The following is a 56,370-nucleotide window of genomic DNA, read 5'->3' as shown; positions in this document are numbered from 1 at the left end:
ATGGGGTGCTCCTTCGGTTGGGTGGGGTCGTGCGACTGGTTGGGGTCGTGAGACGTGCCGGCCGCGGGACCGGACATGGCGGCGGTCATCGCTCGGAGCTCGTGTCCGTGCGGCGCAGCCGGGACGCGGAGGCGGCGAAGAAGATGCCGCCGAGGGTCGCGTACCCGGCGAGGGCGCGCAGGGACGCGTTGTCGCCCGAGGCCACCGCGATGAAGCTCGCGCCGGCGAGGACGGAGATGCCGCCGCTGAGGATCATCGGCCACTGCCCGCCGAGGCCACGGCGTCGGGCGGCGACGACCAGCTGCACGACGCCCGCGGTGATCGCCCAGACACCCCACACCCGCAGTACGTCGGGGATGCCGGAGGAGACCGCGACGGCCAGGCCGACCGTGGTGGCCGCGCTCAACGCCACGTTGACCAGGAGCGGGACACGCTGAGACGCGGCAGCCGACGACCGGAGGTCGTAGAGGGCTGCGCCGAGGTCGAAGAGCGGATAGGCCAGGAGCAGGGCGACGGTGAACGGGCTCAGGTCGGACGCGTCGGTGGCGAGCAGCCCCGCCCAGGCGATCGCGAACACGAACCGGGCGGCGTAGAGGTTGCGCAGGATGGTGGCGCTGCTGGCGGGCGTCGCCGCGGCGGCAACCGCCTCGGCCGCGGTGGAATGGGGCATCGGATCCTCGATCTCTCGGATTCGGCAGGTAGATAGACCGGTCGGTCTCTTTCAGAGTGATGGATGGTTCTCGCGATGTCAAGACCGACCGTTCTATCTGCTACCGTCGTGCGGTACCGAACGAGAGGGGAGTCCGTGTCCGAGGCGCGCGAGCGACTGCTCAGCACGGCGAGCAGGCTGTTCTATGCCGAAGGTCTGCATTCCGTCGGAGTCGACCGGATCATCTCCACGGCGGGCGTCACGCGTGCCACCCTCTACCGGCACTTCCCTGGCAAGGACGACCTAGTGGTCGCCTACCTGACCCAGGCCGACGAGCTGGTCCGCGCGCGCCTGGCGGCCGCGAGGGCGGAGGGCGCTGCCATCGACGACGTGATCCGTGCCGTTGCCGCGGGAATCGCCGAGACCATCCAGCTCCCGGACTTCCGCGGCTGCGCGTTCCTCAACGCTGCGGCCGAATACCCCGACCCCGCGCACCCGGTGCATCGCGCGGTCGTCGAGCACCGCGACTGGTTCCTGGCCACGGTCGAGGAGCTGTTCGCCGAGACGGGGAAGCCCGACGCGGAGCCGGCCGCCCGCCACTTCGTCATGCTGCGCGACGGCGCCATGGCCGCCGGCTGCCTCGCCGACCCCACGCTCGTGTGCGAGACGTTCCTGCGCGGCGTCGAGGGACTCCTCGCCTATCGCAGTCGCGACGACCGCTGACGCTCAACGGCCGGCCCGGGATGTCGGGTCTGGACGTGACCCGGGCCGTGGGGGAGCGTTGTGTCCTGCGGGAGCCTGCAGGAGGGAACCGATGACCACGACCGAGGAGCCGCAGCGCGTACGACGCGAGCGGGTCAAGGTGAAGAAGCGCGACCGCAACAAGGCCGTGACCGCCCTCGGCCTCGCGCTCATCGTCGCCGGCGTCGCGGTGCTCGGCTGGGTGGCCTGGCAGTTCTGGGGCACGAACTGGCTGTCGGAGCGCAAGCAGCAGGAGGTCGTCGGCTCCCTGGAGGCCGGCTGGGCCGAGGGCAGCGACGCGGTCCGCACCGACTTCGGGCGCGCCACGGCGATCCTGCACATCCCGCGGTTCGGCGACGACTACGCCGTGCCCGTGCTCGAGGGGTCCTCCGACGAGGTCCTCGCGGCCGGGGTGGGCCACATGGAGGACACCGCCGACGCAGGACAGGTCGGCAACTACGTGCTCGCCGGGCACCGGGTGACCCACGGCGAGCCGTTCGCCGAGCTGCCCCAGCTCGAGCCGGGCGACGAGGTGATCGTCGAGACCCGCACGGCGACGTACACCTACGTGCTCGACACCGGTGGCACCGACCTGATCGTCCCCTTCACCGAGGACTGGGTGCTGGACCCGCGCCCGGTCAACCCCGACAGCGGCACCCAGCCGCCCGCCGACGCGGGCAAGCACCTGATCACGCTGCTGACCTGCTCGGAGATCTTCCACACCGACAACCGCTCTGTGGTGTTCGGTCACCTGGTCGAGACCAACCCCACGGACTGACGCCTGACCGAACCGGGCCGTCTCCGGACGGAACACCGCCGGATCCGCTAGGGTCAGCGTGACCGCGCCGGGCGTCAGCCCTAGCGGCTCTGCTCCCAACGTCGTTTCCTGCCCTTGGTGGTGGATCGTGCAAGAGACTGCGCGACCCGCGTCACCTCTGGTTGGGTCCCTCGTTGAGCCGGTAACCCACGAAGGGGGTTGATGATGCGCAAGCTGTTCCTCATGGTCTCGGTGGCCATGGCGGCTCTCTTTGTCACGTCCTCAGCGACGGCGGACCCCTACGGTCCGATTCCCAAGCCGTTGTGCATCATCAAGATCATCAAGGCCGAGCCCGGAGAGCGCGTGATCGTCCAGATCGGCGCCCGTCTCAACGCCAAGAACCAGCCTGCCGGCACCCTGACGGTCCACCTGCGCACGAACATCAACGCCAGCGCGGGGACGACCAACGCGGCCGACGTGGTCTGGACCAAGACGGTCCACACCAACGGCCGGATGATCAGGCTCGTCGGCCCCGTGGTCCCCGAGGGCACGCACAAGTTCACCAGCACCTTCGTGCCGGACGACGCGACCGAGTGCCGCCAGTGCCAGGCCGAGCAGGTCTTCACCGTCTCCGACGATGACGGTGGGGGCGACGGCGACGACGACGGTGACAACGGGCTGCTGCCCGACACCGGTGGTCCGGCCGTCCTCTGGCTGCTCGCCGGCCTCGTCCTGGTGGCCGCCGGCGCCGGTATCGTGGTCTACTCCCGTCGCCGGGCAGAGGTCCCGGCGCACTGACCGCCTGACGATCGCTGCGATCCAGGCCGAGGAGGCGCCATGCCGTCCCTTCGCTGCCCCTGTGACGTCACCCTGCGTGGCGACACCGACGACGAGCTCGTCGAGAAGGTGCAGGAGCACCTCGCCCTCGAGCACCCCGGTCGCGAGTATTCCCGCGAGGAAATCCTCTTCATGGCTATGTGAGGTTGTGGCACGCGCGCTCGCGGCGTTGTCCTCGCTCGACGACCGCTTCGCCTTTCAGGTCGCCTTCGCTCGTCCGCCTTGCGAGCGCACGCGCCACAACCTCACATATAGCGCGGCAGATCAGCGCGGCAGGCCCGCGACGGTGCACTGGGCCTTGGTGATGTCGTCGGTGCGGTCCTCGATGATCGCGTCCCACAGCGGGTCGGCGCGCTCGCGGTCCATCTCGGTGGCGGAGCCGTCGGTGACGGGCATCGTGCAGGTCATGCCGCTGCCGCCGACGCGGCTCATCGCGAGCGCCCACCGGGAGCCGTCGATCGGGCCGGTGCCCTCGCCGAACGCGAAGAAGTCGGGGATCGCGCCGTTGAGGTTCCAGTAGCGGAACGGGTTGAGCACCGACCACGGCGAGAGCACCTTGTCGCCGATCGCGGCGACGACCTCGCGTTGCCGGCCGACGCGGTCGAGGTCGCCGAGGGTGGTCGCGCGGGTCCGGGCGTAGGCCAGCGCGACCTCGCCGTCGGCCTCCTGGCAGCCCTTCTTGACCTTCAGGCCGGCCTTCGGGTCCGTGATGTCCTCCTTGGGACAGATCTCCACGCCGCCGACCGCGTCCACGACGCCGGCGACGCCGCCGAGCCCGATCTCCATGTACTCGTCGATCCGGATGCCGGTCTGCTGCTCCAGCGTCTTGACCAGCGCCGTCGGGTCGCCCGGGTCGTAGAACCCGTTGATCTTGCTGCCGTCGATCGTCCAATCGCGCGGGAACGAGATCAGCACGCTCGGGCCCGACCCGGTGTGCAGGATCATGATCGTGTCGGCCAATGAGCTCTCGGAGTTCCCGGTCGCGTACTTCTTGCGCTCCTCCTCGCTGAGGCCCGCGCGGGAGTCGCTGCCGACCATGAGGTACGTCGTGCCGGGCTGGTCGTCGGGGCGGTCGCCCTCGGGTTCGAACGCGATCTTGTCGACCTTGCTCCAGGTCCAGAGCGGGACGGCGACGAGGTAGACGACCCACAGCAGGAGGAGCGCGAGCACGATCTTGATCCACCGGCCGGGGCGCGCCCAGCCGCTGCGGCCCGAGCGACCGCGCGACGGCGGCGGCGCGCCGGGGGCGGGCGCGACCTGCGGCGGGGTCGGCCGTGTGGTCGGGCGCTGCTGGTACGGCGGCTCGCCGCCCTGCGGCTGGGTCGGCATCAGCCGCGTCCGCTCGGGGTGGTCGTCGGCCGGCGGCCGGGGGGCCGGCGGCGGGGGCGGAGGCGGCGCGGGTCGGTCGCCCTGGCCCGCCTGGCCCTTCTTGCCGTAGAGCCAGTCGAAGCCGGGCTGGTCACCGTCGGGACCCTTGCTGCCTGCGTCGGACATGGACAGGGAGCCTACTGAACCGCACGTCACGAGCCCGGCAGCCGCTACCGTCAGGGCCGTGACCGGACCCCTCGAGACCCGCACGCCGTCCTTCTCCCGCATCGAGCTCGCGGAGGTCACGTCGCGGTCGCAGACCAACCTCCTCGGCAACATCCACGGCGGCGAGATCCTCAAGCTCGCCGACTCCGCCGCCGGCGTCGTCGCGCAGCGCCACAGCGGCGGACCGGCCGTCACGGCCGCGCTCGACGAGATGGCGTTCCTCGAGCCGGTGCGGGTCGGCGACATCGTGCGCACGTTCGCGCAGATCAACTGGGCCGGCCGGTCGTCGATGGAGATCGGCGTCCGGATCGAGACCCAGCCGTGGGACGACACCGCGGAGAGCCTGCACGTGGCGTCGGCCTACTTCGTGTTCGTCGCGATCGACGGCGCCGGGGACGCGCGACCCGTGCCCGGGCTGCGCGCGGAGACCGCCGAGGACGAGCGCCGGATGCGGGAGGCGGAGATCCGCCGCGCCCACCGGCTCGCCAAGCGCGCCGAGATCGAGGCGGGGCGCAGGAGCTAGGCGGCCGCGCGCAGCGACCGCGCCACCTCGGCGAGGGCCGTCGCCACGGCGGTCACCGCCGGCGGGTGGGGCGCGGCGCCGTACGTCGTCACCTGGATGCGCCGGAACGCCTCGGGCACCGCGCGCCGCACGACGCCCGGGTTCTGGTGCGCGCGCAGCGCGAGGCCCGGGAGCACCGTCACGCCGAGGCCGGTCGCGACGAGCGACTGCACGGCGACGTAGTCGTCGCTGGCGAACGCGATCTCCGGCGTGTAGCCGGCCTGGGCGCACAGCGCGAGCAGCTCGCTGCGGCACCGCTCGCAGCCGGTGATCCAGCGGGTCGCGGCGAAGCGCTCGAGGTGCTCGTCGTCGGCGCCGAGGTCGGTGCCGGGCGCGCCGACGAGGTAGAGCGGGTCGTCGAACAGGGGAGTGGAGGTGACGCTGTCGGCGTCCGGCTGGTCGGGGTAGGCGAAGGTCAGCGCGAGGTCGACGGCGCCCGACCGCAGCATCCGGACCGCCTCCGGCGGCTCGGCCTCGGTGAGGTCGAGGGTCAGCCCGGGGTGGGCGTCGGCGAGGGCCGCGACCGCCGCGGGCACCAGGGTCGCCGCGCCGGAGGGGAACGCCGCGAGCCGGACCGCCCCGGCCTGGAGGCTGGTGGCGGCGTCGAGCTCGGCCTCGGCCCGCGCCAGCAGCCCCAGGATCTCCTCGCCGCGGCGCGCGAGCCGCTCGCCGTCGGGGGTCAGCCGTACGCCGCGGCCGACCCGCTGGAGAAGCACGCTGCCGGTCTCGGCCTCCAGCCGGCGCAGGTGGTGGGAGATCGTCGGCTGCCCGTACTGGAGCCGGGCGGCCGCGGCCGAGACCGTGCCGGTCTGGTGGAGCGCGACGAGGGCCTCGAGGCGGCGAAGGTCGATCACGGCACGAGCGTACGCCGACAGATCGATCGCGTCGATCGGATCATGTGAAAAGAACTATTGGACCGATAGGTGGTCGCGGGGCGACCATGAAGGCATGACCGTGATGCTCGAGAGGCAGCCGCTGTCGTACGACGCGATCCTCGACGCGGCCGACGTCGTGTCGGCGCGGCTCGAGCGCACCCCGCTCGTCGCGCACCCGCTGCTCGACGCCGCGGTCGGCGCCGAGGTGCTGGTCAAGCACGAGCACGTGCTGCCGACCGGGGCGTTCAAGGTCCGCGGCGGGGTCTACCTGGCCGCCCGCCTCACCGACGAGGAGCGCGCCCGCGGCCTGGTGACGTGCTCGACCGGCAACCACGCCCAGTCGGTGGCGTACGCCGCCCGCCTCGCCGGCGTGCCGGCGACGATCGTGATGCCCTCGTCGGCCCCGGAGATCCGGCGCGAGGCGGTCCGCGCGCTCGGCGCGACCGTGATCGTCCACGGCGACACCCTCGGCGACGCCAGCGAGCGCGCGCGTGAGCTGGGCTGTCCCGAGGTTTCGAGGCTCGGCGCTGGGGCGCCTCGCACCTCAACCACCGGGAGGTTCGCGTACGTCGACACCACCGACCCGCGGATCATCCTGGGCCACGCCACGGCGTACGTCGAGCTGTTCACCAGCGCGCCCGACCTCGACGTGCTCTACGTGCCGGTCGGGAGCGGCACCGGCGCGGCGGGGGCGTGCCTCGTGCGCGACCGGATCGCCCCCTCGTGCCGGGTGGTGGGCGTCCAGTCGTCGGCCGCGCCGGCCGGCTGGCTCTCCTGGCGCACCGGCGAGATCCAGAAGGCGCCCTGCACGACGCGCGCGGCCGGTCTCGCCACGACGACCGGCTACCCGCTGCCGCAGTCGGTGCTCCGCGACCGGCTCGACGACTTCCTCCTGGTCACCGACGACGAGATCGACGCCGCCGCCCGGCTGCTCGCGACACGCGCGAGCACCCTCGCCGAGGGAGCCGGCGCCGCGTCGCTGGCCGGCCTCCTGTCCGACGGTGACCGGGCAGCGGGCGCGAAGGTGGGTGTCGTCGTCACCGGCGGAAACGCCTCTCCCGACGAGATCGCACGCCTGGGGCGGTAGCGGCGCGTCGTGCCTCCTGTGACAGGTGTGACTGGTGATACTGGGCGCACTGCTCATCTTCCCCTGTGCAGGAGTACCGCCACATGGCTGATCCGTCAGCGCTCACCGTTGCCGACCGCGCTGCCCGCGTCCGGTTCCGCCGAGCCCTCGCGCTCATGGCGCTCACCCTCGTCGCCCCCGGGTCCGCGCAGCTGCTGCACGGCAACCGCCGGATCGGACTGATCGCGCTCCGGATCTGGATCGGCCTCCTGGTCACCGGCGCTCTCGTGCTCACGATCAGCGCCCTCGACCACGGCTTCGCGTTCACGCTCGCGTTCGACAAGAACGTGCTGCTGGTCGCGCGGCTCGCCCTGTTCGCCGGCGCCATCGGCTGGGCGGCCCTCTTCATCGACGCCTGGCGGATCGGACAGCCTCTCAGCCTCCAGCTGCCGCACCGCCGGGCCGTGGTCGGCGTCAACGGCATCCTCTGCTTCTCGGTCGCCGGCACCCTCCTGTTCGGTGCGCACCTCGTCGGCGTGCAGCGCGACCTGGCGATCGCCCTGTTCGGCGACGGCTCGGTCAGCGACGCCCACGACGGCCGCTACAACGTGCTGCTGATGGGCGGAGACTCCGGCGAGAGCCGGTGGGGCCTGCGTCCCGACTCGATGACGGTCGCCTCGATCGACGCCGAGACCGGGCAGACCGTGCTCATCGGCCTGCCGCGCAACATGGCCAACTTCCCGTTCAAGGAGGGGTCGGTCATGGACGAGGAGTTCCCCGACGGGTTCAACTGCGACGGCTGCTACCTCAACGGCGTCAGCACCTGGGCCGGCGACCACACGGACCTGTTCGGCAGCTCCGAGAACCCGGGCACCGACGCCACGATCATGGCGGTCGAGGGCATCACCGGCCTCGAGATCAACTACTGGGCGATGGTCAACCTCGAGGGCTTCAAGTCGCTGGTCGACGCGGTCGGGGGCGTCAAGCTCAACGTCCGCGACGAGATCCCGGTCGGGCTGCCGAGCGACCCCTTCTACACGCACATCTCGCCGGGCATCAAGACGCTCGACGGCTTCGAGGCGCTGTGGTTCGCCCGCGCCCGCGAGGGCTCCGACGACTACTCCCGGATGGCGCGCCAGAAGTGTGTGATGAACGCGCTGGTCCAGCAGGTCAGCCCGCAGAAGGCGCTGACCAACTTCGAGGCGCTGGCGAAGGCGTCGACCGACATGTTCCAGACGAACCTGCCCGCCTCCGAGGTCGACCGCTTCATCGACCTCGGGCTCAAGGCGCGCGACCAGAAGATGTCGACGGTGTCGCTCGTCCCGCCGCTGATCAACACCGCCGACCCCGACATCGACCTCGTCCACGAGACCGTCGCCGAGGCGATCGACCGCGCCGAGGGCGAGGCCCCGCCGCCGACCAAGAAGCGCCGGAAGGCCCCGGACACCATGACCGGCGGGTCGATCGGCTCCCTCAGCGAGGGCTACGCCGCCAACGACGCCGACGACCTCGCGGCGGTCTGCTGACTACCTGAGCGGCTGCACGGCCTCGACGACGGCGTCGTACGTCGCGTCGTCCGGCGCTCCGACGATGCCCGAGCCCAGCGCCCGCGGGTCGAACCGGCTGCCGTCGATCATGCCGATCCGCCCACCCGACTCGCTGACCAGCAGCGCGCCCGGCAGGTGGTCCCACGGCTTGCTGTGGTTGTAGACGATCGCGCGCGCCTCACCGGCGATCAGCCGCGGGTAGTCGACGCCGCAGCACGCCCATGTCGCCTCCAGGGTGCCGAGGTCGCCCAGCTGCTTGCCGCGCCACTTCCACCGTGCCGTCCGGTACGGCGCGCCGTCGGCCGTCGCGGCGGTGAGCCGCTCGCCGTTGAGCCACGCTCCGGCGCCGGCCTCGGCGACGTACGCCGCCTCGTGCTGGGGCTGCCAGATCCAGCCGCGCACCACCTGTCCGCCGCGCTGCTCCCCGATCATCACGGCGTGGTCGGGGGAGCCGTGCACGAAGTTCTTGGTGCCGTCGACCGGGTCGACGGTGAAGCCGTGGTCGGCGGTGTTGAAGCGGTCGAGCAGGCCGGGGTCGTGCGCGAACGCCTCCTCGCCGAGCACCACCGCGTCGGGGTACGCGGCGTTGAGCGCGGCCGTCAGCAGCTCCTCGGACTCGTGGTCGGCGATCGTCACCAGGTCGCCGGGGTTCTTCTCCTCGACCTGGTGGTCCTGGAGCGCCCGGAAGCGGGGCGTGATGACCTCGGCGGCGACATCCTGCATCAGCCGCAGTACGGCGTCGGTGTCCACGCGGTCCACGCTATCGGGCGCGGGTGACCTAGGGTTCAGGCCGTGCGGATCGTGGCGGTGGTGGTGACGTTCAACCGCCGCTCCCTGCTCGAGAAGCTGGTCGCGCGGCTGGGTGAGGACGTCGCGTCCGGCGCCCTCGACCGGGTGCTCGTCGTCGACAACGCCTCGACCGACGGCACGGGGGAGTGGCTCCGGGGTCTCGATACGTCCTCGCCTAGCGGCTCGGACTACTCGACCAACCTGCGGATCGAGCACCGGACCCTCGACCACAACACCGGGGGCGCGGGCGGCTTCCACGAGGGCCTGAAGTGGGCGATCGAGGAGACCGACGCCGACCTGGTCTGGCTGATGGACGACGACGGCCTGCCGGCGGAGGGCTGCCTCGAGCGGCTCACCGAGGAGACCGACCTCGACTTCTGGGGACCGCTCGTCGTCGACGAGGCCGACCCCGCCCGGCTGGTCTTCCCGATCCGCCTGCCCGGCGGCACCCGCGTCGTCCACGACGTCGCCAGCGCGGCAGCGGCCGCCGGGTCCCGGCGGCTCGACGGCATCGTCATCCCGTTCAACGGCGTGCTGCTCACCCGCGCGCTCGTCGAGCGGATCGGCTATCCCCGGGCGGAGTACTTCATCTGGGGCGACGACCACGAGTACCGGCTCCGCGCCGAGGCCGAGGGCGCCCGGATCGCCACCGTCGTCGACGCCACCGTGCTGCACCCGTCGGTGGGCAGCCTCGGCACCCCGATGATGTTCGCCCGCACCACCTACAACCACACCCCGAGCGACCTCAAGCACTACTGCATGGCGCGCAACAACACGCTCAACCTGCTGGCCTACCGCGGCTGGGTGCACGTGCTCCTGTTCTGGCTCAAGACCGTGTGGTTCTACCTGTTCACCAAGCCGCAGCCGGCCCGGATCGCGATGAGCGCCCGGGCGGCGTACGCCGGGCTGCGCGGCGACTTCACCGGCCACGAGAGGTATCTGAAGTGACCGAGACGGTGGCGATCGTCGTCGTGACCTACAACCGGTCGGCGCTCCTCGAGAACATGCTCGCCGGCCTGGCGCGCCTCGACCGCCCCGCCGACGCGGTGTTCGTCGTCGACAACGCCAGCACCGACGACACGGCCGACGTGCTCGCGCGCGCCGACGTGCCGGGCCTGCACGTGATCACCTCGCCCGACAACCTCGGCGGCGCGGGCGGCTTCCACCTCGGCCTCAAGACCGCGCACGAGCAGGGCTTCGACCGCTACTGGCTGATGGACGACGACGTGGTCCCGGCGCCCGACTGCCTCACCGTGCTGCTCACCCACCAGGGCGACTGCCTGATGGCCGTGCGCGAGGACAGCCGCGGCAACCTCGCGGAGTACGCCGCGCTGCGGTTCGACCTCCGCAACCCGCTCAGCGTGAAGCCCAAGACGGCGAGCGTCGTGGGCACCTACGGCAGCCGCGCGGCGATGCCGGCGACCGTGCCCCTGGAGAACGTCGCGTTCGAGGGCTTCATGGTGCGCCGCCACGTGGTCGACGCGATCGGGCTGCCCGACGACAGCTTCTTCATCTTCTACGACGACTGCGACTACGCGATCCGCGCGCGCCGCGCGGGCTTCACCATCGACGCCGTCCGCGACGCCGTGCTCGTCCGTCAGCTCGACTTCGACCAGCAGCACGACCTGAGCAGCTGGAAGGGCTACTACATGTACCGCAACCTGTTCGCGGTGCACTTCCGGTACGGCGAGAACCCGCTGGTGCGCGCGAAGCCGTGGCTGATCGCCGCAGGGGTGATCGTGCTCAGTCCCGTGCGAGGTGGTCGCCCGGAGGCTCGGAACGCACGTCGAGCTCTTCAGGACGCGCGGCGGATGCGGGCTCTTCCTCGCGCCTGAGCCGGAGGCGCCAGCCGACGCGGTTGCCGGTCGCGATGCCGGCGGCCCAGACGCCGGTCGCGCCCAGCGCGACCCCGCCCACGGCGTCGACGGCGAAGTGCCACCCGAAGTAGACCGTCGACAGGATCGTCAGCCCGAGGAAGACCCAGCTCGACACGCGCACCCACCGGGGGAGCGCGATCAGCTCGCCGACGATGCAGATGGTCACCATGATGCCGACGTGCAGCGACGCGAACGCCGCGACGGTCTGCAGGGTGCCCGCGCCGACCGGGTCGGCCATCACCGCCAGCCGGTCGGACCACAGGTCCTCCTGGAGCGGAGTGACGAACGTCTCGGGCAACGAGGCGAAGGTCGCCGGGTCGGAGTAGATCGGCCCGACCGTCGGCACGAGCAGGTAGATGGCCGCACCGAGCACCCAGTCGACGGCGATCGCAGTGACGAGCCACTCGCCGGCACGGGTGTGGCGGGTCCACACCAGGGCGATCGCGATCGTGATCGGCACCATCACGATCCACGCGACGTAGACGATCGCGAGCAGGTGGGCCACCCAGCCGGTGCCGAACCACTCGTGCAGCACCGACGCGGGGTCGTGGCCCGCGAACAGGAACCGGTCGACGTCGGCGAGCTGGTCGTCGTAGATCTTCTCGTGGACGAACGGAGCCATGCTCTTGACGTTGCGGAACGCGGCGTAGCAGAGGTACCACGCGAGCCCGCCGTTGAGCGCGAACAGGAGGTGGTCGCGCTGCCACCGCTCCCGCACGACCTCGCCCCAGTGCATGACCACGCGCAACAGCCAGCCGGCACCCGGCCGTCCTGCGCGGTGGAGCACGCGGGGCACGATGTCGGCCAGGATCGCGCCGAGCACGATCGCCGGATATCGGATGTAGCCCGGCACGATGTCGTCGTCCGGGTCCCGGATGGGGAGGTCCTCTGTGAGGGAGATCACGACGGTGGCTACTGCGAGTGCCAGCCCGGCTCCCCATGCCAGGGCGAAACGCGGGAGCCAGCGCGGTGCGCCGTACTCGTTGTTCACCTGCAGAAGGGTAGAGGGATACGCCGACAGTGTCCCGGACTTATCGCCGCGCCGGGGTCGCCCGGATGGGGGAATGGGTCCCGGACGACCGTAGACTGACCGACCGTGTCTACTCCTGATCTCCTGGTCGTCGGCTCCGGCTTGTTCGGTCTGACCATCGCCGAGCGCTGCGCGAGCGAGCTCGGCCTGAAGGTCCTGATCCTCGAGCGTCGCTCCCACCTGGGCGGCAACGCCTACTCCGAGTTCGACGAGGAGACCGGGATCGAGGTGCACAAGTACGGCACGCACCTGTTCCACACGTCCAACGAGCGGGTGTGGGAGTACGTCAACCGCTTCACCTCGTTCACGAACTACCAGCACCGGGTGTTCGGCAAGTACCAGGGGCAGGTCTACTCGCTGCCGATGAATCTCGGTCTCATCAACCAGTTCTTCGGCAAGTCGCACACCCCCGACGAGGCCCGCGCGCTGATCGCGGAGCAGTCCAGCGAGATCGACACCGCGGACGCGAAGAACCTCGAGGAGAAGGCGATCAGCCTGATCGGCCGCCCGCTCTACGAGGCGTTCATCAAGGGCTACACCCAGAAGCAGTGGCAGACCGACCCCAAGGAGCTCAGCGCGGACATCATCACGCGCCTCCCGGTCCGCTATACGTTCGACAACCGCTACTTCAACGACAAGTACGAGGGCTTGCCCGTCGACGGCTACACGGCGTGGCTCGAGCGGATGGCCGACCACCCGAACATCGAGGTGCGGGTCAACACCGACTTCTTCGACGTCCGCGACGAGTTCCAGGGCAAGGTGCCGATCGTCTACACCGGCCCGGTCGACGAGTACTTCGGCAACTCCGAGGGCCGCCTGTCCTGGCGCACCGTCGACCTCGAGTCCGAGGTCCTCGACGTCGACGACTACCAGGGCACCGGCGTGGTCAACGCCAACGACCCCGACGTGCCGTTCACACGCGAGCTCGAGTTCAAGCACCTCCACCCCGAGCGCGCGGCGTCCTACACCAAGGGCAAGACGATCCGGGTGCGCGAGTACAGCCGCTTCGCGGAGGAGGGCGACGAGCCCTATTACCCGATCAACACCGCCGAGGACCGCGAGAAGCTGCTCAAGTACCGCGACCTCGCGAAGAAGGAGCCGATGACGCTCTTCGGCGGCCGCCTCGGCACCTACAAGTACCTGGACATGCACATGGCGATCGGCTCGGCCCTCTCCATGTTCGACAACAAGCTGGCGCCGCACTTCAAGGACGGCGCCCCGCTGACCAGCGGAGGAGTGGACGAGTGACCGTCACCCACACCCAGACCCACGAGGCCGCCGGCGCGCACGCGCCGGGCACCGCGCGCATCACGCTGATGCGCCAGATCATGCCCGCCGGTCGCGACACCGACGTGATCCGCCTGTACGTCGACCCCGACCCGGCGCAGCTCGACGCCGACAAGTTCGACATCGGTGCGAGCCGGGCCGCCCAGGAGGCCAACGCGATCGCGCAGCGGCTCCAGAACGCGACCAAGGGCGGCAAGGTCATCCACCCCGACCAGATCGAGTCGCGCACGGCGTTCCGAGTGGAGATGGGCGAGTCGATCTCGTTCGGCACCTACTTCAACGCGTTCCCGGCGTCGTACTGGCGCCGCCACACGATCGTCGACAAGGTCCGGCTGACCGTGCATCTGCGCGGCAAGGGCGCGACGGTGATCGTCTACCGGTCGCTGTCCAACGGCCGCTCGCAGCGTGTCGACTCCGCCGCCGTCGAGGACACGACCGGTGAGTTCTCCTTCGACCTGCCGCTGAAGCCGTTCGCCGACGGCGGCTGGTACTGGTACGACGTGGTCGCGGCCGACGAGGACGCCGTGGTCGAGGCCGCCGAGTGGACCGCCGAGGTGCCGCCGGAGCGCGCCACCAACGGCACGGTGACGATCGGCATCACCACCATGAACCGCCAGGACTTCTGCGCCAAGCTGCTCACCCAGCTCGGCGAGTCCACCCAGCTCGAGGGCTACCTCGACCGCGTGCTCGTCATGGAGCAGGGCAAGGACAAGGTCGTCGACTCGGAGTACTTCCCCGAGGCCGAGGCCGCGCTGGGCGACAAGCTCACGATCATCGAGCAGGGCAACATCGGCGGCTCCGGCGGCTTCGCCCGTGCCCAGTACGAGGGCCTCAAGGACGGCCGCTCGAAGTACGTGATGATGCTCGACGACGACGTCGAGTGCGAGACCGAGGGCATCGTCCGCGCGATCGTGTTCGGCGACCTGTGCCGCAAGACGACGATCGTCGGCGGCCACATGTTCAGCATCTACCAGAAGGCGCAGCTGCACAGCTTCGGCGAGAAGGTCGCGCCGTACACCTTCTGGTGGGGCTCGGCTCCCGGCGTCTTCCCTGCCTGGGACCTCAGCGAGCGCAACATCCGCTCGACCCGGTGGCTGCACGCGCGCATCGACGTCGACTACAACGGCTGGTTCATGTGCCTGATCCCGGCCGAGGTGCTCCGCGAGATCGGCCTGTCGCTGCCCCTCTTCATCAAGTGGGACGACTCCGAGTACGGGCTGCGGGCCAAGGACGCCGGCTTCCCGACCGTGTCGTTCCCCGGCGCTGCGGTCTGGCACGTGCCGTGGACCGACAAGAACGACGCGCTCGACTGGCAGTCCTACTTCCACGTCCGCAACCGCTTCATCGCGGCCCTGCTGCACTCGCAGTACCCGCGCGGTGGCCGGATGGTGAAGGAGAGCTTCAACCACCAGGTCAAGCACCTGGTGACGATGCAGTACTCCACGGTGGCGCTGCGCCACAAGGCGCTCGAGGACGTGCTCCGCGGCCCCGAAGCGCTGCACGAGCTGCTCCCGACCGTCCTGCCCTCGCTCAAGGAGATGGTCAAGGGCTACGACGACGCCACGTTGCTCACCGACCCGGACGAGCTGCCCGAGGTCAAGCGACACAAGCTTCCGCGCAAGGGCAAGGAGCCGTCGCCGGTGATCTCCGGCAGGGCCGCGACCCTCCAGGCGCTGCTCCAGCCGCTGCGTCAGCTGCGCGCCCCGCGCGAGGCGTCGCGGGAGTTCCCGGAGGCCGAGATCATGGCCCAGGACGCGAAGTGGCACAAGGTCGCCCGCTACGACTCCGCGCTGGTCTCGCTGCCCGACGGCAGCGCCCAGGCGTTCTACCGCCGCGACCCGCAGCAGTTCCGCGAGATGATGAAGAAGACGGTCGCGATCCACAAGGAGCTCGCTGCCAACTGGGACGAGCTCGCCGAGCGCTACCGCGCTGCCCTGGCCGACATCACCTCTCCGGAGACCTGGGAGAAGACGTTCGCGCCGTGGATGGAGGAGTCCTCCCCGGAACTGTCGGACGCGAATGGCTGAGGCGCAGCTGACGCCGCCGACGGCCAACAACGGCCTGCTGGCGGTCTTCCAGCGGCGCTACCTGCTGCGGCTCCTGGTGCGCCGTGAGATCAACGCGCGCTACCAGGGGTCGTTCCTCGGGCTGCTGTGGTCCTACATCAACCCGCTCGCGCAGTTCCTCGTCTACTGGGCGATCATCGGCGGCGTCCTCAACCTGCACGACGAGGTGCCGAACTTCCCTATCCACCTGTTCGCCGGACTGGTGATCGTCCACTTCTTCACGGAGACGTTCGGCGCCGGCACCCGGTCGATCGTGCGGAACAAGTCGATCGTCGTGAAGATGCCGCTGCCGCGGGAAATGTTCCCCGTCGCGACGATGCTGGTGTCGCTGTACCACGTGGGTCCGCAGCTCGTGGTGCTCGTCATCGCGTGCGTGCTGAGCGGCTGGACTCCAGACCCGGTGGGCATGCTCGCGATGGTGATCGCGCTCCTGATGATCATGGCGATCGGGACGGCGGTCGCGCTCGTGTTCAGCGTCGCCAACGTGTTCTTCCGCGACTTCGGCAACATCGTCAACGTCCTGCAGATGCTGGTGCGCTTCGGCGTGCCGATGATCTACCCCTACAGCATGGTCGAGAGCCGCTTCGGCCGCGCGGCGGACTTCTACCTGCTCAACCCGCTCGCTGACGCCGTGCTGCTGTTCCAGCGCGCGTTCTGGGTCGGCGTCCCCGACAAGGACCACAGCAAGTCCGACATCATGGCCGAGCACCTGCCCGACAACCTGCTGTTGCTCGGGCTCGGGATGCTCGGCGTCGGCCTGGTGATGCTCGTGGGCGCGCAGCTGATCTTCAACAAGCTCGACAACAAGATCCCGGAGCGCCTCTGACATGGCCATCGCGATCAAGGCGGAGAACGTCACCAAGGAGTTCACGCTCCAGTACCACCGCACGTTCAAGCAGATCACCGTCGCGCTCGCGCGCCGGCAGCAGATCAGCGACACCTTCCGCGCCGTCGACGACGTGTCGTTCACGGTCGAGGAGGGGGAGTCGATCGGGCTGATGGGCCTCAACGGCTCCGGCAAGAGCACGCTGCTGAAGATGATCAGCGGCGTGATGCGGCCCGACGGTGGCACCGTGCTCACCCGGGGCCGGATCGCCGGGCTCATCGCCACCGGCGCCGGCTTCCACCCGCAGCTGACCGGCCGGGAGAACCTCATCCTCAACGCCGCGATCCTCGGCATGAGCGAGGCCGAGACGATGCGGAAGTTCGACGAGATCGTGGAATTCTCGGGCCTGGAGAAGAAGCTGGACACCCAGGTCGGCCACTACTCCTCGGGCCAGAGCGCGCGGCTCGGATTCTCGGTCGCCATCCACGTCGACTCGGACATCTTCCTCGCCGACGAGGCGCTCGCGGTGGGGGACAAGCCCTTCAAGCGCAAGTGCATGCAGAAGATGAAGGAGGTCCGCGAGAGCGGCCGCACCATCTTCTACGTCAGCCACGCGGCCGGCTCGGTCCGCAAGATGTGCAACCGGGTGATCGTGCTCGAGAACGGCCGGATGGGCTTCGACGGCGACGTCGACGAGGGCATCAAGTACCTCCACTACGACGCCGACCCCGACGACGTCTACGAGGACGAGGACACCGGAGACGACGTGTAGCGGGTGACCGCTCCTGCTCAGTCCCCGATCGGCCCTGCCGATCGGGGACTTGACATTTCTGGGGAACGTCGGCGTGTCGAGTGGAAATTACACGTTTGTAGTTACTCGCGATCTCTTCCCAACGCGTGTGACTGATGTGAAAGTTGCTTCTCGTGTGACACCTTCCCCGCACACGACTGGAGCAGATTCACCATGTTTTCCCCGAGCTTCTCCGGCCCGTCGACGGCCAACCGCAGTCGCTTCGTGACCGCCTGCCAGCAGCTGCTCGCGCTGGCCGTGGTGGTCGCGGTGCTGACGCCCGCGGCGCGCACGATCACGATGGACGTGCGGCCGCCGTCCGACGCCGAGGGCGTGCTGCCCGGTCACGGCGTGTTCCTCCGGTCCGCCGAGCGTCCGGCCACGGTCCCCACCGCTCCGGTCGACGCCGAGGTCGACGAGTACAGCCTCACCGCGCCGGCAGGCGCCCGGCTCGCGGCCGGCGCGCTGCGCGCGACCACGCGCCGTACGGCGACCGGTGAGCACATCACCAGCGACGCCGTCCCGGTCGAGGGGTACGGCGCCGTCGGCGTCACGTGGGCACACGGCAGCAGGGTCCCGGACGACGCGATCGGGCTCGAGGTCCGCTACCGCGACGCGGGCACCTGGTCGGGCTGGATCGGCCTGGAGTACCACGACGACCACGGCCCCGACCCCGACAGCGCCGAGGCGGCCAACGCCCGTCCGGGCACCGACCCGCTCCTGGTCGGCGAGGTCGACGAGGTGCAGGTCCGCGTCGAGGCCGACCGCACCGCGCCGGCCGACATGAAGCTCGCCGTCATCGACCCCGGCGCCAGCAAGCAGACCGCGCGCCAGGCACCCGAGATCGACACCGGTGACCTGATGGCCCCCGATACCGCGGACACCGCGGTCGTCGAGGCGCCGGCCAGCGGCGACGCGCAGATGCGCGCGGTGACCACGGTCGCCCCGCGGCCGAAGATCTTCTCCCGCGCCCAGTGGGGTGCCGACGAGCGGATGCGCGACAAGCCGTCGCTGCACTACCACGAGATCCACGCCGGCTTCGTCCACCACACGGTCAACGCCAACGACTACACCCGCGCCCAGGTGCCCGGCATCATCCGCGGCATCTACGCCTACCACACGCGCTCGCTGGGCTGGAGCGACGTGGGCTACAACTTCCTCGTCGACCGCTTCGGCCGGATCTGGGAGGGCCGCTACGGCGGGGTCCACCGGCCCGTCGTCGGCGCCCACACGCTCGGCTACAACGACGACGCGTTCGCGATGTCGGCGATCGGCAACTTCGAGACCGCCCGTCCCTCCGACGCGATGATCGAGGCCTACGGACGCCTGTTCGCCTGGAAGCTCGGCCTGCACGGCGTCGGCGCCGGGTGGAAGAAGACGTTCGTCACCTCGCGCTACTTCCAGGCCATCAACGGGCACCGCGACGCCGGATCGACGGCCTGCCCCGGGCAGTACCTCTACAACCGGCTCTCCGACATCCGCGCCAAGGCGAAGGAGTACCAGACCGACTGGCGCGGCCGAGAGCTCGAGTCCAACCTAATCGGCTCGGCCCACCCCGACCTGGTCGCGCGTCGGGCGAGCAACGGCACCGTGGTGATCCTGCCGCTGCGCCGCGCCAACGACGGCCGGGTCTCCGTCGGCGAGCCGGTCGAGACCGGGCTCGACCTCGACGGCGTGCGCAACATCTTCAAGGCCGGTGACTGGGACCGCGACGGCGTCGGCGACCTGGTGGTCCGCGCCGGCGACGGCAGCCTGGACCTCTACCGCGGTCTCGGCAAGGGCAAGTTCGACACGGCCCGGCAGATCGCGACCGGCTTCGGCCGGGTCCAGCTGCTGTCCGCGGTGGGCGACATGACCGGCGACGGCTACCCGGACCTGATGGGCCAGCCGAAGGGCGGCTCGATGCGGCTCTACCCGGGCGCCGGCACCGAGGGCCTGCGGGAGAGCTACCCGGCCTACGGCAACATCAAGGCCAACCGCATCGTCGGCGTCGGCCGGTGGGACTTCGACGGCGCCGCCGACGTCTTCAGCCGCACCGGCGACCGGATCACGCTGCGCCCGGGCAACGGCCCCGGCGGGCTGGTCGGCACCAAGCCGGTCACGCTCGACGTCGCCGGCTACGACTGGCTGGTCGGCGTCAGCGACGTGGGCCTCACCGGCCACGCGGACCTGGTGGCGCGCGGCAAGGAGTCCGGCGACCTCTACCTGTTCCCGGGCACCCGCAAGGGTTTCGGCGAGCGGGTGACGCTGGGCAAGAGCGCGGGCGCGTTCAACTACATCGGCTGAATCGAGGGGAAGAAGGGGAAGCGGTGCCTGGCACCTAGGCGGGGAAGCGGGCGGTGGCGCGCTCGGCGGCGTAGATCGCATCGAGACGCTCCTGTCCGGCCCGGGCGACCAGGACCAGGGAGCCGTGGGAGACCACGGGCTCCAGGAAGGCCGCGACACCTGGTGGGGAAGCCGGGTTCGCGGTCGACAAGAGGCGGTCGCCGTCGGAGACGAGAGTCCCGGCGGCGGCCGTCTCTATCATTTCCTTCAGGGTGGTCGAGTAGGCCGAGCCGCTAGGCGAGGCCGTATCGAGACCCGCCCAGGCCAGCGCGGGATCACCCTCACCCGGCGGGTCCCAGGGGATGAACGCGTCGGGCTGCGACCAGATCTCGACGCCCACGTCGTGCACGCCCGCGGGCACCGGCTCGGCGAACCGGACCCCCAGCGGCAGCAGCGAGCACGCCAGTACGACGAGCTCGGTCGCCCGCGGCGCCCAGTCGCCGAGCGTGTCGGGGCCGCACACGACCGCGTCAGGGTCGTCCGCGTCGGTGACGACGAGGCCGGCCGTCCAGGCCGCGCCGAGGAACACCGTGCCCAACCAGTGCGGCGGCAGGTCGATGCGGATCGTGTCGCCCCGCTCGAGGTCGAGCTCGTCGACGAGCAGCGACGACGCCTTCGCGACCCAGTTGGCGTAGGTGGTCACCGAGAGCTCGACGCGCTCGCCGGTGACGTCGTCGTAGAACGTGACGAGCGGCTGGCCGGGGTCGCGGCGCAACCGGGCGGACATGACGTCAGAGAACGTGGGCACGCCGCTATTGTCGCCGGGTGCCTGCTGTTGACGGATTCTGGGCCGTGGTCCCCGCCGGTGGCGCGGGCACCCGGCTGTGGCCGCTGTCCCGCTCCGGATCGCCCAAGTTCCTCCACGACCTGACGGGCAGCGGCCGGACGCTGCTGCAGCAGACGGCCGACCGGCTGGCGCCGCTCGCCGAGGACCGGATCCTGGTGGTGACCGGGCAGCGGCACGAGGCCGCCGTACGTGCGCAGCTCCCGTCGCTCGGCGCCGACGCCGTGATCGCCGAGCCGTCCGCGCGCGACTCCATGGCGGCGATCGGCGTCGCCGCCGCGGTGCTCGAGCGGCGGGCGGACGCGAGCGGCGAGGACCTGGTGCTCGGGTCGTTCGCCGCCGACCACGTCATCCCCGACGCCGACGCGTTCGGGGACACCGTGCGCGAGGCCGTCGCCGCGGCGCGTGAGGACTACCTGGTGACGATCGGCATCGAGCCGGCGTTCCCGAGCTCGGCGTTCGGCTACATCCACCAGGGGGACCCGCTCCCCGGCCACGCCCGCGCCTGCCGGGTGCAGGAGTTCGTGGAGAAGCCGTCGGTCGCGGTCGCCGAGGGCTACCTCGCCGCCGGCGGCTACCGCTGGAACGCGGGCATGTTCGTCGTGCGCCCGCGCGTGCTGCTCGAGCTGCTGGCGACGCAGGACCGGGCGTTCGTCGACACGCTGCGCACGATCGCCGCCGACACCTCACGCATCGACGAGCTCTGGGAGCAGTGCCCAAAGATCCCGATCGACCACGCCGTCGCCGAGCCCGCGGCCGCGGCCGGCCGGGTCGCCACCGTGCCCGGCGGCTTCGGGTGGGACGACATCGGCGACTTCGACTCCCTCGCCGGCCTGCTCGGCGATCGCTCCGAGCGGGTCGTGCTGGGGGACCCTTCGCGGGTGCTCGGCTCGGACACCACCGGGCTGGTCGTGCCGGGCTCGGACCGGGTGGTCGCGGTGATCGGCCTCGACGACGTGGTCGTCGTCGACACTCCCGACGCGCTGCTCGTGACGACGCGCGAGCGCGCGCAGGACGTGAAGGGAATCGTCGCCGCGCTCAAGGGCAGCGGCCGGGACCAGCTGACCTGACCGCCCCGGTGTTCGAGGACGCGACCCCTCAGGCCAGGTCGACCTTCTTCCAGAACGCCAGGATCGCGGCCGCAGTGGCGACCGGCTGTTCCAGCGGGATCAGCGTGCGCGCACCGGTGATGACCACGGCCTCGGCGCCGGGTGCGATCCGGGCCGCGTGACGCGCGTCCTCCGCACTCCAGTCGCCCCGGTCGTCCGAGGCGACGAAGAGGCTCGGCACCACGATGTCGCGCAGCTGGTGCGAGACGTCGACTCGATCAAGGATGAAGGACCGCACGGCGCGGGTCAGGCTCCGGCGCGACGGACGGGCGAGTGATGCGGTCACGACCTTGCGCACCTGCGGATCCGCGGCGGACGCCTCGGTGAGCATCGCCTCGATGGTCGCCGCCCGTACCGGTCCCACCGGCCCGGCGACCCGAAGGATCGGCAGCATCATCCGGATCTGCTTGCGCAGCTCGTCGGGGATCGGCTCGGCGGGGGAGCTGATGGCCACCAGGCTCCGCAGGACGCCGGGCCTGGTGGCGAGGTCGAAGCCGACGTGGCCACCGAAGGCGTTGCCGACCCAGTCGACCGGACCATCGGCGCCCAGTCCTTCGAGCAGGTCGACCGCTGCGTGGGCCGCCTCCGCGATGTCGGTGTCCCGGGTGAGTGCGTCGCTGAGTCCGAGGCCGGGACCGTCGACGAGGACGAAGCGGCGGCCGCCGCCGAGGTGGCCGACGAGGCGGTCCCAGGTGTGGCTGTCGACGAACATCGACGGCCAGAGGACGGTGAGCGGCCCCTCCCCGAGCGTGCGGACGTGGAGCCGTCCGAGACGGGTCGGGACGAACGTCGAGCCCTCGGCGTGGGCGGCCGGCCGGGCGGTGCGGGTGGGGTCCATGATCTGCTTCCTGTCATTTCGAATGAGTGAGACTAACGTCAATATAGATGATGTTAGTCTCATACACATGAAAAGCAAGACCCGGCCCTACCGCATGGGTGCGCGGGCAGCGGCCGCCGAGCGCACGGGCGAGCGGATCCTCGACGCCATGCTCGAGCGGTTCGGCCGCCTTCCCTACGACCAGGTCCGGCTCGAGGACGTGGCCGCGGACGCGGGTGTCACGGTCCAGACCGTCATCCGTCGCTTCGGCGGCAAGCCGGGCACGCTCGCGGCGACAGTCGAGCGCCAGTTCGGGCGCCTCGTGTCAGCACGGGAGGCGGCGAAGGGCGCGACGGTCGAGGAGACCGTGCACGCGCTGGTCGGCTTCTACGAGGAGGCGGGTCGCCTGATCCTCAAGCTGTACGCCGAGGCGCGCCTCGCGCCAGGTGTGCCGGAGCTCGCCCAGCGCGGCCGTGACTACCACGTCGCGTGGTGCAGGGAGACATTCGGCGACCTCGTCGGGTCGACCGACGCGGCCATGCGCAAGCGGCGGCTCGCCCAGGTCGTCGCGATCTGTGACGCGACGACCTGGCGCATCCTCCGCGAGGACGGCGGCCTGGGCGTCAGGGCGACGGAGCGGGCGCTCCTGGAGATGCTGGAGCCGGTGCTGGCCTGAGGCTCAGCCCACGCCTCCACCGATGGGCTCGGGCGCCTTCGTGTACGGGTAGTCCTTCATGAACTCCTCGACCGCCTCGCCGCTCGGCTCCGAGCAGTACTGCCACACGCCGAGCTGCTTGTCGCCGTCGGTCGTCCACGTGGTCAGCGCGATGTGCTGGCCGTCGGGGAACGGCTCGCCGTCCTCGTCGGTCCACGGCACGGCCTTGAAGGAGTAGCGGCTGTTGGTGTCGCTCTCGTCGAGGCGCTGCGCGATCGACTTGATGTCGGCGATCATGCCGGAGTCGTCGGCGGCCTCCTCGTCGTACCAGAGGATCGTGAAGCCGTGCTCGCTGTTGTGGACGAGCGACTCGAGCTCGGGGCGCGTGTCCTCGGTGTAGTAGCGCTCCTGGATCGGCGCCGGCGCGACGCCGGCCTCGTTCCAGTGCTGGCCGAAGGCCGGCGGGGAGTCCTCGTACTCGACCTGGGTCCCGGTGCCGACGTGGTCGCCCGAGCCCGTCGCGTCCTTGGTCGTCACGTCCTGGCAGGCCGCGGCGGCCGACGCACCGATCTCGTTCAGCGGCTTGCCGCTGCTGCTGCGCTGCTGGATCGCGGTCATCACCGGGTTCCACGCCGCCGCGACGACGATCGCGAGGGCGACGGCGATGCAGGCGCCCACGATGAGCATGCCCTGACGGCTCTCGGCGCTCTTCTGCTTGCGCCGGATGTCGTCGATGACCTTCTGGCGGTCCGAACGCTCGGACTTGCTGGTCTTGGCCACGGTGCGGGGTACCTCGGTGTCGTAGTCGGGGCGGGCGGGAGCCGCAGATCGCGGCGAGTCTACGGAGTCGCGGGGCGCAACCGGAGATCGACGCCGGAATCCGTGCGATCGGGTGCTTCATCGGGCTCGACGCGCCACCCATGAGCGAAGGCGAGTACGGCGGCCGCGACCTTCTGGTCCGCCGGGCACACGAGGGAGCCCTCGTCGGGCTCGAGCCGCGCATCGATCCCCGCGCGGCGCAGGGCGTCGAGCAGGTCCTGCGGCGACGCCGTCGAGCCGAACGGCACGTCGTCGCCCGGCGCGGCGGCCACGGCGCGCACGACCGCCTCGCGCGACCCGTAGCCGAAGAGGTCGGTGCCGTCGTCGCGGATCATCGCCACCGCGCCGAGCCCGTGATCGTCGGGCGCCAGCACCAGGTCGGCCCGCCCCCGGATCACGGCGAACGGCCGCGCGCCCAGCTTGCCCTGCGCGAGCTCGGCGGCCGACGCGAGCTCGTCGGCGACGGCCGGCTCGGTGACGGCGAGCTCGTTGCCGTAGCCGTCCACCGCCCCCGCGTAGGACTCGAGCACCGCCAGGCCGGCGGCGCCGATCGCGATGTCGGTCTGGCCCTGGCGCCAGGCGCGGCCGGCGGTGTCGGTGACGACCACGCCGACGTTGGCGCCGGTGCGCTCGTGCAGCGCGACCCGCAGCCGGCGCGCGGAGGCGTCGGGGTCGAGCGGGTGCACCACGACCTTGCCCTGCTCGACGTTGGACGCGTCGACGCCGGCTGCGGCCATCGTCAGCCCGAGCCGCGTGCGGACGATCCGGGTGCCGCCGCGGGTCGCCACCACCCGCGCGGTCTCGGCCGCGACGGCGGCGTCGCGGTCGCCGTACGACACCCGGCCCTCGGCCTTGCTGACCACCTTGCTGGTGACGGCGACGACGTCGCCGTCGCGGAGCGCGTGGTCGCCGAGCGCGGCGAGGAGGAGCCCGGCGAGGTCGGCGCCCTCCGTCACCTCGGGCACGCCGTCGGGGGCGTGGACCGTCAGCACGGGCTCACCCGACCAGCCGGACGGCGGCCGCGGCCATCGCGGCGGTGGCGTCGTGGTCGGTCATCATCAGCGGCACGGCGGCACAGGCGATGCCGCCGGCGGTCACCCGCTCGACGTCGGCCGCGTCGCGCTCGTCGACCAGCCAGCCGTCGAGCACGCCGCCCGCTGACCGGGCGCCGTAGTGCAGGCCGACGCCGGCGGCGCTCACCTCGACGCCGATCGACGTCAGCATCTGCTCGGCCATGCCGCGCACGTGGGTGCCGCCGACGATGGGGGAGAGGCCGACGACGCGCGCGTCGGTGGTCGCGACGGCATCGCGCACGCCCGGCACACCGAGGATGGTGCCGACCGAGACGACCGGGTTGGACGGCGGCAGCACCACCAGGTCGGCCCCGGCGATCGCCTCGATCACGCCGGGCCCAGGGGTGGCCTGCTCGAGACCGACGACCACCACGGTCTCGGCGGGAACCTCGGCGCGCAGCCGCACCCAGTACTCCTGGAAGTGCACGACGCGCTTGCCGCTGGGCTCGTCGGCGTCGGCGACGGCGACGTGGGTCTCGACCCGGTCGTCGGTCATCGGCAGCAGCCGTACGCCGGCTCCGTAGGTCGGGGTCAGCCAGCGGCGGCAGAGCGCCTCGGTCACCTGCGAGAGCGAGTAGCCGGCCTCGAGCATCTGGGTGCGGACCAGGTGGGTGGCGATGTCACGGTCGCCCAGCCCGAACCAGGTGGGCTCCACGCCGTACGCCGCGAGCTCCTCCTTCGCGCTCCACGTCTCCTCGCGCCGGCCCCAGCCGCGCTCGAGGTCGATGCCGTCGCCGAGGGTGTACATGACGGTGTCGAGGTCGGGGCAGACCTTGAGGCCGTGGATCCACCAGTCGTCGGCGGTGTTGGCGACGACGGTGACCTCCGCGTCGTCGGCGACTCCCGGCAGGGTGCCGCCCCGGATGCCGTGGAGGAGGCCCTGGAGGAACTTCGCGCCTCCCATGCCGCCGGACAGGACGGTGATCTTGTGGACGGTCCGCACGGGCACAACTGTGCCAACGTCACGGACACGCCCGAGCGCGGGGTCCGACCCGGGCTCCTGTATGGACCGGCGTATAGCAGACTGAGGCTTGACTCCTGGGGTATGACATGCATGTAATTCCAACTACGTGATTCGTGGTTCGCCGACCGGGGGGTGCAGAACCGTCACCCGGCCCGGCGCGTGGGGAAGAGGCGCCCCACGAGCAGCCACTGGGGGTCGAAAGGGGCGGAACCATGCGAGAACTCTTCCTGGTCGACGAGGTCGACAGCGAAGACCTGGGTTGGCAGGAGCGCGCGCTGTGCGCGCAGACCGATCCGGAGGCCTTCTTCCCGGAGAAGGGCGGCTCGACGCGCGAGGCCAAGAAGGTCTGTCAGACCTGCGAGGTGCGCGTGGAGTGCCTGGAGGCCGCGCTCGGCAACGACGAGCGCTTCGGCATCTGGGGCGGTCTCTCCGAGCGCGAGCGCCGCAAGCTGAAGAAGCGCGCCGTCTGACGATTTTCCGGCGCCGCCTGACGTTTTCAGGGCTCACGTGACCGGTCGGTAGGGTGGCCGACCATGTCTGGAGTCGTGGTCGTCCTCGTCAGCCACGACGGCGCAACCTGGCTGCCCACCGTCCTGGAGGGGATCACCGGCCAGGCCACCCCCGTCGACGCGGTCGTCGCGGTCGACACCAACAGCCTCGACGGCAGCGCCGATCTCATCGAGTCGACGCTCGCCCCCCACGTGCCGTCGACCGTCGTCCGGGCCTCCGGGTCGACCTCCTTCCCCCAGGCGGTCGACATCGCGCTCGAGTCCATCGAGCGCGAGGGGCTCGAGCCCGAGTGGGTCTGGCTGCTCCACGACGACTCGACCCCGGACCCCGAAGCGCTCTCGCACCTGCTGGCCGTCGCCGCCGAGCGGCCCGAAGCCGAGATCCTCGGCCCCAAGCTGCGCGAGTGGCCCTCGCTGCGGCGGCTCCTCGAGCTCGGCGTGACGATCAGCGGCACCGGCCGTCGCGAGACGGGCCTGGAGCGCGGCGAGTACGACCAGGGCCAGCACGACGAGGTCCGTGAGGTCTTCGCCGTCAACAGCGCCGGCATGCTGGTGCGCACCCAGACGCTGCGCGAGCTCGGCGGGTTCGACGAGCACCTGCCGATGTTCGGCAACGACCTCGACCTCGGCTGGCGCGCCGCCGCGACCGGCCGCACCACGCTGGTCGCGCCCGCGGCGGTCGTCTTCCACGCGGAAGCCGCGCACCGCGGCGTACGACGCACCGCGCTGACCGGACGGCACACGCACTACCAGGAGCGGCGGGCCGCGCTCTACACACTGCTCGCCAACGGCCGCGCCGGCTGGCTGCCGCTGCAGGTGCTCCGGCTGATCGGCGGCACCCTGCTGCGCATCATCGGCTTCCTCGTCGTCCGCTCTCCGGGCGAGGCGCTCGACGACCTCGCCGCCCTCCTCTCCGTGCTCGGGCGTCCCGGGCAGGTGCTCGAGGCGCGCCGCGAGCGGGCCCGGCTGTACGGCGCCGCGGGGGGCGTCGACCGCGACCGGGTGCGCCGCCTGCTCGCGCCGTGGTGGCTGCCCTACCGGCACGGCCTCGACTTCTTCTCCGACCTCGTCGCTGCCGCGACCAACCAGGCCGCCGACGTCGCAGAGCGGCGCCGGATCGCGGCCGCCGAGCGCGACCCGAACCCGCCCGCCGCGCGGCACCGTGACGAGGAGGAGGAGTTCGAGGAGAACGGCTGGCTCGTCCGCTTCCTCACCGACCCGGTCGCCGTCGCGCTCGCGTTCGGTGCCGTCGCGCTGGTCATCGGCGCGCGCGGCGCCTTCGGCGACGTCGCGGGCGGCGCCCTGTCGCCCGCGCCCGGCGGCTCCGGCGACTGGTGGCGGCTGCACCTGGAGTCGCACCACCCGATCGGGTTCGGCTCCGACGTGCCGGCGCCGGCCTACGTGCTCCCGCTCGCCCTGATCGGCACCCTCCTCGGCCCGGTCACCACGATGTCGGTGCTGATGGTGGTCTCCGCGCCGCTCGCGCTCTGGGGGGCGTGGCGGTTCCTTCGGGTGGTCGGCCGGCTGATGACGAGGTACGGCGCACCGCGGTGGCTGCTGCTCTGGGGCGCCACGACCTACGCGCTCGTGCCGCTCGTCGCCGGCGCGTTCGAGGGCGGCCGCTGGGGCATCGTCGTCGCCACCGCCCTGCTGCCGTGGCTGGCCCACGCCGCCCTCGGCTTCGCCGACCCGGAGCCGGCGCGCCGCTGGCGCGCCGCGTGGCGGGTCGGGTTGCTGCTGACCCTGCTGACCGCGGTCGCGCCCGGCACCTGGTGGCTCTTCCTCTTCCTGGGCGTCGTCGTGATCGGCGCCGCGGCGCTGGTGGTGCGTGCCGCCGTCGCCGACCGGTCGGTGTGGGGACCGCCCGCGCTGGCGCTCGCCGTACCCCTGCTCCTGCTCCTGCCCTGGTGGCTCCCCGCGCTCGTCGAGGGCGCCGGCGCCGGCCTGCTGCTCGACGTCGGCCGCTGGCCGACGGAGCCCACCGAGGGGCTCGACCTGCTGCTCGGCCGCCTCGGCGACCTCGGTGCGCCGTGGTGGTTCGGCGTCGTCACGCCCGTGCTCGCCCTCGCCGCGCTGATCCCGCGGGCGACCCGCATCGGCGTCGTCGTGTGCTGGCTCGTGGCCGCGGCGGCCGCCCTGGTCGCCGTGCCCCTCGGGCTGGTCGAGGTCGACCTCACCGGTGTCGCCGGCCAGCAGCTCGGCGTCGGTCCGGTGCTGCTCGTGCTGCACGGGGCGTGGGTCACCGCCGTGGTCATCGCCGGCGTCAACCTCACCGACGCGGTCCTGTCGAAGGCGGCCCAGGCGGGCGTCGTCGTCGCCGGACTCGCCGCCGCGCTCGCGCCGCTCGCCGGCCTGGTGTGGTTCGCGGTGTCGGGCGGTGACGAGCTCCAGGACGAGCCCGAGACCGGCATCCCCGTCTACATGGCCCAGGAGGCGGAGACCGGTCCCGAGCACGGCATCCTCGTCGTGCGCGGCAGCGTCGCCGACGGCTTGCGCTACGAGGTGGTCCGTGACGACGGCCCGACCGTCGGCGAGGACGAGATCGCCGCGCTGACCGACGAGGACGGCGCCGTCACCGAGCTGGTCCGCGGCCTCGCGAGCGCGCCGTCGGCCGACGCGGTCGACGAGCTCCGCTCGCGGGGCATCGCCTACGTCGTGCTGCCGGCGCCGGCCGACGGCGGTGTCGCCGCGCGGCTCGACGCCACCGGCGGGCTGGTCCGCGCGAGCGCCGAGGACCGGGCCACCCGCGCCTGGGAGCTGACCGAGCGCCCGCAGGCCGACTCCGTCGCGGGCGAGACGTCGTGGTTGCGGGTCGCGCTCCTGGCCGTGCAGCTGGTCGCCGTGCCCGTCGTGGTCGTGCTGGCGCTCCCGACGATCCGGAGGAGGCGCGCATGAGCGACGACCGGCCCAACGAGACGACCGAGACCAACGAGCCGGGGCGCCGCGCCGATCGTGGTGCCGCGCCCGCGCAGGGCCGCCGTGCCGAGCAGTCCCGCAAGCGGCGGATCGACGCGGTCGTCGCCCTCGCGATCGTGCTGCCGGCCGCGGTCGCGATCGGCCTCGGCCTGGTGCAGGACGACGGGCTCCCGTCGCTTCCCACCAGCCCGCCCACCCGCTCGCAGCTCACGTCGTCCGTCGTGGTGTGCCCGTCCGCGATCAGCGAGGGGGAGGTGTCGCTGACCCGGGTGCCGCAGGTCGCTGGCGGCGACGTCACCGTCCGTACGGCGCCCGCGCCCGACGGCGCGCCCGACCTGCTCGCGGACCTGCCTCCCGGCGAGGACCTCGGCGTCGTGCCCGAGCGGCTGACCCCGGTGCCCGACAGCGCCGGCGCGGTGGCCGCGACCGGCAGCGGCGCGGCCGCGCCGGGCCTCGTCGCCGGTCGCGGCGAGGCGATCGCCCCCGGAGAGTGCCGCGGTCCGTCGTTCGACGAGTGGTTCGTCGGCCTGGGCGCGGCATCCTCCGACCGGTCGACGCTCGAGCTCGTGAACCCGGAGGCCGGGCCGGCGGTCGTCGAGATCTCCCTGTTCGGCCCGCGCGGCCAGCTCAACGCCCCCGACGACCTCCGCAGCATCACGGTGCCCGGCCAGAGCGTGCAGACGGTCGACCTGTCGGCGGCGATGCCGAAGCGCGTGGACTTCTCCGCCCACCTCACCGTGACCCGCGGCCGGGTCACGGCCGCGGTGCGCCAGACCTACGACCCGCTCGGCCGCGGCCGGGTCACCACCGACTTCCTGCTGCCGCAGGCCCGGCCCGACACCGACAACCTGCTGCTGGGACTCGAGCCCACCGGCGGCCGACAGCTGTTCGTGCACAACCCGGGCGACGACGAGCTCCGCGCCACGGTGCAGGTCGTGACCAAGGACGCCGCGTTCACGCCGGCCGACACCGAGGAGCTCGTGGTCGGTCCCGAGCAGACCCGGCGGTACGCGCTCGCCGACCTGCTCCCCGCGGGCGCCACCAAGGACTCCTACGGCATCCTCGTGAAGACCACCAGCCCCGCCGCCGTCGCGGTGCGGTCGCTGGTCGACGACGACCTGGCCCTCTTCAGTCCGCTCCCGAGCGTGCAGGAGCCCGCGGTCGCCGTACTGCCCGAGGGTGCGAAGCGGCTGCTGCTCGGCGGCGCCCAGCGCGTGGGCCTGGTCCAGGTGCGCGCCACCGATGCCGACGGCAAGGTGGTCGCCGAGGAGCGGGTCGAGGTCCTCGCCGGGGGAGTGGCGGAGGTCGAGCTGCCCGACGACGCGGTCGCGATCACCGTGGAGTCCCGTGCGACGCCTATCTCCGGCACCGTGCTCGTCAGCGGCTCCGGCAGCGCGCCGGGCCTGGGCGTGGTCCGGCTCCGCGACGCGGCGGTCTACGCCGACGTGCCGGTCGTCGCGCCGGAGTAGGCGGGGGCCGCCCTCAGTCCTGCGGGTACCTCGGGTCCACGTCCGCCGGCGGGATCCCCAGGAGCTCGGCGACCTGCTCGACCAGCACCGTCAGCACGATCGCCTCGAGCTCCGCGCGGTCGCTCGCCCGGTGCTCGAGGGGTCGCCGGAACAGCACGATCCGCGTGGGGGTCGCGCCGGTGCCGCGGATCAGCGACGACAGCGGCACGTTGCCCGAGTCCCAGTCGTCGGGCAGGTCGGGGATGTCCTCGACGCCGTACTCCATGAGGCCGAGGCGGTCGGCCCAGCGCTCGTCGATGTCGGCGACCAGGTCCACGACGATCTGGTCGAAGACCTCGCGCCGGCTGCGCGGCCGCGGCGGGCGCTGCGCGTGGGGGCCGAGCGAGGACGGCAGGACGGCGGGCCCGCGCATCCCTCTGCCCCGACGGTCTCGTGCCACGATCCGCGAGCCTAGCCTCCGGGAAACTCCGTGGGGGGTACGGTTTCGCCGTGAGTCTCGCCCGTCGCTGTTCGCGCACCGGATGCGCCCGTGGAGCCGTGGCCACGCTCACCTACGTCTACGCCGACCAGACCGCGGTGCTCGGCCCGCTGGCGACGTACGCCGAGCCGCACGCCTACGACCTGTGCGACCAGCACAGCGAGCGCCTGTCGGCACCCCGCGGGTGGGAGGTGCTGCGTCTCGCGGTGGGGCAGGCCGAGCCGAGCCCGAGCGAGGACGACCTGCTAGCGCTGGCCGACGCCGTGCGCGAGGCCGCGCGGCCGATCGCGCCCCCGCCCGAGCCCGTGCAGGAGACCGGGCGCGAGGTCACCCGGCGGGGTCACCTGCGGGTCCTGACAACTGACTGAGGTCGGCCCATCCACTAGTGTCGCCACCATGTCGACGACCAGCTCGCCGGACAACCTCAACGCGGTCTTCAAGGCCTACGACGTCCGCGGCACCGTGCCCGACCAGCTCGACGAGGACCTCGCTCGCGCCGTCGGCACGGCCTACGTGCAGGTGCTCGGTGCGACCTCCGTCGTCGTCGGCTACGACATGCGGCCCAGCTCGCCCGGCCTGGCCGGCGCGTTCGCCGACGGAGCCACCGCGGCCGGCGCCGACGTCACGATGATCGGCCTGGCCTCGACCGACCAGCTCTACTTCGCCTCCGGCCACCTCGGCCTCCCCGGCGCGATGTTCACCGCGAGCCACAACCCGGCGCAGTACAACGGCATCAAGATGTGCAAGGCCCACGCCGTCCCGGTCGGCGCCGAGAGCGGCCTGCTCGAGATCCGTGACCGGGTCGCCGCCGGCGTCTCGACCAGCGGCGGCGTGACCGGGTCGATCGACGAGCACGACGTCCTCCAGGCCTACGCCGCGCACCTCCTGTCGCTCGCGCCGGTCAAGGGGCGGCCGCTGAAGGTCGTCGTCGACGCCGGCAACGGCATGGCCGGTCACACCGCGCCCGCGGTGTTCGAGCGCCTGGAGGGCGACATCGAGGTCGTGCCGATGTACTTCGAGCTCGACGGCACGTTCCCCAACCACGAGGCCAACCCGATCGAGGCCGCGAACCTGGTCGACCTCCAGCGCCGGGTGCTGGCCGAGAAGGCCGACATCGGGCTCGCGTTCGACGGCGACGCCGACCGCTGCTTCCTCGTCGACGAGCGGGGCGAGGCGGTCTCGCCGTCGACGCTCACGGCCCTCATCGCCGCGCGCGAGCTCGCCAAGGAGCCCGGCGGCATCATCATCCACAACCTGATCACCAGCCGGTCGGTGCCCGAGATCGTCGAGGAGTTCGGCGGCACCCCGGTCCGCACCCGCGTCGGCCACTCGTTCATCAAGGCCACCATGGCCGAGACCAACGCGGTCTTCGGCGGCGAGCACAGCGGGCACTTCTACTTCCGCGACTTCTGGCGCGCCGACTCCGGCATGCTCGCCGCCCTTCACGCGCTGGCCGCGCTCGCGGAGACCGACCGCCCGCTCTCGGAGGTGCTCGCCGACTACGAGCGCTACCCGATGAGCGGCGAGATCAACTCCGAGGTCGCCGACCAGAAGGCGGTGCTCGCCGCGCTGGAGGAGAAGTACGCCGGCCGCGACGGGGTCACCGTCGACCACCTCGACGGACTGAGCGTGCAGCACGCCGACTGGGCGTTCAACGTGCGCGCCTCCAACACCGAGCCGCTGCTGCGGCTCAACGCAGAAGGGAAGGACGAGGCGACCATGACCCAGGTCCGCGACGAGGTGCTCTCCGTGATCCGCGGCGGTGCCGCATGACCGGGATCTCGGAGGAGCTGCTGAAGATCATCGTGTGCCCCGACTGCCACGGCGAGCTCGTGCTGTCGGACGTGCCCGACCTGACCTGCCAGGGCTGCGGCCTGGTCTACCCCGTGCGCGACGGGATCCCCGTGCTCCTCGTCGACGAGGCCCGCAAGCCCGCATGAGCCTGCGATGACCTGGTTCGACGAGTCCCGGCTCGACGACGAGCGAGCGCTCGCCACGGCAGACCTGCGGCTGCGCACGCTGGCCGAGTCCGGCGCCCGCGTCCGGGTGGAGTACGGCGCCGCGACCGACGCGATCGCGCAGGCCGTCGCGCGGGCGGCCGACGCCCGGCCGCGCGCGGTGATCGCCGCCGGGCCCGACTCTCGGCTGCTGCGAGCCGTGCTCGAGCCGTGGTGCCCGGTGCCGTTCGTGGCGTGGCCCTCGCCGGCCCTCCCGGGCTGGGCCGGGAGCCTCGACCTCGTCGTCGTGCTCGCACCCGAGGGCTCCGACGCCGGCACCGCCTCGGCCGTGGCCGAGGCCGCCCGGCGCGGCTGCCAGGTCGTCGTCGCCTGCCCGGAGGGCTCGATGGTCGCCGAGCACGCCGCCGGCCGCTGGACCACGATCCTGCCCACCCGCACCGGCGACCAGCTCGCGACGGCGGTCGTGATGCTCGCCTTCCTGCACCAGGTCGACCTCGGCCCCCGCGCGACGCCGGACGCGGTCGCCGAGGCCCTCGACAAGGTCGCGATCGAGTGCGCCCCGGGCCGCGACATCTCGATCAACCCGGCCAAGATGCTCGCGATCTCGCTCGCCGACGCCAACCCGCTGCTGTGGGGAGGCTCGGTCCTCGCCGCGCGCGCGGCCCGGCGGGTCGCCGAGTCGATCCGGCGTACCTCCGGCCGCACGGCGCTGGCCGGCGACGCCGAGCACCTGCTGCCGGTCATCGAGGCCGCCCGGCCCCGCGACGTCTTCGACGACCCGTTCGCCGACGGCGGCGGCGACCCCGGCCGGCGACCGGTGCTGGTCGTTCTCGACGACGGCACCGACGACCCGGTCAGCCACGAGGAGCGCGAGCGGCTTCAGGAGGCCGCGCGCTCCCGCGACGTACGTGTGGAGACCGTCACTGCCGACGGCGAGGGCGACGAGGTGGCCCGCTACGCGTCACTGCTGCTGAGCGGCACCTACGCGGCGGAGTACCTCCGCCTCGGCCTGGTCGAGGACTGAGACGCCGCTAACAGCCGAGCCTGAGGATGTGTCTCAGGTTCTGCGGGTACCCCTGAGGTGATGAGCTCTCGGGACCCCTGGTTGGACAACGCCAAGCTGCTGCTGGTCGTGCTCGTGGTCGTGGGCCACGGCTGGACGGTGCTGCCCGCCGACGGCGTGGCTGCACGCCCCTACGACTTCCTCTACGCCTGGCACATGCCGGCGTTCGTCTTCGTGACCGGCTACCTGTCCAGGACGTTCGACTACAGCCGCGGCCGGATGTGGCGGCTCGTGCGCACCGTGCTGGTGCCCTACCTGCTGTTCGAGGCCGCGATGGCGCTGTTCCGGGTGCACGTCGGCGGCGAGAAGCTCGAGGACCTGTTCGCCGACCCGCACTGGCCGATGTGGTTCCTCGCCGCGCTGTTCTTCTGGCGGCTGCTGACGCCGCTCTTCCGGGCGATGCCCGGTGGCCTCGCCGTCGCCGTCCTGCTCAGCCTCGGCGCGGGTCTCTGGGCCGGCGACACCCTCGACCTCGCCCGGGTGCTCGGTCTGCTGCCGTTCTTCGTGCTCGGCCTGAAGGCCACGCCGGAGCGCCTGGAGTGGCTGCGCGGCCGCGTGCCGGCGGCGATCGGGGTCGCGGTGCTGGCCGGCATCTGGCTGCTGTCCGCCTACACCGACCGCTGGGCGAGCACCGAGTGGCTCTACTACCGCGCGCAGTACGACGAGTTCGCCGTGTCCGACACCCGGGCGGCCGTCACGCGCCTGGTCATCATCGCGATCGGCGTCGCCGGCACCTGCGCGTTCCTCGCGCTGGTGCCGCGCCGTACGACCTGGTTCACGGGGATGGGCGCCGCGACGCTCGTCGTCTACCTCTTCCACGGCTTCGCCGTGAAGGGCCTCGAGTACGCCGGCTACACCGCCTGGTCCGCCGAGCACCCCTGGCTCGGCTTCGTGCTCGTCACCGCGGGCGGCCTCTCCCTCTCCTTCCTGCTCGCGTGGCGGCCGGTGGCGTCGCGGCTCGAGCGCGTCGTCGACCCGTTCGGTGCCGCTGAACGGAAGATGAAGGAGGCGGTCGCGCTGACCGTCGTCGCCGAGGAGCCGGGTAGCCTTCCGCCCATGACTGCTGGGGCTGCCGGACACGCCGGCGCTGTTGGGGAAGTGGCCCGGTGAGCGCTGGCCTCTTCGGCCTGCTCGACGACGTCGCCGCGATCGCGAAGCTCGCCGCCGCATCCGTCGACGACGTGGGGGCCGCCGCCGGGCGCGCGACGACGAAGGCAGCGGGCGTCGTCATCGACGACACGGCCGTCACGCCGCAGTACGTCCACGGCCTCGCGGCCGAGCGCGAGCTGCCGATCGTCAAGCGGATCGCGATCGGCTCGATCCGCAACAAGCTGCTGATCATCCTTCCGGCGGCGCTGCTGCTCAGCGAGTTCCTGCCCGACCTGCTGCCGGTCATCCTGATGATCGGCGGCACGTTCCTCGCCTACGAGGGCGCCCACAAGGTGTGGGCCATGGTCGCCGGGCACCACGACCACGACCAGCCCGTCGCGGAGATCAGCCCCGAGGCCGAGAAGGAGATGATCGGCGGGGCGATCCGCACCGACCTGATCCTGTCCGCGGAGATCATGGTGATCGCGCTCGCGGAGGTGAAGGACGAGTCCTTCTGGTCGCGGCTCGCGATCCTCGTCGTCGTCGCGATCGCCATCACCATCGCGGTGTACGGCGTCGTGGCGCTCATCGTGAAGATGGACGACGCCGGCCTCGCGCTCACGCAGCGGGCCTCCTCGTTCGCGCAGCGCGTCGGCCGCGCCCTCGTCGCCGCGATGCCCAAGCTGCTCGCGGTGATCTCGTTCGTCGGCACCATCGCCATGCTCTGGGTGGGCGGCCACATCCTGCTGGTCAACATCGCCGACAACCACGGATCCGGCCTCGACCTGTGGAACGCGCCGTACGACTGGGTGCACCACCTCGAGGACGACGTCCACCACGCGCTCGACGTCCCCGTCCTGGGCGCGACCGCCGCGTGGCTGACCAACACCCTGATCTCCGCGATCATCGGGCTCGGGGTCGGCGCGATCGTGGTGCTGGTGATCGAGCTCCTCCCGTTCGGGAAGAAGGAGCACCACGACCCGCTCGAGCCGCAGGACGTCCCGGCGCCGGATCAGCCCGGCGGCGCCGGAGACGCCGGCGGCCGAACTTCCGGTTGATTCCTCGCGCGGGGTGGCCCGCTTGTAGTCTGGGCCGGGTCATGCGCGGGAGATCCCGAAGAAGTGCAGATGCGCCGCAGGACGTCCCCATTCGAGAGACCTCGAGGTTTGTTTTCACATGGACTACAAGGTTGCTGACCTGAGCCTGGCCGAATTCGGGCGCAAGGAGCTGTCCCTCGCCGAGCACGAGATGCCCGGCCTGATGGAGATGCGCCGGCGCTACGCCGCGGACCAGCCGCTCAAGGGGGCCCGGATCGCGGGCTCGCTGCACATGACGATCCAGACCGGCGTACTGATCGAGACGCTGACCGCGCTCGGCGCCGACGTCCGCTGGGCCACCTGCAACATCTTCTCGACGCAGGACCACGCCGCCGCCGCGGTCGTCGTCGGCCCGAACGGCACCGTCGACAACCCGCAGGGCACCCCCGTCTTCGCCTGGAAGGGCGAGACGCTCGCGGAGTACTGGGACGAGGCCGAGAAGGTCTTCGACTTCACCGACGCCGACGGCAACAAGGTCGGCCCCAACATGCTGCTCGACGACGGCGGCGACATCACGCTGCTCGTGCACAAGGGCGTGGAGTTCGAGAAGGCCGGCGCCGTGCCGGGCCAGGACTCCACCGACAACGAGGAGTTCAAGGAGGTCCTGCGGGTCCTCGACCGCTCCCTCAAGGCCGACCCGCAGCGGTGGACCAACATCGCCAACGGCATCAAGGGCGTCACCGAGGAGACCACCACCGGCGTGCTCCGCCTCTACGACCGCTTCAAGGAGGGCTCGCTCCTCTTCCCGGCGATCAACGTCAACGACTCGGTCACCAAGTCGAAGTTCGACAACAAGTACGGCTGCCGCCACTCGCTCATCGACGGCATCAACCGCGGCACCGACGTGATGATCGCCGGCAAGACGGCGGTCGTCTGCGGCTACGGCGACGTGGGCAAGGGCTCTGCGGAGTCGCTGCGCGGCCAGGGCGCCAAGGTCGTCATCACCGAGATCGACCCGATCTGCGCACTGCAGGCGGCGATGGACGGCTACGAGGTCAAGCGCCTCGAGTCGGTCGTCGACCACGCCGACATCTTCATCACCACGACGGGCAACTTCGACATCATCCGGGTCGAGCACTTCGAGCGGATGAAGAACCAGGCCATCGTCGGCAACATCGGTCACTTCGACAACGAGATCGACATGGCCGGCCTGGCGAAGATCCCGGGCATCGTCAAGGACGAGATCAAGCCCCAGGTCCACCAGTGGATCTTCCCCGACGGCAAGAAGGTCATCGTGCTGTCCGAGGGGCGCCTGCTCAACCTCGGCAACGCGACCGGCCACCCGTCGTTCGTCATGTCGAACTCGTTCACCAACCAGGTGCTGGCCCAGGTCGAGCTCTTCACCAAGACCGAGGACTACCCGATCGGCGTCTACGTGCTGCCCAAGCAGCTCGACGAGGAGGTCGCCCGGCTCCACCTCGACGCGCTCGGCGTCGAGCTCACCGAGCTCAAGCCGGAGCAGGCCGCCTACCTCGGCGTCCCGGTCGAGGGTCCCTACAAGAGCGACCACTACCGGTACTGATCGACTCTCACGCGACGCCCCGTGCCCGGCAGGGTGCGGGGCGTCGCGCTCTCCCCGCCTACGATGGCGTCCGTGAGCACCCCGGCCCCGCATGCGTCGTACCCCACGAAGGGGCGCGTCCTGGTCGTCGACGACGACGCTCCGCTGGCCGAGATGCTCACGATCGTGCTCCGGCAAGACGGCTTCGACAGCCGGGTCTGCCCGCGCGGTGACGAGGCACTCGCGGCGTTCCGCGACTACCGGCCCGACGTGGTGCTGCTCGACCTGATGCTGCCGGGCAAGGACGGCATCGACGTCTGCAAGGAGATCCGCGCCGAGTCGGGCGTTCCGATCGTCATGCTCACCGCCAAGGGTGACACCGTCGACGTCGTGGTCGGCCTCGAGTCCGGCGCCGACGACTACGTCGTGAAGCCGTTCAAGCCCAAGGAGCTCGTGGCGCGGATCCGCGCCCGCGTACGCCGCGCCGACGCCACCGTGCCGGAGACGATCACGATCAAGGATCTCTCGATCGACGTCGCCGGCCACTCGGTCACCCGCGACGGCGAGGAGATCGCGCTGACGCCGCTGGAGTTCGACCTGCTCCTCGCCCTCGCGCGCAAGCCCTGGCAGGTGTTCACCCGCCAGGTGCTGCTCGAGGAGGTCTGGGGCTACCAGCACGCGGCCGACACGCGGCTGGTCAACGTGCACGTGCAGCGGCTGCGCTCCAAGGTCGAGCACGACCCCGAGCACCCGGAGATCGTGTTGACGGTGCGCGGCGTCGGCTACCGCGCCGGCGGCAGCAGCACCCCCGGCAGTCCGTAGGCGTGGCCTAGGTGGACGCTGTGGGTGGCGCGGCTTGGGTGCGACAGGTGCTGACGTTCTGGCGCCGCTCGATCCAGGCGCGGGTCGTGGTGAGCACCGTGCTGCTCTCCGCGCTCGTCGTCAGTGCGGTCGGCTGGCTGCTGCTCCAGCAGACCCGCGACGGCCTGGTGCGGCACCGGGTCGACGTCGTGCTGAGCGAGGTCGACGCCGAGATGGAGTTCATCGAGGGACGCCTCGCCGGCGTCTCCGGCACCGAGGTCGACGTCAGCAAGCAGAAGCGCGACCTGGTCGACCCGCTGATCGACGCAGGGGAGAGCCGCGGCTACAGCGTGGTCCTCGCCGGCCCGGAGGGCTCCGACAGGCCCCTCGACGAGGGCGGCGGCCGCTACACCAGCGGCCTCGACCTCTCCAGCGTCCCCGACGACCTCGAGGAGCACTTCGACGACGTCAACCAGCCGACGGCGTGGAGCTACACCCGGATCGTGCGGACGCTGCGCGACGGCAGCACCTCCTCCGACCCCGGCGTCATCGTCGGGTCGCAGATCCAGCTCCCGGCCGACGGGGAGACCTACACGCTCTACTTCCTCTTCCCGCTCACCGAGGAGGAGGAGACCCTCGGACTGGTCACCCGGGCCCTGCTGACCGCGGCCGGGTTGCTGATCGCGCTCGTCGGCGGCATCACCTGGCTCGTGACCCGCCAGGTCGTCACCCCGATCCGGATGGCGCGCCGGGTCGCCGAGCGGCTGGCGGCCGGCCGGCTCCAGGAGCGGCTGCGGGTCGCCGGCGAGGACGACCTCGCGCGGCTCGCGCTGTCGTTCAACCAGATGGCGACCAACCTCCAACGGCAGATCCGCCAGCTCGAGGAGCTGAGCTGGGTGCAGCGCCGGTTCGTGTCCGACGTCTCCCACGAGCTGCGCACGCCGCTGACCACCGTGCGGATGGCCGGCGACGTCCTCCACGACGCCCGCAGCGACTTCGACCCGACGACCGCGCGCGCCACCGAGCTCCTCCAGGCCGAGCTCGACCGCTTCGAGGCGCTGCTCGTCGACCTGCTGGAGATCAGCCGGTTCGACGCCGGCGCCGCCGTGCTCGACCTCGAGGACATCAACCTCGTCGACGTCGCCCGGCGGGAGGTCGAGGCCGCGCGCCCGCTGGCCGACCAGCGCGGGATCCGGGTCGTGGTCGAGGAGCCCGACGAGCCGGTGCGCGCCGAGGTCGACGTACGCCGCGTCACCCGCATCATCCGCAACCTGGTGACCAACGCGATCGACCACGCCCATGCCGACTCCGAGGAGCCCGTGGTCGTGCGGCTGGCGGCCGACGAGCAGGCGGCGGCGATCACCGTCCGCGACTTCGGCGTCGGCCTGGCGCCGGGCGAGGCGGCCATGGTGTTCAACCGCTTCTGGCGCTCCGACCCCGCGCGGGCGCGCACCAGCGGCGGCACCGGGCTCGGCCTCGCGATCTCGCTGGAGGACGCCAACCTGCACGGCGGGTGGCTCCAGGCGTGGGGCCGCCCCGGCCGCGGCGCGCAGTTCCGGCTCACCCTGCCGCGCCATGCGGGCGCACCGCTCCGGCACAGCCCGCTCGACCTCGCACCCGAGCTCGACAGCGTCGCCGACGACTCGGCGCTCGAGGTCGAGGTCGACGTGGCGGCCACCGACGAGGTCGACCAGGTCGGCGAGGTCGGCGAGGTCGACCAGGTGGAACAGGCCGACGAGGTCGGCGGGATCGACGCGACCCGGGGGAAACCATGAGGCCCGTCAAGCGACCGACGGCCACGGTCGCGCGCCGCCTGCTCGTCGCCGCGGCCGTGCTGCTCGCCGTGTCCGGCTGCGTCCGGCTGCCCGACGACGGGCCGGTCGTGGAGGCCGGGCTCGGCAACGGGCCCGTCGACCACCCGGCCGGCGCGCACGACCCGGTACCGCCGGACACCGGCGCGTCGCGGCAGACCATCGTCAGCGGCTTCCTCGACGCGATGACCGGGTGGCCCAACCAGATCAACGTGGCCAAGCAGTACCTCACCACCGAGGCCGCCGAGGCGTGGAACCCCGGGGCCGCCACGATCGTGTACGCCGACACGCTCCCCGCGCAGGAGCTCGGCGGGGAGGTCAGCGTCGAGCTGACCGACGCCGACCGCCTCGACGCCAACCGCGCGTGGCGCGGGTCGCTGTCCCCGGCCGAGCTGACCCTCGACTTCCACCTGGAGTTCGAGGACGGCGAGTTCCGGATCGCCGATCCGCCGGACGCCCTCCTCGTGCCCGCCTCCTGGTTCCAGCAGCGGTTCCGGCAGGTGGCCCTCTACTTCTTCGACCCCACCGCCCAGATCCTGGTGCCGGAGCCGGTGTTCGTGCCCGAGGGCGAGCAGCTGGCCACCTCGCTGGTCGGCGCCCTCCTGAACGGCCCGTCGGCCCGCCTCTCCCGCGTGGTCCGCACCTTCTTCCCGGACGGGCTCGACGCCGGCCTGTCGGTGCCGGTGTCGGCCGACGGCGTGGCGGACGTCGCGCTCGCGGGCGAGGTCGCCATGCCGTCGGTGGAGGCGGCCGAGCCGATGCTCGCCCAGCTGGCCTGGACGCTGCGGCAGGACCCCGACGTCAGCGCCGTCCGGCTCTCCATCGGCGGCGAGCCGGTGCCGCTCCGCGGCGGCGCCTCCGTCTTCGACATCGACGACGCCGACGCCTACGACCCCGCCGGGGCCACGACGTCCACGGCGCTCTACGGCCTGCGTCGCGGGCGCGTCGTCTACGGCGCTCCCGGCGTGATGAACCCGGTCGGTGGCCCGTTCGGCACCGGTCGCCACGACCTCGGCGACATCGCCGTCGCGCTGGGCGGTGACTGGATCGCCGGCGTGTCCACGGACGGCACCTCCGCCGTGGTCGCCCCGACCACCGCCACCGGCCCCCGGATCCGGGCCGTGCTCGACGGCACCGACCTCGCACGGCCCGCGTGGGACCACCTCGAGCGGCTCTGGCTGCTCGATCGCGGGGGCGGCGAGGCCACCGTCCACGTGCTCGACCGCGGTCGGGCACGCCAGATCGAGGTCCCGGGAGTCACGGGCCAGGCGGCCCGACGGCTGCTCGTGTCGCCCGACGGCACGCGACTGGTGGCGGTGGTGCGCCAGGACGGCGTCGACCGGGTGGTGATCGCCCGGATCCTGACCGGTCCCGAGGGTCGGGCGGAGGACGTCGTGCAGTCCACCGTGGCGGAGACGGTCGGCGGCACGCCGCAGATCACCGACATCGCCTGGACCGGGCCCGCCACGATCGCCGTGCTCGCCCGGGCCAGCGGGCGGCTCTTCGAGGTCGACACGGTGGTCGCGGACGGCGCGTCCGTCGGCAGCGACGCGCTGTCGACGATCGTGAGCGGCCGGGTGGTCGGGCTCGCCGCGTCCGCGGACGAGGACCTGCCTCCCTACGCCGTGACCCTCGACTCGGTGATCGACCTCGAGGAGCAGACCGAGACCGCTCTCGGCGCGCCGATGGACGCGGTCGAGTACGCCGGCTGACCGCTGATCCACAACCCGTCGACCACCCGGTTGGCCGGGCACTCCTCCCGGTGTTCCCCTGTCCCGGTGACCGGCTGGCTCGGCGACGGCTTCCTCGACCTGTTCCTCGGCGGCGCCTGCCTGGGGTGCGACCGGCCCGGCCGGCTCCTCTGCCGCGACTGCGCCGCCGCGCTTCCCGCCACCGGCCACTGCACGCCGCCCACGCCGACGCCGCCGGGCCTGGTCCCGCCGTTCGCGACGGGGGAGTACGCCGGTCTGCTGCGTGACCTGGTGCTCGGCCACAAGGAGCGGCGCGCCCACGGGCTCGCCGCGCCGCTCGGGCGCCAGCTCGCCCGGGCGGTGGGGGCGGCGGTCGCCGAGCTCGCGCCCGGCAGCGCCGTGCCCGTGGTGCTCGTCCCGGTGCCGTCGCGGGCAGCGGCGGTGCGCGCCCGCGGCCACGACCCGACCCTGACGATGACCCGCCGTGCGGCGCGCACGCTGCGGGACGCGGGCCGCTCCGCGCTGGTCGCACGCCTGCTGCGGCTGCGGCCCGGCGTCGCCGACCAGGCGGGGCTCACCGCCGGTGAGCGACGGGACAACCTCGCCGGATCGATGGCGTGCCCGGCGGGCGCCGTGGCGCGGCTGGCGCGCCGCGCGCCGGTCGCCCACGTCGTGGTCTGCGACGACGTCCTCACGACGGGGGCCACCGCCCGCGAGGCGCAGCGGGCGCTGGCGGCGGCCGGAGTGCCGCCGCTCGCGATCGCGACCGTCGCGGCGACCGCGCGGCGCGGCGTACCGACGAAGCTTTGAGCGCTGGACCCTTTTGTGCGCGGCCTCGACGCACTAACGTCTCAACATGGAATCCACCCGGGTCCGTGGTTGCGTCGGAGCGACGCGCTGGGAACGGCGGGGTGTCGACGTCCATCTCGTAGGGGCAGGTGCCGGCTGAACCCTGCCCTGCGAGCTCTCTCGCTTCCGAAGTAGCACCCCATCAACCCAACAACTGGAGGTCCTGATGGACGTTGTGGTCACCGGACGGCACTGCGAGATCTCGGAGAGGTTCCGCGAGCACGCCGCCGAGAAGCTGGCGAAGCTGGAGAAGCACGATCACCGGATCATGCGAATGCATGTGGAGGTCGATTGTGAGCCCAACCCGCGGCAGCACGACCACGCCGTCCACGTCGAGCTCACCGCCTACAGCAAGGGTCCGGTGATCCGCGCCGAGGCCGCGTCCGACGACAAGATGAGCGCCCTCGACATGGCGCTGGACAAGATGGCGTCGCAGATGCGGCGGGCCGCCGACCGCCGCCGGGTGCACCGCGGCCGGCGCGCGCCGGTCTCGGTCGGGCAGGCGCTGGCCGGCCTCGAGGTGGTCGCGGACGAGCCCCCGTCCGGCGACACCCGCGGGGTGGCGGGCGGGGAAGGTCAGCAGGACGTGGTCGAGGAGCGCCAGGTCGGCCCGATCACCGTCACCGGCGACGGCCCGCTCGTGGTCCGCGAGAAGACCCACCCGGCCAGCCCGATGACGCTCGACCAGGCGCTCTACGAGATGGAGCTGGTCGGCCACGACTTCTACCTGTTCGTCGACAAGGAGAGCGAGCGGCCCGCGGTCGTCTACCGGCGCAAGGGCTACGACTACGGCGTCATCTCCCTCGACCTCGGGTCCGACTGAGCGCCTCGCCCTCCGGGCGCGGACGCGATGCCCGTTCTGTCCGTGCCATGATGCGACTCGTGGGAACTGGAACCGAGCCTGTCCGCGTGCTCGTGGTCGACGACCAGGAGCTCTTCCGGCGCGGCATGACGATGCTGCTGGGCAGCGAGGCCGGCATCGAGGTCGTCGGCGAGGCCAGCAACGGCGTGGAGGGGGTCGAGCTCGCGAAGAGCGCGGCCCCCGACGTCGTGCTGCTCGACGTGCGGATGCCGAAGCAGTCCGGCATCGAGGCGTGCGTGGCGATCAAGGAGACCGTGCCGTCGGCCAAGATCGTGATGCTGACGATGTCCGACGAGGAGGCCGACCTCTACGAGGCGGTCAAGAACGGCGCCTCCGGCTACCTCCTCAAGGACTCCTCGATCGAGGAGGTCGCGCAGGGCATCCGCGTCGTGGCCGACGGCCAGTCGCTGATCAGCCCGTCGATGGCCGCCAAGCTCATCGACGAGTTCAAGACCATGTCCAAGCCCGACAAGGTCACCGGCGCCGCGCTCAAGCTCACCGAGCGCGAGCTCGACGTGCTGCGGCTGGTGGCCAAGGGCCTCAGCAACCGCGACGTCGCGCAGCGGCTCGCGATCAGCGAGAACACCGTCAAGAACCACGTGCGCAACATGCTGGAGAAGCTCCAGCTGCACTCGCGGATGGAGGCCGTCATGTACGCCGTCCGCGAGAAGATCGTCGAGCTCAGCTGACCGCTCCGCGGTCCCACGCTGTCGGCGGCGGGCCCTAGCCTGCTGCCGTGCAGACGCTCTCCCTCGCCCAGGCGCGGCGGATCGCGCTGGCCGCACAGGGTTTCCTCGACCCGCCGCACGCGAAGCCGACGATGCGCACGTTCGCGCGCACCCTCGAGCGGACCGGGGTGCTCCAGGTCGACTCGGTCAACGTGCTCCAGCGGGCCCACTACATGCCGCTCTACTCGCGGATGGGGCCCTACGACACGGGGCTGCTCCACCGCGCGGCCGAGCGGAGCCCGCGGAAGGTGGTCGAGTACTGGGCGCACGTGCAGGCGTTCATGCCGGTCGAGCTCTGGCCCGTCATGCAGCACCGGATGGACTACTACCGCGAGGCGAAGGGCTCGAAGTGGTGGGGCGACGTCGGCGACGCGTCCATGCGCGAGCGCATCCTCAAGGAGGTCCGCGCTCGGGGGCCCGTCACCGCGCGCGACCTCGACGACGGCGCGCCCCGCACCAAGGAGCACTGGGGCTGGAACTGGTCCGACACCCGCAAGGTGCTCGACATCCTCTACATGTTCGGCGAGCTGGCGATCGCCGGCCGCAACGGGCAGTTCGAGATCCGCTACGACCTGCCGGAGCGGGTCATCCCCGCCGACGTCCTCGCGCTGCCCACGCCGACGCCGGCCGAGGCGCACCGTGAGCTGGTCCGCCGCGCGGCGCGGTCCCACGGGGTCGCGACGGTGCAGGACCTGCGCGACTACTACCGGATGACCGTCGCCGACACCGCCGCCGCGGTGGCCGCTCTGGTCGAGGCCGGCGAGCTCCTGCCGGTCGAGGTCGAGGGGTGGAAGCGCCCGGCTTACCTCCACCGCGACGCCCGGCTCCCGCGCCGGGTGGCCGCCCGCGCCCTGCTGAGCCCGTTCGACCCGGTGGTGTGGGAGCGGGCCCGCACTGAGGCGCTCTTCGACTTCTTCTACCGCATCGAGATCTACGTGCCGAAGGACAAGCGGGTCCACGGCTACTACGTGCTCCCGTTCCTCCTCGGCGACCGGATCGTCGGCCGGGTCGACCTCAAGGCCGACCGTGCCACCGGGCGGCTGCTCGTCCACGCGGCGTACGCCGAGCCGGGCGCGCCGCCCGACACGGCCGCGGAGCTCGCGGCCGAGCTCCGCCGGCTCGCCGGCTGGCTCGGTCTCGCCGACATCGTCGTGGCCCCTCTGGGCGACCTGGCACCTGCCCTCGCGGCGGAGGTGGCGGGCTTATAGGGTCCTGCGCGTGACCCAACGCACGCTGGTCCTGATCAAGCCCGACGCCGTCCGCCGCGGCCTGGTGGGCGAGGTGCTGTCCCGCTTCGAGGCCAAGGGCCTCTCGATCGTGGCGATGGAGCACCGCACGATCGACGCCGGGCAGGCCGACGCCCACTACCACGAGCACGTCGAGAAGGACTTCTACCCGCCGCTGCGTGACTTCGTCACCAGCGGCCCGCTCGTCGCGCTCGTGCTCGAGGGCGACGAGGCGATCGAGGTCGTGCGCGCGATCAACGGCGCGACCGACGGACGCAAGGCCGCCCCGGGCACGATCCGGGGCGACCTCTCGCTGTCGAACCGCGAGAACCTGGTGCACGGCTCCGACTCGCCCGAGTCGGCCGAGCGCGAGATCGCGCTCTGGTTCCCGAACCTGTAGTCGAATCACCCCTCGTGGTGCGCCGAGTTGTGCGCCGAGTTGTGCGCCGTGGTGCGCCGAGTTGTACGCCGTGGTGCGCCGAGTTGTACGCCGTGGTGCGCCGAGTTGTACGCCGTGGTGCGCCGAGTTGTACGCCGTGGCTCAATTCGGCGGGGCACCGTACTCGGTCGACCGATGAAGGACATCTCCGCAGGCCGTGAGGTACGACTCGGCGGACCATGAGGCATGACTCGGCGGACCATGAGGCATGACTCGGCCCGCCATGAGGCACGACTCGGCCCGCCATGAGGCATGACTCGGCGGACCACGAGGCATGATTCGGCAGGCCATCTGGTAGGACACGCCCTCGGCGTGGCGTCGTCCCACCCGTCACATCCTTACCTACTCTCACAGGTGGAGGGTGTCGGATCGTGCGCTCGGCGCCTTCCCCGGCGCCACCCTGACGGGAGGCGGCGGCTTCCCCGTCGCGCACGTGAGCGCTGCGAGGCATGCCTTGAGGGTGAACTCCGTCATCGGTCGGGACCTGGCCGTCGACCTCGGCACCGCCAACACGCTCGTCTACGTACGGCGCCGCGGGGTGCTCGTCGACGAGCCGAGCGTCGTCGCTCTCAACGACGCCAGCGGCGAGGTCATCGCGGTCGGCCACGACGCCAAGAAGATGATGGGCCGCACCCCCGACGAGATCACCGCGCTGCGCCCGCTGAAGGACGGCGTGATCGCCGACTTCGAGGCGACCGAGCAGATGCTCCGGTCGTTCATCGCCCGGGTCCACCGGCGCAGGTACTTCGCGAAGCCGCGGATGGTCATCTGCGTGCCGAGCTCGATCACGCCGGTCGAGCAGCGCGCGGTGAAGGAGGCCGGCTACCAGGCCGGCGCCCGCCGGGTCTACGTGGTCGAGGAGCCGATGGCCGCGGCGATCGGCGCCGGGCTCCCGGTCCACGAGCCCACCGGCAACATGGTGGTCGACGTGGGCGGCGGCACGACCGAGGTGGCCGTGATCTCCCTCGGCGGCATCGTGACCAGCCTGAGCATCCGCACGGCAGGCGACGACCTCGACCACGCGATCATCGCCTGGCTCAAGAAGGAGCACGGCCTGATGGTCGGCGAGCGCACCGCCGAGGACGTGAAGATCCAGCTCGGCTCCGCGTTCCCGGCGCCGGGGGAGCCGGACGGCGAGGTCCGCGGCCGCGACCTGGTGTCGGGCCTCCCGCGCACCGTCACCGTCAGCAGCGCCGACGTCCGCAAGGCGCTCGACGAGCCGCTGCACGCGATCGTCGACGCCGTGCGGGTCACGCTCGACCAGACCCCGCCCGAGCTCGCCGGCGACATCATGGACCGCGGCATCGTGCTCACCGGCGGCGGCGCCCTGCTCCGCGGCCTCGACGAGCGGATCCGCCACGAGACCGGGATGCCGGTCCACGTCGCCGACGACCCGCTGGTGTCCGTCGCGCTCGGCGCCGGCCGCTGCGTCGAGGAGTTCGAGGCGCTCCAGCAGGTGCTCGTGCAGAACCACCGGCGGTTCTGATGACCGCTCTCGACAACCGCCCGGACACCGACGCCGGCCGACGGCCGGTCCGTCGCGTCGGCGCTCCGCTGGAGCGCGAGGCTCGGCACGGCCTGCCGTCGCGATCGATGATCGTCGCCCTGGTGCTCGCGTGCGTGACCCTCATGGTCGTCGACAAGGCGGGCGGCGCCGACTCGCCGGTCGCCGCGGCCCGCCGTACCGCCGGCGAGGTGCTGGGCCCGGTCGAGGCAGGGGTGAGCGCACTGGTCGGCCCGATCGCCGCGCTCCCCGGCGCGCTGCGCACCAACGACTCGCTCCGCGCCGACGTCGCCGAGCTCGAGGAGCTGAACGCCGACCTGCGCCGTGAGCTGCGCACCGACGCCTACGACGACAACCGGGTCGCTGACCTGCGCGGCCTGTGCGCGATCGCGGGCGACCTCGGCTACGCGCTGACCGCGGCGCGCGTCATCGCCATCGGCGGCGCGCAGTCGTTCTCCGACACCGTGACGATCGACGCCGGCTCCGACAGCGGCCTGCACCCCGACATGACGGTGCTCAACCGCGACGGGCTGGTCGGCCGGGTCACCTCGGTGACCAGCCACACCGCCACCGTGCTGCTCGCCGTCGACCCGGAGTCGACCGTCGGCGGCAGGGTCGGCGACTCGATGGAGCTCGGGTTCGTGCACGGCCGCGGGGAGGCCGGCGACGACGGTCGCCTCGACCTCCAGCTGGCCGACCGCTCGGTGATCCCCGAGCAGGGCCAGCCGGTGGTCACCTGGGGCAGCGAGGGCGGCGCGCCGTACGTGGCCGGCGTCCCGATCGGCTCCGTCTCGCGCGTCTACGAGTCGCTGCGCGACACCTCCTACCGCGCGGTGCTGGAGCCCTACGTCGACTTCACCTCGCTCGACCTGGTCGGCGTCGTCGTGCCGTCCGGTAGTACCCACGCCGTCATCGAGGCCGACGGGAGCTGCGGCTGATGCGTACGACGTCCCGCCTGCTCGCCGTGCTGGTCGCGGTCGTCGGCGCGCTGCTGCTCCAGGTCACCGTGCTCCCGGAGTTCGCCCCGCTCTTCACCTGGCAGGGCGTCGGCCCCGGTCTGGTGCTCCTCGTCGTGGTCGCGACCGCCCTCGTCACCGACCCGAAGTTCGCGACGCTGACCGGCTTCGGCGCCGGTCTTCTGCTCGACCTGGCACCCCCGGCCGACCACCTGGCCGGCCGGTGGGCGCTCGCGCTGCTCGTCGTCGGCTACGTCGTCAGCCGGCTCGTGCACGACCACCAGCCCGTCGCTCCCGGTCCGCTGGAGCAGACGGCCCGCACCCGGCCGCCGTGGGCGGTCGTCGCTGCGGCCGCCGCCGGAGGGTCGTTCATCGGCACGTCCACGTTCGTGCTCAGCGGCCTGCTACTCGGCGACCAGGACGGCGCCGTCGGCGGCCTGCTCGAGGTCGTGGGCATCTCGCTGGTCTGGGACGTCGCGTTCGCGCTGGTCGTCGTGCCGGCCACCACCTGGCTCTACGCCACGCTGTCCGGCGCCCGCGACGACCGGCTGCGGGTGACGCCGCGCCTGCCCCGGAGGACCACCGTCGAAACACCCCACGACGTTCTTCGCCTCCCCCGCTTCGCTCCTCCGGCGAACAACGCCGCGGGGACCCCGAAAAGCCGATGAGCGCTGCTGACACGCGTCCCCGGGACCAGCGCGGCCGGCTCCGGCTGGTCGTGATCCAGGCGCTGGTCTTCTCGCTGCTCGCCACGCTCGGCGTCCGGCTGTGGTATCTCCAGGTGCTCTCCGGCGAGGACTACCAGGGCCAGGCCGCAGCCCAGTCGGTCCGCGAGATCGTCGTCCAGCCGCAGCGCGGGCTGATCGTCGACGCCATGGGCCGCCCGCTGGTCACCAACCGGCTCACGTGGGTCGTCTCGATCGACACGACGCTGCTCGGCAAGATGGAGCCGGAAGTACGGCGCAAGCTGCTGCGTCGTACGGGGAAGGTCATCGGCGAGCGTCCCCGCGCCATCGCCAAGCGGCTGGTGCTGTGCGGCACCGAGGGCGCGGTGCCGGGAATGTGCTGGAACGGCTCCCCGTACCAGCCGGTGCCCGTCGCCACCGACGTGCCGCAGTCCGCCGCGCTGCGGATCAAGGAGCAGGCCGAGGACTTCCCGGGCGTGATCGCCGAGGAGCAGACGGTCCGCGAGTATCCCGAGCCCTTCGGCATCAACGCCGCGCACGTGCTGGGCTACCTGAGCCCGGTCACCAAGGACGAGCTCGACGCCGCGGAGACGGCCGGCGACACCTCGGTCAACGGCGCGTCGGTCGTGGGCCGCGCCGGCGTCGAGAAGGAGTACGACGCGTGGCTGCGCGGCCAGCCCGGCTACCAGCGGGTCGCGGTCGACTCCAACGGGCGGGTGCTCGGCGACGTCAGCGACCTCGCGGCCCAGCCGGGCGACACACTGGTGACCTCGATCGACGCCAAGGTGCAGTCGGTGGTGGAGAAGCAGCTCCACGACATGATCATGACCGCGCGCGGCACCGTCGACACCGTGACCGGCCGGCCCTACGAGGCCGACTCCGGGGCCGCGATCGTGATGGAGGCAGACACCGGCCGGATCGTCGCGATGGCCTCGCAGCCGACGTACGACCCGTCGGTGTGGGCGGGCGGCATCACCGAGAAGCAGCTCGCGCGGCTCTACTCCGAGGCCGCGGGCACGCCGCTGCTCGGCCGCGCGACCCAGGGCCAGTTCGCGCCCGGCTCGACGTGGAAGCCGTTCATGACGGCAGGTGCGCTGACCAACGGCTACGGCACCGACACGATCCTCGACTGCTCGTCGTCGTTCACCGTCGGCAACCGGGCGTTCAAGAACTACGAATCCGGTGCCTACGGGCCGATCTCGTTCGCGAAGGCGCTCGAGGTCTCGTGCAACACCTTCTTCTACCGGGTCGGCTACAACTACTGGGCCAAGTACGGCTCCGACGTCGCCGACGTCGACGCGAAGGACCCGCTGGTCGAGGAGGCCAAGGACTTCGGCTTCGGCAGCCCGACCGGCATCGACATCCCGGGCGAGGCCGCGGGCCGGATCGCCGACCGCGAGTGGAAGCGCGACTATTACAAGTCCCAGAAGGACTATTACTGCGACATCGCGGAGAAGCCGCAGGACGAGAAGACCAGCGACTTCGTCTACCTCTTCGCGCGCGAGTTCTGCATCGAGGGCTACGCCTACCGCGCCGGCGATGCCGCCAACTTCGCGATCGGCCAGGGCGACACGATCGTCACGCCGCTCCAGCTGGCCCGCGCGTACGGCGCCCTCGCCAACGGCGGCACGCTCTACGAGCCGCGGATCGGCAAGGCGATCGTCTCGCCGTCCGGCGAGGTGATCCGCCGGATCAAGCCGTCGGTGCAGGGTCGCGTGGACCTGCCCGACCACGTGCTCACCTACATCGACGAGGCGCTGAAGAACGTCACCCGCGTCGGCACCATGGCCTGGCGAATGGGCGGGTTCCCGCTCGACGACGTCGTCGTCCGCGCCAAGACCGGCTCGGCCGAGGTCTACGGCAAGCAGTCGACCTCGTGGGTCGCGTCCTACACCGACGACTACGTCGTCGTGATGATGGTGTCGCAGGGCGGCACCGGCTCGGGCACGTCCGGCCCCGGCATCCGCAAGATCTGGGAGGCGCTCTACGGCGTCCAGGGCGAGGAGGCCGGCGTCGTCGACCCCACCAAGGCCGCGATCCCCGGTACGACGCCGCCGGACGGCCTGCCGGTCTTCGGCCGCGACGGCTCGATCCTGCCGCCCCGCGAGGAGGGTGACTCATGAGCGTGATGACCCGGCCCGGCGCCACGACTGCGGCGCGCTCGCGCCGTACGACCTCGGAGACGTGGGTCGCCCGCGCGCGAGAGCTGGACTGGGTCCTGCTCGGGGCGGTGCTGGTGCTCGGACTGCTCGGGTGCCTGCTCGTGTGGTCGGCGACGGTCGAGCGCGACGACCTCACCGGCGGCGACCCAAGGGCGTTCATGGCCAAGCAGGTCGTCAACCTCGTGATCGGCGTCGGCCTGATGGCCGCGGTCGCCGCGACCGACCACCGGTGGGTGCGGATCCTCGCGCCCGTCGGCTACCTGCTCGCCGTCGTCGGGCTGGTGCTGGTGCTCACCATGGGCACGACCGTCAACGGCTCGCAGTCGTGGCTGATGATCGGCGGCCTGTCGCTCCAGCCCTCGGAGCTGGCCAAGCTCGCCGTGGTCGTCGGGATGGCGCTGGTCGTCGCCGAGCGCTCCGAGGGCCGCCGTGACCCCGGCGGCTCGGTCGACGTCGTGCTCATGCTCTGCGTGGCCGCCGCGCCCGCCGTACTGATCCTCGCGCAGCCCGACCTCGGCACCATGCTCGTGCTCAGCGCCACCGTCTTCGGCGTGCTGGCCGCGTCGGGCGCCCACCGAGGCTGGCTCGGCGGGCTCGCCGGCGGAGGTGTGCTGCTCGCGGCGTTCGCCGTGATGAGCGGCTTCCTGAAGGAGTACCAGGTCGACCGGTTCCTCGCCTTCACGAACCCCGACCTCGACCCGCGCGGCGCCGGCTACAACGTCGAGCAGGCGCGGATCGCCGTCGGCAACGGCGGCCTGTTCGGCCAGGGCCTCTTCGACGGGTCGCAGACCCGCTCGGGCTTCGTGCCGGAGCAGCACACCGACTTCGTGTTCACGGTCGCGGGGGAGGAGCTCGGCCTCGTCGGCGCCGCGCTCATCGTCGCGCTGCTGGGCGTCGTGCTGTGGCGCGCCCTGCGGATCGCCACCCGCGCCGACGACGTCTTCGGCCGGATCGCCGCGGCCGGCATCGCCTGCTGGTTCGGCTTCCAGGCCTTCCAGAACATCGGGATGTGCCTCGGGATCATGCCCGTCACCGGCGTCCCGCTCCCGTTCGTGTCCTACGGCGGCTCGTCGATGTTCGCCGGCATGCTCGCCGTCGGGCTGCTCCAGAACATCCACCTGCGCACGCGCTCGGGGCCGGCCGCGCGGCTGCGCCCGGCGCGATGACCGACGACTTCCGCCAGGACCGCGTCGGCTCCGCCCTCGCCGGCACCAACCCCACCGTGCTGCGCCGCCTCCGTGCGGGGTTCGCGGTCATCGGGGACGTCCAGCACCTGCCGGGCTACTGCGTGCTGATCACCGACACGCCGGGCGTCGACCAGCTGACCGACCTGCCGGTCGACACCCAGCACGTCTTCCTCGAGGACATGGCCCTGCTCGGGCGAGCCGTGTCGGCGGTGTGCCGCCGCCGTGACCCGCAGTTCCGGCGCATCAACCTGGAGATCCAGGGCAACACCGACGCGTTCCTCCACGCCCACGTGACGCCCCGCTACGAGTGGGAGCCCGCGGAGGTCGTCGGCTGGCCGGCCGCCCTCCACCACTGGACGGGCCGCGTCGATGCGGAGCGGGACGCGCTCGGTCCGCAGCACGACGACCTGCGCCGCGAGCTGCTCGCCGCGATTGACGCCGAGGTCGCAGCGAGAGGATGAGTGCGCCGTACGCTGCCTGTCTCATCGACGTCTTCGGCACCGCACTCAGCGTCGACTTCGAGCGCTACAACGCCGGGATCGCCGAGCGGGCCGGCGTCGATGCAGCAACGTTCATCGACGCGGTTCAGCTGTGGGCGGCCGGGGTCATGGACGGGAGCACGCCGATCGCCGAGGCGCTCGAGAGGACACTCAGGGACTGCGGTGCCTCTCCCAACCGGGCATTGATCGACGAGCTGGTCACGTTGGAGCGCGCTCTGCTGCACGACCTCGCGGTGCTGCACGACGACACCCTGCCGTTCCTGGAATTGCTCCGCGAGAAAGGAGTGCGGACCGCATTCGTCAGCAACTGTTCCGACAACACGGGCCCCCTCCTCGAGGCGCTCGGGCTCACGGCGCTCGTGGAGGAACTGGTGCTGTCGTGCGAGGTCGGCAGCGCGAAGCCCTCGCCAGGTATCTACGAAGTCGCGCTGGAACGCCTTGACGTCTTCGCCGAGGACGCCCTCTTCGTCGATGACCAGCAGGCCTACTGCGAGGGAGCAGCGGCGCTCGGCATCCGGGCCGTGCGGATCGACCGGGCCGGATGGGCGGGGGACGTGAGTCTGTTGACTGATCTGACCGAATACTTCTGAGCCGCGGCGAGCGCTGCCTTCACGCGCGTGTGGGACCTCTCTGACCGCGCCGTGTGCCTGAGCGTCCCGATATCCGCGGTTTGGGACCCACGACTCGCGAGCGGTGGCTCGAAACAGGGCGCTGAGGCACACGACCCCTCACCGACGTGGGTTCTGGGGGACACGACTTCCGCCTTCGCGCGGCCTTGAGCACACGACCCGACGGCTGGCGAACCGTGGCAGGCACACGACCCGACCTCGCGGGCTTGGGACTGGCGGGATTGTCTGACAACATCCGAGTCATGGACGCCATCACGTTCCCGCCGGCTCCCACCAACGAGCCGAACCTGACCTATGCGCCCGGCACCCCGGAGCGCGAGCAGCTCACCACGGAGATCGCCCGCCTCGAGGGCGAGCAGCGACAGCTCGACGCCTACATCGGCGGCGAGTGGACGCCGGGCGGGGGTGAGGAGATCCGCGTCGTGCAGCCGCACGACCACGCGCACGTGCTGGGCGTGACCCGCGGCGCGGACCAGAAGGACGCGCAGCGAGCGATCGAGGCGGCGGCGGAGGCCGCGCCGGCGTGGCGCGACCTGCCGATGGACGAGCGGTGCGCGGTGCTCATGCGCGCGGCCGACCTGCTGGCCGGGCCGTGGCGGCAGCGGCTCAACGCGGCGACCGTGCTCGGTCAGTCGAAGACGGCGTTCCAGGCCGAGATCGACGCGGCGTGCGAGCTGATCGACTTCTGGCGGTTCAACGTCCACTACGCGAAGCAGATCCTGGCCGAGCAGCCGATCGCCAACAGCCCCGGCGTGTGGAACCGCACCGACCACCGCCCGCTGGAGGGCTTCGTCTACGCGATCACGCCGTTCAACTTCACCGCGATCGCGGGCAACCTGCCGACCGCGCCGGCGCTGATGGGCAACACGGTCATCTGGAAGCCGTCGCCGACCCAGCAGCTCGCCGCCAGCCTCACGATGGAGCTGCTCGAGGAGGCCGGCATGCCGCCAGGCGTCATCAACATGCTCCCCGGCGACGGGCTGGCCGTCTCCGAGGTCGCGCTCGCACACCCCGACCTCGCCGGGATCCACTTCACCGGCTCCACCCCGACGTTCCAGCGGCTGTGGCAGACCGTCGGGCAGAACATCGCCGGCTACCGCTCCTACCCGCGGCTCGTGGGGGAGACCGGCGGCAAGGACTTCGTGATCGCGCACCCCAGCGCCGACCCGGAGGTCGTCACCACCGCCCTGATCCGCGGCGCGTTCGAATTCTCCGGCCAGAAGTGCTCCGCCGCCTCGCGGGCCTACGTCGCCCGGTCGGTGTGGGACCGCATGAAGGACGACCTGGTCGCGAAGACCGAGGCGCTGTCGATGGGCGACCCCACCGACTTCTCCCACTTCATGGGCGCGGTGATCGACGACCGCGCATTCGCCAAGCACGTCGCGGCGATCAAGCGCGCGCAGGAGACCTCCGGCCTGGAGGTCATCGCCGGTGGGCAGACCGATGACAGCGTCGGCTGGTTCGTGCGGCCCACGATCGTCGTCGGTGGCGACCCGACCGACGAGATGTTCACGACGGAGTACTTCGGCCCGATCCTCGCCGTCCACGTCTACGAGGATGGCGACTTCGAGACGGTCGTCCGCCAGGCGGAGGCCGCGGCGCCGTACGCCCTGACCGGCGCGGTCATCGCCCGGGACCGTACGGCGATCGCCTGGGCGAGCGAGACGCTGCGCTTCGCTGCCGGCAACTTCTACGTCAACGACAAGCCGACCGGCGCCGTCGTCGGGCAGCAGCCGTTCGGGGGCGGCCGGGCGTCGGGCACCAACGACAAGGCCGGCGCGGCGAGCAACCTGCTGCGCTGGACGTCGTCGCGCTCGATCAAGGAGACGCTGGTGCCGCCCACCGACCACGTCTACCCCTACATGGGGTGACGGCGGCGCCTGCCTGAGACAATCGACGCGTGATCGTCCAGCACCTCGGCTCGCTCCACCCGGTGGAGCAGGGCCTGACCCTCGCGCTGGCGTTCGGCCCGTTCGCGGTGCTGGCGATCGTCGTGTGGGTACGGCGCCGGCTGGACGCTGCGGAGGAGATCAGCGAGCCAGCCAGGCCCGACCCGTCCGGTTCTCCGACTTCAGAGCCTTGATCAGCAGGCCGCCGATCAGGTCCTCGATCTTGCCGCCGACGAGCGGGATCCGGACGGTGATGTCGAGCTTGACGGTCTCGGTGGTCACGCCGTCGGCCTCAGTGAGGACCGCGGTGCCGACCATCTCGCCGGGCTTCCCCGGGATCGTGACGTGGATGTCGCCGTGAGTCGGGCTCTTCCAGTCCTCGGACTGGACGATCGTGGTGGTGGCGCCGACGAACTTCTTGGCGAACCCGGGCACGCCCTCGGTCGGCTGCTCCATCTCGATGACGACCTTCTTGGCGTCGACGCCGCCCTCGATCGAGACGCTGTGGCTCACCGTCCGCATGTCCACGCAGACCTGGTCGCGGAAGGCCTTGTCGGAGAGCATCGCGGCCACGTCGGCGGCCGGAGCGTCG

General features: G+C 71.8%; 56 protein-coding genes (2 of these 56 cut by a window edge). 43 read left to right on the top strand and 13 right to left on the bottom strand.

What is annotated here, in order from left to right; genetic code table 11:
- Positions 1-2: a 2-nt sliver of an organic hydroperoxide resistance protein gene (locus tag HNR19_RS15450; protein ID WP_179668745.1), read on the bottom strand. 427 nt of this gene lie to the left of the window's left edge; only 2 of the gene's 429 nt are visible here; only part of the start codon is in view: it crosses the left edge, with 2 bases visible at positions 1-2; the stop codon falls past the left edge of the window.
- A gap of 83 nt (positions 3-85) precedes the next feature.
- Positions 86-670: a hypothetical protein gene (locus HNR19_RS15445; RefSeq protein WP_179668744.1), complete on the bottom strand. Its 585-nt coding sequence runs from the start codon at positions 668-670 to the stop codon at positions 86-88.
- A gap of 135 nt (positions 671-805) precedes the next feature.
- Between HNR19_RS15445 and HNR19_RS15440 the strand changes: the two genes are divergently transcribed.
- From HNR19_RS15440 to HNR19_RS15425, 4 genes are all read left to right on the top strand, one after another.
- Entirely contained in the window at positions 806-1,372 is a 567-nt protein-coding gene (locus HNR19_RS15440) for a TetR family transcriptional regulator (protein WP_179668743.1), read from the top strand.
- Between the two features lie 91 nt (positions 1,373-1,463).
- Positions 1,464-2,168 carry a class E sortase gene (locus HNR19_RS15435; protein WP_179668742.1) on the top strand — a complete coding sequence of 235 codons (705 nt, stop codon included), beginning with the start codon at positions 1,464-1,466 and terminating at the stop codon, positions 2,166-2,168.
- Between the two features lie 204 nt (positions 2,169-2,372).
- Entirely contained in the window at positions 2,373-2,945 is a 573-nt protein-coding gene (locus HNR19_RS15430) for an LPXTG cell wall anchor domain-containing protein (protein ID WP_179668741.1), read from the top strand.
- Positions 2,946-2,984: 39 nt separating this feature from the next.
- The gene (locus HNR19_RS15425) at positions 2,985-3,128 is read left to right on the top strand and encodes a DUF1059 domain-containing protein (protein ID WP_179668740.1); all 144 of its coding nucleotides are present in this window, start codon (positions 2,985-2,987) and stop codon (positions 3,126-3,128) included.
- Between the two features lie 120 nt (positions 3,129-3,248).
- Here HNR19_RS15425 and HNR19_RS15420 read toward each other — a convergent pair whose 3' ends face one another.
- Positions 3,249-4,478, bottom strand: coding sequence for an LCP family protein (locus tag HNR19_RS15420; protein WP_179668739.1), 1,230 nt, complete (start codon positions 4,476-4,478; stop codon positions 3,249-3,251).
- A gap of 58 nt (positions 4,479-4,536) precedes the next feature.
- Here HNR19_RS15420 and HNR19_RS15415 point away from each other — a divergent pair, with 58 nt between their 5' ends.
- Complete coding sequence (locus HNR19_RS15415) at positions 4,537-5,040, top strand: acyl-CoA thioesterase (protein ID WP_343047214.1); 504 nt, start codon at positions 4,537-4,539, stop codon at positions 5,038-5,040.
- Here the strand turns inward: HNR19_RS15415 and HNR19_RS15410 are convergent.
- Positions 5,037-5,933 carry a LysR substrate-binding domain-containing protein gene (locus tag HNR19_RS15410; RefSeq protein WP_179668737.1) on the bottom strand — a complete coding sequence of 299 codons (897 nt, stop codon included), beginning with the start codon at positions 5,931-5,933 and terminating at the stop codon, positions 5,037-5,039. The genes HNR19_RS15415 and HNR19_RS15410 overlap by 4 nt on opposite strands.
- Positions 5,934-6,027: 94 nt before the next feature.
- Between HNR19_RS15410 and HNR19_RS15405 the strand changes: the two genes are divergently transcribed.
- Together HNR19_RS15405 and HNR19_RS15400 are read left to right on the top strand one after the other, a co-directional pair.
- Positions 6,028-7,041, top strand: a complete 1,014-nt coding sequence (locus HNR19_RS15405; protein ID WP_218910277.1) for a threonine ammonia-lyase — start codon at positions 6,028-6,030, stop codon at positions 7,039-7,041.
- A gap of 83 nt (positions 7,042-7,124) precedes the next feature.
- Entirely contained in the window at positions 7,125-8,546 is a 1,422-nt protein-coding gene (locus tag HNR19_RS15400; protein WP_179668736.1) for an LCP family protein, read from the top strand.
- Here HNR19_RS15400 and HNR19_RS15395 read toward each other — a convergent pair whose 3' ends face one another.
- On the bottom strand, positions 8,547-9,317 hold the full coding sequence (locus HNR19_RS15395; protein ID WP_218910276.1) for an inositol monophosphatase family protein: 771 nt from the start codon (positions 9,315-9,317) through the stop codon (positions 8,547-8,549).
- Between the two features lie 42 nt (positions 9,318-9,359).
- Here HNR19_RS15395 and HNR19_RS22870 point away from each other — a divergent pair, with 42 nt between their 5' ends.
- Together HNR19_RS22870 and HNR19_RS15385 are read left to right on the top strand one after the other, a co-directional pair.
- Positions 9,360-10,304: a glycosyltransferase gene (locus tag HNR19_RS22870; RefSeq protein WP_179668735.1), complete on the top strand. Its 945-nt coding sequence runs from the start codon at positions 9,360-9,362 to the stop codon at positions 10,302-10,304.
- Complete coding sequence (locus tag HNR19_RS15385) at positions 10,301-11,191, top strand: glycosyltransferase (protein WP_179668734.1); 891 nt, start codon at positions 10,301-10,303, stop codon at positions 11,189-11,191. Before HNR19_RS22870 ends, HNR19_RS15385 begins: the two co-directional genes overlap by 4 nt.
- Here the strand turns inward: HNR19_RS15385 and HNR19_RS15380 are convergent.
- On the bottom strand, positions 11,100-12,224 hold the full coding sequence (locus tag HNR19_RS15380) for a phosphatase PAP2 family protein (RefSeq protein ID WP_179668733.1): 1,125 nt from the start codon (positions 12,222-12,224) through the stop codon (positions 11,100-11,102). The two genes, HNR19_RS15385 and HNR19_RS15380, sit on opposite strands and share 92 nt — an antisense overlap.
- 105 nt (positions 12,225-12,329) lie before the next feature.
- Here HNR19_RS15380 and glf point away from each other — a divergent pair, with 105 nt between their 5' ends.
- The 5 genes from glf (at position 12,330) to HNR19_RS15355 (ending at position 19,518) form a co-directional block, all read left to right on the top strand.
- The gene (glf, locus tag HNR19_RS15375; protein ID WP_179668732.1) at positions 12,330-13,511 is read left to right on the top strand and encodes a UDP-galactopyranose mutase; all 1,182 of its coding nucleotides are present in this window, start codon (positions 12,330-12,332) and stop codon (positions 13,509-13,511) included.
- On the top strand, positions 13,508-15,577 hold the full coding sequence (locus HNR19_RS15370; RefSeq protein WP_343047213.1) for a glycosyltransferase: 2,070 nt from the start codon (positions 13,508-13,510) through the stop codon (positions 15,575-15,577). The genes glf and HNR19_RS15370 overlap by 4 nt, the downstream gene beginning before the upstream one ends.
- On the top strand, positions 15,570-16,442 hold the full coding sequence (locus tag HNR19_RS15365; protein ID WP_179668731.1) for an ABC transporter permease: 873 nt from the start codon (positions 15,570-15,572) through the stop codon (positions 16,440-16,442). Before HNR19_RS15370 ends, HNR19_RS15365 begins: the two co-directional genes overlap by 8 nt.
- Before the next feature lies 1 nt (position 16,443).
- Positions 16,444-17,214 carry an ABC transporter ATP-binding protein gene (locus tag HNR19_RS15360; protein WP_179668730.1) on the top strand — a complete coding sequence of 257 codons (771 nt, stop codon included), beginning with the start codon at positions 16,444-16,446 and terminating at the stop codon, positions 17,212-17,214.
- 192 nt (positions 17,215-17,406) lie between these two features.
- Entirely contained in the window at positions 17,407-19,518 is a 2,112-nt protein-coding gene (locus HNR19_RS15355; protein WP_179668729.1) for an N-acetylmuramoyl-L-alanine amidase, read from the top strand.
- Between the two features lie 34 nt (positions 19,519-19,552).
- On the opposite strand, the gene HNR19_RS15350 is transcribed toward HNR19_RS15355, so the two are convergent.
- Entirely contained in the window at positions 19,553-20,305 is a 753-nt protein-coding gene (locus tag HNR19_RS15350; RefSeq protein WP_179668728.1) for a TIGR03089 family protein, read from the bottom strand.
- Positions 20,306-20,322: 17 nt separating this feature from the next.
- On the opposite strand from HNR19_RS15350, the gene HNR19_RS15345 reads away from it, so the two are divergent.
- A complete protein-coding gene (locus HNR19_RS15345; RefSeq protein ID WP_179668727.1) occupies positions 20,323-21,411 on the top strand; it encodes a sugar phosphate nucleotidyltransferase in 1,089 nt (362 codons plus the stop codon).
- Between the two features lie 28 nt (positions 21,412-21,439).
- Here the strand turns inward: HNR19_RS15345 and HNR19_RS15340 are convergent, their stop codons facing one another.
- The gene (locus tag HNR19_RS15340) at positions 21,440-22,288 is read right to left on the bottom strand and encodes an alpha/beta fold hydrolase (RefSeq protein ID WP_179668726.1); all 849 of its coding nucleotides are present in this window, start codon (positions 22,286-22,288) and stop codon (positions 21,440-21,442) included.
- A 67-nt stretch (positions 22,289-22,355) separates the two neighbouring features.
- On the opposite strand from HNR19_RS15340, the gene HNR19_RS15335 reads away from it, so the two are divergent.
- Positions 22,356-22,943 (top strand): TetR/AcrR family transcriptional regulator, encoded by a 588-nt coding sequence (locus tag HNR19_RS15335; RefSeq protein WP_179668725.1) that lies wholly within the window; start codon positions 22,356-22,358, stop codon positions 22,941-22,943.
- A gap of 3 nt (positions 22,944-22,946) precedes the next feature.
- On the opposite strand, the gene HNR19_RS15330 is transcribed toward HNR19_RS15335, so the two are convergent.
- The 3 genes from HNR19_RS15330 to cofD are packed head-to-tail and all read right to left on the bottom strand — an operon-like array spanning position 22,947 to position 25,757.
- Positions 22,947-23,702 (bottom strand): DUF3105 domain-containing protein, encoded by a 756-nt coding sequence (locus HNR19_RS15330; protein ID WP_343047212.1) that lies wholly within the window; start codon positions 23,700-23,702, stop codon positions 22,947-22,949.
- 59 nt (positions 23,703-23,761) lie between these two features.
- Positions 23,762-24,733 carry a coenzyme F420-0:L-glutamate ligase gene (locus tag HNR19_RS15325; RefSeq protein WP_179668724.1) on the bottom strand — a complete coding sequence of 324 codons (972 nt, stop codon included), beginning with the start codon at positions 24,731-24,733 and terminating at the stop codon, positions 23,762-23,764.
- Positions 24,734-24,737: 4 nt separating this feature from the next.
- Positions 24,738-25,757 carry a 2-phospho-L-lactate transferase gene (gene cofD, locus HNR19_RS15320; RefSeq protein WP_343047211.1) on the bottom strand — a complete coding sequence of 340 codons (1,020 nt, stop codon included), beginning with the start codon at positions 25,755-25,757 and terminating at the stop codon, positions 24,738-24,740.
- A gap of 233 nt (positions 25,758-25,990) precedes the next feature.
- Here cofD and HNR19_RS15315 point away from each other — a divergent pair, with 233 nt between their 5' ends.
- The 3 genes from HNR19_RS15315 (at position 25,991) to HNR19_RS15305 (ending at position 30,672) form a co-directional block, all read left to right on the top strand.
- Entirely contained in the window at positions 25,991-26,248 is a 258-nt protein-coding gene (locus HNR19_RS15315; RefSeq protein ID WP_179668723.1) for a WhiB family transcriptional regulator, read from the top strand.
- A gap of 63 nt (positions 26,249-26,311) precedes the next feature.
- Positions 26,312-29,182, top strand: coding sequence for a glycosyltransferase family 2 protein (locus tag HNR19_RS15310; protein ID WP_179668722.1), 2,871 nt, complete (start codon positions 26,312-26,314; stop codon positions 29,180-29,182).
- Entirely contained in the window at positions 29,179-30,672 is a 1,494-nt protein-coding gene (locus tag HNR19_RS15305) for a DUF5719 family protein (protein ID WP_179668721.1), read from the top strand. Before HNR19_RS15310 ends, HNR19_RS15305 begins: the two co-directional genes overlap by 4 nt.
- A gap of 13 nt (positions 30,673-30,685) precedes the next feature.
- On the opposite strand, the gene HNR19_RS15300 is transcribed toward HNR19_RS15305, so the two are convergent.
- Entirely contained in the window at positions 30,686-31,111 is a 426-nt protein-coding gene (locus tag HNR19_RS15300) for a metallopeptidase family protein (protein ID WP_343047210.1), read from the bottom strand.
- A 98-nt stretch (positions 31,112-31,209) separates the two neighbouring features.
- Between HNR19_RS15300 and HNR19_RS15295 the strand changes: the two genes are divergently transcribed.
- From HNR19_RS15295 to HNR19_RS15180, 24 genes are all read left to right on the top strand, one after another.
- The gene (locus tag HNR19_RS15295; RefSeq protein WP_425490681.1) at positions 31,210-31,518 is read left to right on the top strand and encodes a DUF3499 domain-containing protein; all 309 of its coding nucleotides are present in this window, start codon (positions 31,210-31,212) and stop codon (positions 31,516-31,518) included.
- A 28-nt stretch (positions 31,519-31,546) separates the two neighbouring features.
- Entirely contained in the window at positions 31,547-32,923 is a 1,377-nt protein-coding gene (locus tag HNR19_RS15290; protein WP_179668719.1) for a phosphomannomutase/phosphoglucomutase, read from the top strand.
- On the top strand, positions 32,920-33,090 hold the full coding sequence (locus tag HNR19_RS15285; protein WP_179668718.1) for a Trm112 family protein: 171 nt from the start codon (positions 32,920-32,922) through the stop codon (positions 33,088-33,090). Before HNR19_RS15290 ends, HNR19_RS15285 begins: the two co-directional genes overlap by 4 nt.
- 7 nt (positions 33,091-33,097) lie before the next feature.
- Positions 33,098-34,132: an SIS domain-containing protein gene (locus HNR19_RS15280; RefSeq protein WP_179668717.1), complete on the top strand. Its 1,035-nt coding sequence runs from the start codon at positions 33,098-33,100 to the stop codon at positions 34,130-34,132.
- Between the two features lie 60 nt (positions 34,133-34,192).
- Positions 34,193-35,281 (top strand): acyltransferase family protein, encoded by a 1,089-nt coding sequence (locus tag HNR19_RS15275; RefSeq protein WP_179668716.1) that lies wholly within the window; start codon positions 34,193-34,195, stop codon positions 35,279-35,281.
- The gene (locus HNR19_RS15270) at positions 35,278-36,318 is read left to right on the top strand and encodes a DUF808 family protein (RefSeq protein WP_179668715.1); all 1,041 of its coding nucleotides are present in this window, start codon (positions 35,278-35,280) and stop codon (positions 36,316-36,318) included. Before HNR19_RS15275 ends, HNR19_RS15270 begins: the two co-directional genes overlap by 4 nt.
- Positions 36,319-36,436: 118 nt before the next feature.
- Positions 36,437-37,879, top strand: a complete 1,443-nt coding sequence (ahcY, locus tag HNR19_RS15265) for an adenosylhomocysteinase (RefSeq protein ID WP_179668714.1) — start codon at positions 36,437-36,439, stop codon at positions 37,877-37,879.
- Between the two features lie 72 nt (positions 37,880-37,951).
- Positions 37,952-38,680 carry an MtrAB system response regulator MtrA gene (gene mtrA, locus HNR19_RS15260; RefSeq protein ID WP_343047209.1) on the top strand — a complete coding sequence of 243 codons (729 nt, stop codon included), beginning with the start codon at positions 37,952-37,954 and terminating at the stop codon, positions 38,678-38,680.
- Between the two features lie 20 nt (positions 38,681-38,700).
- On the top strand, positions 38,701-40,434 hold the full coding sequence (gene mtrB, locus HNR19_RS15255) for an MtrAB system histidine kinase MtrB (RefSeq protein ID WP_343047208.1): 1,734 nt from the start codon (positions 38,701-38,703) through the stop codon (positions 40,432-40,434).
- Positions 40,431-42,182, top strand: a complete 1,752-nt coding sequence (locus HNR19_RS15250; RefSeq protein ID WP_179668711.1) for an LpqB family beta-propeller domain-containing protein — start codon at positions 40,431-40,433, stop codon at positions 42,180-42,182. The genes mtrB and HNR19_RS15250 overlap by 4 nt, the downstream gene beginning before the upstream one ends.
- A gap of 66 nt (positions 42,183-42,248) precedes the next feature.
- Positions 42,249-42,971 (top strand): ComF family protein, encoded by a 723-nt coding sequence (locus HNR19_RS15245; protein WP_179668710.1) that lies wholly within the window; start codon positions 42,249-42,251, stop codon positions 42,969-42,971.
- A 205-nt stretch (positions 42,972-43,176) separates the two neighbouring features.
- Entirely contained in the window at positions 43,177-43,833 is a 657-nt protein-coding gene (gene hpf / locus HNR19_RS15240) for a ribosome hibernation-promoting factor, HPF/YfiA family (protein ID WP_179668709.1), read from the top strand.
- A 50-nt stretch (positions 43,834-43,883) separates the two neighbouring features.
- Positions 43,884-44,561, top strand: coding sequence for a response regulator (locus HNR19_RS15235; RefSeq protein WP_246304865.1), 678 nt, complete (start codon positions 43,884-43,886; stop codon positions 44,559-44,561).
- A 47-nt stretch (positions 44,562-44,608) separates the two neighbouring features.
- Positions 44,609-45,808: a winged helix-turn-helix domain-containing protein gene (locus HNR19_RS15230; RefSeq protein ID WP_343047207.1), complete on the top strand. Its 1,200-nt coding sequence runs from the start codon at positions 44,609-44,611 to the stop codon at positions 45,806-45,808.
- Positions 45,809-45,818: 10 nt separating this feature from the next.
- On the top strand, positions 45,819-46,226 hold the full coding sequence (gene ndk, locus HNR19_RS15225) for a nucleoside-diphosphate kinase (protein ID WP_179668707.1): 408 nt from the start codon (positions 45,819-45,821) through the stop codon (positions 46,224-46,226).
- A gap of 499 nt (positions 46,227-46,725) precedes the next feature.
- The gene (locus HNR19_RS15220) at positions 46,726-47,751 is read left to right on the top strand and encodes a rod shape-determining protein MreB (RefSeq protein ID WP_179668706.1); all 1,026 of its coding nucleotides are present in this window, start codon (positions 46,726-46,728) and stop codon (positions 47,749-47,751) included.
- A complete protein-coding gene (gene mreC / locus HNR19_RS15215; protein ID WP_179668705.1) occupies positions 47,751-48,707 on the top strand; it encodes a rod shape-determining protein MreC in 957 nt (318 codons plus the stop codon). The genes HNR19_RS15220 and mreC overlap by 1 nt, the downstream gene beginning before the upstream one ends.
- Complete coding sequence (locus tag HNR19_RS15210; protein WP_179668704.1) at positions 48,707-49,393, top strand: rod shape-determining protein MreD; 687 nt, start codon at positions 48,707-48,709, stop codon at positions 49,391-49,393. Before mreC ends, HNR19_RS15210 begins: the two co-directional genes overlap by 1 nt.
- On the top strand, positions 49,390-51,534 hold the full coding sequence (gene mrdA, locus HNR19_RS15205) for a penicillin-binding protein 2 (protein ID WP_179668703.1): 2,145 nt from the start codon (positions 49,390-49,392) through the stop codon (positions 51,532-51,534). Before HNR19_RS15210 ends, mrdA begins: the two co-directional genes overlap by 4 nt.
- A complete protein-coding gene (rodA, locus tag HNR19_RS15200; RefSeq protein ID WP_246303522.1) occupies positions 51,531-52,739 on the top strand; it encodes a rod shape-determining protein RodA in 1,209 nt (402 codons plus the stop codon). Before mrdA ends, rodA begins: the two co-directional genes overlap by 4 nt.
- Positions 52,736-53,221, top strand: coding sequence for an HIT family protein (locus HNR19_RS15195; RefSeq protein ID WP_179668702.1), 486 nt, complete (start codon positions 52,736-52,738; stop codon positions 53,219-53,221). Before rodA ends, HNR19_RS15195 begins: the two co-directional genes overlap by 4 nt.
- The gene (locus tag HNR19_RS15190; protein ID WP_179668701.1) at positions 53,218-53,850 is read left to right on the top strand and encodes an HAD family hydrolase; all 633 of its coding nucleotides are present in this window, start codon (positions 53,218-53,220) and stop codon (positions 53,848-53,850) included. Before HNR19_RS15195 ends, HNR19_RS15190 begins: the two co-directional genes overlap by 4 nt.
- A gap of 281 nt (positions 53,851-54,131) precedes the next feature.
- Complete coding sequence (gene pruA, locus HNR19_RS15185) at positions 54,132-55,760, top strand: L-glutamate gamma-semialdehyde dehydrogenase (RefSeq protein WP_179668700.1); 1,629 nt, start codon at positions 54,132-54,134, stop codon at positions 55,758-55,760.
- A 29-nt stretch (positions 55,761-55,789) separates the two neighbouring features.
- On the top strand, positions 55,790-55,972 hold the full coding sequence (locus HNR19_RS15180) for a hypothetical protein (protein WP_179668699.1): 183 nt from the start codon (positions 55,790-55,792) through the stop codon (positions 55,970-55,972).
- Here the strand turns inward: HNR19_RS15180 and HNR19_RS15175 are convergent.
- On the bottom strand, positions 55,920-56,370 hold the 3' portion of the coding sequence (locus HNR19_RS15175) for a DUF2505 domain-containing protein (RefSeq protein WP_179668698.1). 32 nt of this gene lie beyond the right edge of the window; the window shows 451 of its 483 coding nt (coding positions 33-483); its start codon lies beyond the right edge, outside the window; it ends in the stop codon at positions 55,920-55,922. The two genes, HNR19_RS15180 and HNR19_RS15175, sit on opposite strands and share 53 nt — an antisense overlap.

The sequence above is a fragment of the Nocardioides thalensis genome, from assembly GCF_013410655.1.
In the GTDB taxonomy this organism is placed as follows: Bacteria; Actinomycetota; Actinomycetes; order Propionibacteriales; family Nocardioidaceae; genus Nocardioides; species Nocardioides thalensis.
This window is presented reverse-complemented; position numbering and strand designations above follow the sequence as displayed.

Excerpts from the sequence above, each read along its gene's own strand:
- HNR19_RS15445 (WP_179668744.1), bottom strand. The coding sequence starts at position 670 with ATGCCCCATTCCACCGCGGCCGAGGCGGTTGCCGCCGCGGCGACGCCC.
- HNR19_RS15340 (WP_179668726.1), bottom strand. The coding sequence starts at position 22,288 with ATGGACCCCACCCGCACCGCCCGGCCGGCCGCCCACGCCGAGGGCTCG.
- HNR19_RS15190 (WP_179668701.1), top strand. The coding sequence starts at position 53,218 with ATGAGTGCGCCGTACGCTGCCTGTCTCATCGACGTCTTCGGCACCGCA.
- mreC (WP_179668705.1), top strand. The coding sequence starts at position 47,751 with ATGACCGCTCTCGACAACCGCCCGGACACCGACGCCGGCCGACGGCCG.
- HNR19_RS15210 (WP_179668704.1), top strand. The coding sequence starts at position 48,707 with ATGCGTACGACGTCCCGCCTGCTCGCCGTGCTGGTCGCGGTCGTCGGC.
- HNR19_RS15435 (WP_179668742.1), top strand. The coding sequence starts at position 1,464 with ATGACCACGACCGAGGAGCCGCAGCGCGTACGACGCGAGCGGGTCAAG.
- ahcY (WP_179668714.1), top strand. The coding sequence starts at position 36,437 with ATGGACTACAAGGTTGCTGACCTGAGCCTGGCCGAATTCGGGCGCAAG.
- HNR19_RS15420 (WP_179668739.1), bottom strand. The coding sequence starts at position 4,478 with ATGTCCGACGCAGGCAGCAAGGGTCCCGACGGTGACCAGCCCGGCTTC.
- hpf (WP_179668709.1), top strand. The coding sequence starts at position 43,177 with ATGGACGTTGTGGTCACCGGACGGCACTGCGAGATCTCGGAGAGGTTC.
- HNR19_RS15405 (WP_218910277.1), top strand. The coding sequence starts at position 6,028 with ATGACCGTGATGCTCGAGAGGCAGCCGCTGTCGTACGACGCGATCCTC.
- rodA (WP_246303522.1), top strand. The coding sequence starts at position 51,531 with ATGAGCGTGATGACCCGGCCCGGCGCCACGACTGCGGCGCGCTCGCGC.
- HNR19_RS15365 (WP_179668731.1), top strand. The coding sequence starts at position 15,570 with ATGGCTGAGGCGCAGCTGACGCCGCCGACGGCCAACAACGGCCTGCTG.
- HNR19_RS15285 (WP_179668718.1), top strand. The coding sequence starts at position 32,920 with ATGACCGGGATCTCGGAGGAGCTGCTGAAGATCATCGTGTGCCCCGAC.
- pruA (WP_179668700.1), top strand. The coding sequence starts at position 54,132 with ATGGACGCCATCACGTTCCCGCCGGCTCCCACCAACGAGCCGAACCTG.
- HNR19_RS15310 (WP_179668722.1), top strand. The coding sequence starts at position 26,312 with ATGTCTGGAGTCGTGGTCGTCCTCGTCAGCCACGACGGCGCAACCTGG.
- HNR19_RS15280 (WP_179668717.1), top strand. The coding sequence starts at position 33,098 with ATGACCTGGTTCGACGAGTCCCGGCTCGACGACGAGCGAGCGCTCGCC.
- mrdA (WP_179668703.1), top strand. The coding sequence starts at position 49,390 with ATGAGCGCTGCTGACACGCGTCCCCGGGACCAGCGCGGCCGGCTCCGG.
- HNR19_RS15315 (WP_179668723.1), top strand. The coding sequence starts at position 25,991 with ATGCGAGAACTCTTCCTGGTCGACGAGGTCGACAGCGAAGACCTGGGT.
- HNR19_RS15335 (WP_179668725.1), top strand. The coding sequence starts at position 22,356 with ATGAAAAGCAAGACCCGGCCCTACCGCATGGGTGCGCGGGCAGCGGCC.
- HNR19_RS15355 (WP_179668729.1), top strand. The coding sequence starts at position 17,407 with ATGTTTTCCCCGAGCTTCTCCGGCCCGTCGACGGCCAACCGCAGTCGC.
- HNR19_RS15430 (WP_179668741.1), top strand. The coding sequence starts at position 2,373 with ATGCGCAAGCTGTTCCTCATGGTCTCGGTGGCCATGGCGGCTCTCTTT.
- HNR19_RS15290 (WP_179668719.1), top strand. The coding sequence starts at position 31,547 with ATGTCGACGACCAGCTCGCCGGACAACCTCAACGCGGTCTTCAAGGCC.
- HNR19_RS15195 (WP_179668702.1), top strand. The coding sequence starts at position 52,736 with ATGACCGACGACTTCCGCCAGGACCGCGTCGGCTCCGCCCTCGCCGGC.
- HNR19_RS15360 (WP_179668730.1), top strand. The coding sequence starts at position 16,444 with ATGGCCATCGCGATCAAGGCGGAGAACGTCACCAAGGAGTTCACGCTC.
- HNR19_RS15275 (WP_179668716.1), top strand. The coding sequence starts at position 34,193 with ATGAGCTCTCGGGACCCCTGGTTGGACAACGCCAAGCTGCTGCTGGTC.
- HNR19_RS15400 (WP_179668736.1), top strand. The coding sequence starts at position 7,125 with ATGGCTGATCCGTCAGCGCTCACCGTTGCCGACCGCGCTGCCCGCGTC.
- HNR19_RS15425 (WP_179668740.1), top strand. The coding sequence starts at position 2,985 with ATGCCGTCCCTTCGCTGCCCCTGTGACGTCACCCTGCGTGGCGACACC.
- HNR19_RS15250 (WP_179668711.1), top strand. The coding sequence starts at position 40,431 with ATGAGGCCCGTCAAGCGACCGACGGCCACGGTCGCGCGCCGCCTGCTC.
- HNR19_RS15305 (WP_179668721.1), top strand. The coding sequence starts at position 29,179 with ATGAGCGACGACCGGCCCAACGAGACGACCGAGACCAACGAGCCGGGG.
- HNR19_RS15235 (WP_246304865.1), top strand. The coding sequence starts at position 43,884 with ATGCGACTCGTGGGAACTGGAACCGAGCCTGTCCGCGTGCTCGTGGTC.